Below are 56,040 nucleotides of genomic sequence, written 5' to 3' on the forward strand. Positions count from 1 at the left end.
GGTTATAAAGTAATGGGCTGGATGGCTGATGCTAACGGAAATATCGATACTAATCAACCAACTACAAATATTCAAGTTCCTGTAGGTTCTAGTATGGCGGCGCAAAAGACTACTGATATGACTTTTGTGAACAACCTTTCTTCCGAAGCTCCTATTGGCGCAGGTTCGCGAGTGCCAGTATCGGTTAATGCATATGATGCGCAGGGAAATGCTCATAAGGTAAGCGGCTATTTTCAAAAATCAGCAAACAATGAATGGAAGTTCACAGTAATAAGTCCTGCCGATAGTGGAGCTGTAGTTGCAGCTGATGAATCAGATGAATCAGTAATTGCCTTTGATGCCGCAACAGGCAATTATACTGCAACAGGAACAGTAATAAAAAGCATACTTATAACACCCACTGGCAGTGCTCCTGCTTTTACGGTAGTACCGGATTTCTCCGCACTAACACAGTTTGGTGGAGAATCTACAGTGCAGGCAGATTCAAATGGATATGCATCTGGCACTCTAGAAAGTAAAACTATCGACACCGATGGCATTATTACTGGTCGTTTCAGCAATGGTCAAAGCATGGCGCTTGGCAGAGTAGCTCTGGCAACCTTCAATAACCCATCAGGTCTAAATAAAGTCGGGGATAATATGTACACCCAGTCAAATAACTCGGGTACGGCTCAAATAGGGCCGGCTAACACTGGCGGGCGTGGCAAGTTCAATCCAGGATCGCTTGAAATGTCTAATGTTGATTTGGCCCAAGAGTTTAGTAATATGATTATTACGCAACGGGGTTTTCAGGCCAATTCCAAGATTATTTCGGTTTCCGATGAAATGCTGCAGGAACTTGCTAATCTCAAACGCTAGTTAATCGAAATAGGGGGGATGTAAAGTCCCCCCTATAATAAAATATTACGGAGGCCTATTTATGATTAAAGTTAGCCGTTTAAAATCACGTGATAATGAATTTGTGCTCAACGCCGAACTTATCGAGACCATTGAGCAGACGCCAGACACAGTAATTACATTAACCACCGGCAAAAAACTTATTGTTGAGGAATCTGCTGAAGAAATTGTTCGTAAGGTTATGGATTATCGGCGGGCAATATTTCGGAACTTTCGCTAACTGAGTATCTTAGCCGCGTACACGCGGGACATAGCAGCGAGCAAAAGGCGCAAGAACTTAAATTATTGATGTGTAAGTGGTGGAGGTGGCTTTGGTGGCCGAAGGTGAGAAGAAGTTTCCAATGATGATGATTGTGGGCATGGTTGTATTTGGCCTGCTATTAGCAGGTGGAATATCCTATTTTATTGCAACCAAAATTGTTTCTGACAAAACAGCCGATATAGCGACAGCGCAGCGTGAGCCTGGCGTATTTATGAAAATAGGCGAAAAAGACGGGTTAGTCCTTAATATTGGCGGCGTTAATAGCGGCCGGTATTTAAAAATTGGAATAATTTTAGAACTAAAATCTGACAAAAAAACCGATATAAAGGAAGGAAAAATGCCTACGCCTGAGGAAGTTAAAATCCTTGATACAGTAGTGCATGTCCTTAGATCACAGAAAATTGAAGACTTTGAGCCATCCAAACAAGATTTACTTAAAGAATTATTGAAAACTGAGATCAATAAAGCGCTTGGCGAAGAAAAAGTCTATGAAGTATATATTACTAACTTTGTTTTGCAGTAATTGATAGATTGGTATGTGCTAAGCCGATATAATGGTGTCGAGAGGAGGAGAAATATTGTCAGGTTCTGATGTACTTTCGCAATCGGAAATAGATGAACTGTTATCGGCGATATCGACCGGTGTTGTATCGGCTGAAGAAATTAAAGTTGAACAAAAACAGCGCAAAATTAAGGTTTATGACTTTAAGCGGCCTGATAAATTTTCTAAAGACCAAATTCGCACTCTTAACATGATTCATGAGAACTTTGCCCGGTTGCTAAATACTTATCTTTCAGCTCATCTACGAGCGCTTGTTCACATAAATGTCGCATCTGTAGATCAATTGACATATGAAGAATTTATCCGTTCGCTGCCTAGTCCCAGTGTTATTAGCGTTTTCACTATGCGGCCGCTTAAAGGAAATGTAATTCTTGAACTTAATCCCAACATAGTTTTTTCGATAATTGACCGGCTCTTTGGCGGTCCGGGACTGCCGCCGGCAAAGCCTAGGGCGTTGACCGATATAGAAGAAGCAATTACCAAAAGGGTTATAAATAAGGCCTTAGAAAGTTTTCAAGAGGCATGGAAACAGGTAATTCCGATAGAACCGCGGTTAGAAGTTATTGAAACCAATCCGCAGTTTACCCAAATTGTACCGCCTAATGATATGGTTGTAATTATAACTCTCCAAGCTAAAATTGGCCAAGCTGAAGGTTTGATAAACATCTGTATTCCGTATTTTGTGCTTGAACCGATAATGTCAAAATTGACAACAACTTTTTGGGTTTCATCTTCAATTGCAAAGCAATCCTTACCCGAACATATTAATGCTATTCAGCGCAAATTGGAAAAAGCCTTAATCCCGGTAGTTGTCGAGCTTGGCCGTGCAAATATTACCGTTCATGAGCTGCTTGATCTAAACGTTGGCGATGTTTTGCAGCTTAACACCAAGGTTGAGCACGAGCTAAATGTTATCATAGGTCAGCGCGAAAAGTTTAGATGTAAACCAGGCCTTTCAAAAAGCAAGTTAGCTATCCAAATTACAGAAATAATTTCAGAGGGAGATGACAAAGATGAATGATGGTTTTTTATCTCAAGAAGAAATTGACGCCTTGCTAAGGGGCGAACCAGTAACTTCATCTCCTGTCGCTGAACTGACAGAAATAGAAAATGATGCGCTGGGTGAAATTGGAAATATTTCGATGGGAAGTGCTGCTACAACCTTATCAATCCTTCTTGGCAGGCGTGTGTCAATTACAACGCCGCGCGTTTCACTCTCTACGCGAAAAGACATTCAAAATGAATACCCTTTGCCTTACTTAGTTATTGAAGTCGGCTATACGCAAGGGATAACGGGTACCAATCTGCTAGCGATTCGGGAAATGGATGCTTTAATTATTGCTGATTTAATGATGGGAGGGGACGGAACCAATACTCCAACTGAATTAAATAATGAGCTTTACATGAGTGCTGTTGGCGAGGCAATGAACCAGATGATGGGCTCTGTAGCAACATCACTGTCGACTGTGTTTAAAAAGAAAATCGATATCTCGCCGCCCCGTATGAACCTGATTGACTTCGCCTCAGAGTCACCAATCACTAATACGGCGTTACTCGATGATAGCCTTGTTAAGGTTGCGTTTAGAATGGAAGTTGAAGACTTAATTGATAGTGAAATTATGCAGATTTTGCCTATCAATGTGGCCAAAGATATGGTTGAAAGTTTAGTATCAGCTGTACAGCAGCCACAGCAGCCACAACCTGCTCAGCAGGCTCAACCGAAGACGGCACCGGCGCAGCAACCGTCTACAGCTCCCCCAACGCTGCCTAGTTCAACTAATAATGCTGCTTATACACCACAAGTAGCTGCACCGCCGCCGAGGCAGCAGCCAGCTCAAAATGTAGCTGTTCAGCCGGTACAATTTGCGCCGCTGCAACAGTCAACTGCTGACATGAGTGATACCAATATAGGACTTATTATGGATGTTCCGCTACAAGTTACGGTGGAATTGGGGCGAACCAAGAAATTAATTCGCGATATATTGGAATTATCGCCGGGGTCAGTTGTTGAGCTTGATAAACTAGCAGGAGAGCCTGTCGATGTTTTAGTCAATGGTAAACTTATTGCCAAGGGTGAGGTTGTAGTTATTGATGAGAATTTCGGCGTGAGGATTACGGATATCATTAGCCCGCTAGAACGAGCCAGCAATTTACAATGAATTGTCTGTTCAAAGACCTAAAAAAAGAGATTGAGGGGAGATTAACTGATGGCAATTAGAGTTCTGATTGTGGATGACGCTGCATTCATGAGAATGATGATAAAAGATATTTTATCAAAAAATGGCTATGAGATTGTTGGCGAGGCCGAAAACGGTTTAAAGGCGGTTGAGAAATATCAGGAATTGAAACCTGACTTAACTACCATGGATATTACTATGCCTGAAATGGATGGTATTACTGCTGTTAAAGAAATTAAAAAAACTGATCCGAATGCCAAAATTATAATGTGTAGTGCGATGGGGCAGCAGGCGATGGTAATAGAAGCTATTCAGTCGGGCGCGCGTGATTTTATTGTAAAGCCATTCCAGGCCGATCGAGTACTTGAAGCCGTTCGTAAAGCAGTAGGCTAAAAATGTATAGCAAATATAAGTACCGCAATTTTATTGTTCTAATAGTCAGCCTTCTAGTTATAATGCCGGCTGGTGAAGTATGGGCTGCTGAAACGACTGGCGAATATTTGCATTATCAGGAGCCCCAACCTTCTTCAACATCTTGGCTTGCTAATATTGCCTATGTGTTTTCGATTATTATTACGTTTGCGGTAGTTATTGGTCTTGCATATCTAACCTCACGATTTTTAGGCCAAAAGATGGGACAAGCTTCGGCCAATGCAGACCATCGAGTCCTTGCTACGCTGATGCTTGGCCCTAATCGTGCAATTCAAGTAGTGGATGTTGCCGGGAAGGTATTAGTATTAGGTGTTACTGACCATAATATCACGCTGCTCGAAGAAATAACAGATGAAGCCCGGATCGCAGGATTGCGGCAGCAGACGGCAACTCAGTCTACACCAACTTCGTTTGACAGCGTCTTTCAACGACAACTTGCCTCTTTACAACAAATGTCGCAAAAATTCCCTACCGTCTTTAATAATCGGAATCACCATAACCATGATAATGAAAGTGAGAAGAGGTAAGGAAATTGCCTAGTATTAGAGTTTGCCTAACAGCAATTATAGCGATAATTTTAATCTCGCTTACACCAGCGACTGAAGCTGCTCCGCTCATCCCAGTCCCTAACATAAATATTGGGGTGGAGGAAGCGAATGATCCTAAAGATGTGGCTTTAAGTTTGCAAATATTATTCACTTTGACTGTGCTAGCGCTAGCTCCGTCAATTCTAGTTATGATGACGTCTTTTACTCGGATTATTGTAGTGCTTTCTTTTCTGCGGAGTGCCTTGGCTACACAGCAAATGCCGCCTAACCAAGTTTTAATTGGCTTGGCGCTATTCCTTACATTTTTTACGATGTCGCCGTATTTGGAGCAAATTAATAAGAATGCTCTGCAGCCATATGTTGCAGGGGCAATATCTCAAGATGTGGCTATGACAGAATCACTAAAGCCTATGCGCGAGTTTATGTTCAAGCAAACGCGCGAGAATGATTTAGCGCTTTTTGTCAATTTATCAGAAATGTCGCGACCTGATTCACCGGACGATATTCCAACTACAACATTAATTCCAGCGTTTGTCATTAGTGAGCTAAAGACAGCTTTTCAGATCGGTTTCTTAATTTATATACCGTTTATTGTTATTGACATGGTTGTTGCGAGTACTCTAATGTCAATGGGAATGATGATGGTTCCGCCGGTTATGATTTCGCTGCCGTTTAAAATTTTGTTGTTCATCTTGGTGGATGGCTGGCACCTTTTGATTCGATCGCTGGTAACAAGCTTTAACTAAGGAGGAAATTATGTCGGGTGATTTAGCAATCCAAGTGGGCCGTGATGCTTTGCTGATGGTATTGATGGTGTCAGCTCCCATGCTAGGCCTAGGGCTGACTGTGGGGATTTTAGTTAGTATCTTTCAGGCTACCACCCAAATTCAAGAACAAACGTTAGCATTCATTCCGAAAATCGTTGCGGTATTTGTTGCAATTCTTATTTTTGGACCTTGGATGCTGAGTATTATGGTTAGCTATACCCACGAGATTTTTGTCAGTTTACCGCAGATGATTCGCTAGCAGGTGGTATAAATGGATTTATTTGAACTGATGCAAAATCAAACTGGTTTTTTTTTATTAGTATTTACGCGAATTACCGGTATTTTTTCTATGGCGCCGATTTTTGGCAGCCGAAATGTATCAGTCACTGTTAAGGCAGGCTTGGCTTTGGCATTAACATTTATTTTATTTCCGTTAGTTTTTAATGAGACAACCACTATTCCAGATGGTTTTATAGGGTATCTGTTTTTAGTGGCTAGTGAGTTCTTAATCGGATTAATTATTGGCTTTGCGGCGTCACTTGTTTTTTCTGCAATTCAAATGGCCGGGCAATTATTGGATATGCAAATTGGATTTGGTATCGTCAACGTCCTTGATCCGCAATCTGGACAACAACTGCCGTTGGTTGGTAATTTCAAATATATTCTGGCGTTATTAGTGTTTTTAGCCACAAATAGCCATCATATGCTGCTTGCCGCTTTATTTAGCAGTTTTAAACTGATTCCGGTCACTGGCTTTATCTATCATTCTGAGATAACAGAAGTTATGGTTAACATGGTTGGCGGCATGTTTATCATCGCTATAAAGATATGTTTTCCAGTGTTGCTATCGTTGTTACTGATGGATGTTGCGCTAGGCATACTTGCTCGAACTATGCCGCAAATGAATATCTTTATTGTTGGTGTCCCAGGAAAAATAATAGTTGGGTTGTTTGTTCTTTCAATGGCATTACCATTTTATATTATGTTTCTGGAGGTGGCATTTAGTGGCATGTACAAAGACATTTACCGCCTTCTCTCCAGAATGGGTTAATAATCGCGTGTCCTCTAATTATAAATTACAGGAATTTAACTTACAGTTATTTAATGGTGAAAAAACTGAAGATGCGACTCCAAAACGTAAAGAAGAGGCTCGTAAAAAGGGTCAAGTAGCGCGTAGTATTGAAATTAACTCGGCGTTTGTTATTTTAGCGGCCTTTTTTGCTTTAAAGGTAGTCGGCGGATATATCTATACTGAATTGGCTGACTATATGCGGCTGGCATTCACTAGCTTTTCAGCAGCTGATTTTACTGCTGAATCTGTTCAGTTATTATTTATTAATTTTGCCATTGTCCTTTTTAAAGCCATACTTCCAGTCATGCTGGTTATTGCGCTTGTTGGGCTTATTTCTAATTTGATTCAGGTGGGATTTATGTTTTCTCTCGAGCCTCTTATGCCTCAATTTAGTAGAATTAACCCACTGTCTGGTTTTAAACGGGTGTTTTCCAAGCGATCGCTTGTTGAACTTTTAAAGTCAATCATAAAGATCACGATTGTGAGCTATTTTGTTTATCGGTTTATTTTGAAGACTTCTGGTGAAGTGCCTAAACTGATTGGCGCAGAACTGGCTGATTCTTTAAACACTGCTGTATCCTTTACCTTAGATTTGGTATTCCAAATTAGTGCCGTTATGATTGTTTTGGCAGCTGTAGACTTCTTATATCAAACATGGGAACATAAACAAAGTCTCAAAATGAGCAAGCAGGAAGTTAAGGAAGAATACAAGCAGATGGAAGGCAACCCTCAAATAAAGGGTAAAATTAAAGAGCGTCAGCGGGCGTTTGCTATGCAGCGAATGATGCAAGAGGTCCCGAAAGCTGATGTTGTAGTAACAAACCCGACTCATTTTGCTGTTGCTTTAAAATACGATCAATCCATGGCCGCGCCAGTAGTCGTGGCTAAAGGTCAAGACTTTATAGCTCAGCGGATTAAAGAAGTGGCCCGAGAAAACAAGGTTACTATTGTAGAAAATAAGCCCTTGGCACGTAGCTTGTACAGTGCTGTTGACATCGGATCATCGGTGCCGCCAGAACTGTATCAGGCAGTTGCTGAGGTTTTAGCATATGTATATCGATTGAAAAAACGGTTGTCCTAATAGAAGGAGCGATAAAATTTGGCTGCTCAAGCGTCGCCTCTTAGCAAAATAATAAAATACAGCGATATTATGGCCGCAGTTGCCATAATTACCATCGTGGTTATGATGATTATTCCACTGCCAACATTTCTTCTTGATATATTGTTAGCGTTTAATATAACTTTTGCCCTAATCATTGTAATGGTTGCGATATATAATGTTGAGCCGCTGGAGTTTTCAGTTTTCCCATCATTGTTGCTCGTAACTACGCTATTCAGATTGGCTCTGAACGTATCATCAACCAGACTAATTCTGCTTGAAGGCTACGCCGGCGAAGTTATTATGGCGTTTGGTAATTTTGTTGTTGGCGGTAATGCCGTTGTTGGTTTTATCGTTTTCGTTATACTAGTTATTATTCAATTTATTGTTATAACAAAAGGTGCCGAAAGGGTAGCTGAAGTGGCAGCCCGCTTTACGCTTGATGCTATGCCAGGTAAACAAATGAGCATCGATGCCGATTTAAATTCAGGAGCGATAAGCGATGTCGAGGCTCGACAGCGGCGTAAGAATATTCAGCGGGAGGCTGACTTTTACGGTGCAATGGATGGTGCGAGCAAATTTGTTAAAGGCGATGCAATAGCGGCAATTATTATTATTATTATAAATATTGTCGGCGGTTTTTTCATAGGTATGGTTCAGCGTAATATGGATGTTTTACAGGCATTACATACATATACGCTGCTAACTGTTGGCGAGGGTCTGGTGAATCAGATCCCAGCGCTTTTAATATCAACGGCAACTGGTATCGTTGTTACTCGTGCCGCGTCTGAATCAAACCTTGGTCATGATATTGTAAGTCAGATATTTACTAATCCAAGAGTATTTTTTATTGCATCAGGTGTACTTGCTTTGTTAGCCTTAATCCCGGGACTTCCGGCCATACCGTTTTTTGCCCTCGGTCTGGGAGCTGGTGGTGTGGGTTATATTCTTCAAAAAACTGCCCGTTCAGCTGCCCAATCTGAGATTATGCAACAAGAAGAGCAGGAGAAAGAAGAAGTACGTAAGCCGGAAAATATCGTATCCCTATTACAAGTTGATCCGATGGAGCTCGAAATTGGCTATAGCCTAATTCCGATGGTTGATGCGGGTCAAGGCGGGGACCTACTCGACAGAGTCGTTATGATCCGCCGTCAGTGCGCTTTAGAGTTAGGGCTTATCGTTCCGACAATTAGAATTAGAGACAACATTCAACTAAAACCAAACGTATACGTAATCAAATTAAAAGGTATCGAGATTGCAAAGGGCGAATTATTACTTGATCATTATTTAGCCATGAATCCAGGAACGGTTATGGAGGAAGTTGTTGGTATTGAGACGGTAGAACCGGCCTTCGGGTTGCCTGCACTGTGGATTCAAGAATCAAACCGGGAACAGGCCGAACTGGCAGGGTATACAGTTGTTGACCCTGTTTCAGTATTAACAACGCATCTAACCGAACTAATTAAGTCTCATGCCGCAGAAATTCTTGGACGCCAAGAAGTTCAGACTCTTGTAGATGCTGTTAAACAAAATAATCCTGCTGTTGTTGAGGAACTGGTACCTAATCTGATATCAATCGGTGATATTCAAAAAGTTCTAGCCGGACTTTTACGTGAACGCATATCGATACGCGACATGGTTTCGATTTTAGAGACATTAGCTGATTATGCACAGATGACTAAGGATACCGAGATATTAACTGAATACGTTCGCCATGCACTGGCTCGGCAGTTATCACGTCAATTTGCGCCTGATAATAGTTTAGTTTGCCTTACTGTCGATCCCCAATTAGAAGAAATTGTTAATTCAGCTGTACAGCGGACGGAGCACGGGTCTTATGTAGCGCTTGAACCACAAACTATGCAGGCGATTATTACTAGCCTAACTAGCGAACTGCCTAAATTGACTAATATGGGTTATCAGCCGATCATTCTAACCAGTCCGACAGTACGCCCGTATTTTCGTAAACTAACAGAACGCGTTGCTCCTAATCTTACTGTTCTGTCATATGCTGAATTAGAGCCGAAAATTGAAGTACAAGCATTAGGGATGGTGAAATTATAAATTGAAAGTTAAAGTTTTCACCGGAAAGTCAATGCAAGATGCTATGACACAAGTTAAAAAAGAATTAGGGCGTGACGCTGTAATTCTGCATTCCAGACGTTTACACAAAGGTGGTTTTTTTGGCTTATTTTCACAAGAAACGTTTGAAATAATGGCCGCTGTTGATACACCTGCTTTATCAGTAAAGGAAGCCAAGGTTGTTAACTCGTCGCCGCGTTACAACAATGATAATCCCAAGGAAGCTGTATTGCAGCTTGAACTTGCGAATATGCGCAAAATGTTGGAGCAAGTTCTTGATAAAATGCCCGCTAATGATAAACGTAAATCACCTTTGTTTGATTTGCTTGTAAGAAACGATGTTGATAAACAAATAGCCGAGAATTTGATAAAAGGTCTGCCTCACGAGCATGAAATCGCTAATGGTGATAATGCTATGGTTCAGCAGTTTTTAACCGAACGAGTAGCTAATTACTTCAAACGGGTTGAAGGCATTTCGATACCGCCGCGTGGTCCCAGAATAGTCGCCTTAGTTGGTCCTACGGGTGTAGGGAAAACAACTACTATAGCCAAGCTAGCCGCTAATTTCACGCTAAAACAAGGCTGTAAGGTGGCCTTGTTAACTGCTGATACTTACCGTATATCTGCGGTCGAGCAGCTTAAGACTTATGCCGATATTATCGGGATACCGATAGAAATAATATATACTCCTGATGAACTAAAATCTGCTATTTACCGACATAATGATAAAAATCTTATTTTAATTGATACTGCCGGCAGAAGCCCGCACAATCACTATCAGTTAGCTGAATTGCAGGCTTTGCTTGAGATAGATCCATACATAGAAACTCACCTTGTACTAAGTGCTTCAACAAAGTATAAGGATGCGGTTGACGTCGTCCAAAAGTTTTCAGTTTGTTCACCCCAAAAATTTTTATTTACCAAAATGGATGAGGCTAGCAATCTAGGTACAGTCTTCAATTTGCTTTATACTTTTACAGCATCTTTATCCTATATTACAACAGGACAGAATGTCCCGGATGATATTGAGTTGGCTAATCCTATAAAAATGGCAAATATGGTATTGAGGGATTGATATGCGAGATCAAGCAGAAAAATTGCGCCAACTTGTCAGGAGCACCTATGAAACTTTTCAAAGTCCGGTTATTAAGGCTGAAACTCTGAGATCGCGTGTTATTGCTATAACCAATGGTAAAGGCGGTGTTGGCAAAACCAATTTCACCGTCAATCTTGCGTTAGCATTAGCCGGCTATGGCAAGAAGGTTTTAGTCATTGATGCTGATCTTGGTACAGCTAATGTTGACGTAATATTGGGGTGCTCTGCCCGCGCTAATATATTAAAGCTGCTGGAAGAAGGCGTTAACGCTGAAGACGTTATAACTGACGGACCGCGTGGCATTAAATTCATGTCAGGCGGCTCAGGTATTTACCAGCTTGCGAATTTGGACGAGTTTCACCTTCAGCGATTAATAACTAAGATAACAGCTTTTGATAGTTGGGCCGATATCATTCTTATCGATACAGGAGCTGGTCTTAATCGCACAGTATTGAATTTTGTAACCGCCGCAGATGAAGTGATTATTGTGACAACACCTGAACCAACTTCAATCACTGATGCGTATGCAATGATGAAAGCTTATGAAGCAAATCAAGGTAAAGCTCCGCTCCGGCTTGTTGTAAACAGAGTCAGTGAAACAGAGGAAGGTCAGCTTGTTGTTGATAAATTAGTCAAAGTTGCCTTCCGCTTTCTTGCATTAAAAATTGATAGCTTAGGGTTTGTTTTCGAAGATCGCAATTTAGTAAAATCAGTAAAGTCGCAAAAGCCGCTGCTATTAGCTTTTCCTAATACAGTTTCGGCTAAATGTATAGAGCATATTGCCGAACGCCTGCTGAGTGGTAAAAATATTGTCCAAAACAATGGAATTCGAGGTTTCTTTCGTAAATTTTTGGAAATGGTACGGTGAAACTGGCTGTTGAGGAGGTAATTGCTATCACGCTAGATAATGTATTTAAAGTAAATCGACGGCTGGAGATTATGCTTGATCAACCTCCGAATGAACAATTCAACAGCCGCATTGAGGATACATCACCCCAAAATTTAACAATTGCAATGCCTATAAGGAAAGGCTATCCGATTCATTTGGATCGCGGCGCCCGGTTTTACGGAAAAGTCTTTGCTGATGGTTCTGTATATCACTTTCAAAGCAGCCTGCTTGATAAACGGATTTATCCGTTGCCCATTTGGATTGTATCTTTGCCGAGTGATATAAAAAAACTTCAGCAAAGAGCTTTCGTTCGTGTTGAGGCAATGGTACCTGTTTCAATACAGATTTTAACCAATGTTAACGAACCTAGCACGCTAATAAATGCAATAACAAAAGATATTAGCGGCGGGGGATTAAGAGTGGTTTCAAAAAAACCGCTTAAGCTTGGGAATCGTGTCCAAATGCACATTGAACTGCCGGAATCTGGAACAATTGAGACTTCTGCAGAGGTTGTTAGAGTTGATAAGCCCGATGAGGATCGTTCATTATATTGGATAGGTTTAAAGTATCTTGGCCTATCAGAAGGCTTGCGCAGTAAGATAATTAAATTTGTTTTTAAGAAACAGCTAGAATACCGGCAAAAAGGTTTATAAAAACTTATTTTATGGTGGGATGACGCATGATTAAAGTATTAGTTGTCGACGATTCTGCTTTTATGCTAAAATTATTATCAGATGTGTTCACTGCCGAACAAGATTTTACTGTGGTTGATACGGCGAGGAACGGCAAAGATGCGGCCGATAAGGCAAAGTGGCTAAAACCTGATGTTATTACTATGGATGTTGAAATGCCAATAATGGATGGCATCAAAGCCCTTGAAATCATTATGCGCGAGACACCTACGCCGGTTGTAATGGTAAGCAGTTTAACCCGTGCCGGAACCGATGCCACAATTAGGGCCTTAGAGCTTGGTGCTGTAGATTTTGTAGCCAAAACGGCTGGTCCTATATCAAATGTTGCGAGCATAAAAAACGAAATTTTAGTAAAATGCCGAGCCGCAGCAAAAGTCAACGTTACGTCCCTTACCAAGAATTCAGAACGGTCACGTGTAGTGATTCCAATTGCAACCCCAACTCCCTCACCATCCCCAGGAACATTTACATGCGATGATCAGATTATTGCTATTGGAACGTCCACCGGAGGCCCTAGGGCATTGCAGGAGATTATCACAAGGTTGCCGGGAAACTTGCCATGCGGTGTAGTTATTGTCCAGCATATGCCGCCAGGATTCACAAAATCATTATCGGAAAGATTAAATTCGTTATCATCTATTACGGTAAAAGAAGCTGAGCATAATGACGTCATTCGGCCTGGCTTAGCGTTGATTGCGCCTGGCGATTATCATATGACAGTTGAGCGTGACGCTAATCGAAAATTGGTAAAGTTAAATCAAAGTCCGTCGGTTGGAGGTCATCGTCCTGCAGTAGATCCACTATTTGAGTCGGTTGCCAGATGTTATGGAAAGCGGGCACTAGGTGTAATCCTGACTGGCATGGGTCATGACGGTGCAAAAGGTATGCAAGCAATAAAGAAACAACAAGGCTATACAATTGCAGAAGATCAGTCAACCGCTGTAGTTTTTGGTATGCCTAAATCAGCTATAGAATTAGGCGTAATAGACAAGGTTGTGCCCCTGTCGGGTGTCGCAGCTGAAATTGTAAGAATGGTCAGTAAATAATACTGGGGGGTGTAACGATGGAATTAAATCAGTATATGGGAATGTTTCTGGAAGAATCACGCGAGCATTTGGAGACGTTAAATCGTTGTATTCTGGAACTGGAAAATGAGCCCAATAACTTGGTCGTCTTGGACGAAATTTTTCGTAGTGCCCATACAATTAAAGGTATGTCCGCAACTATGGGGTTCACGGCTATTGCTGAGCTTACTCATGAAATGGAAAATGTTCTTGATTTGCTTAGGAAAGGTAGTTTGAAGCCTACAGAGGAAATCATCAACACAATTTTCAAGTGTATTGATACTCTCGAGCAACTTGTCGAAAATGTAGCAAATGGCGAAGAAACGCCGCTTGACGTTAAATCACTGCAAACTAAGCTCAATCAGTTGGCAAAGGGTGAAACTACTGCTGTTGCTGTCGAGCCAGCAGGAAGTGTAAAAACTGAGCCGCAAATTGCGCTAGATGATCATGAAGTTAATGTAATAAGCCAAGCTCAAAAGCAGGGCATGTTGGCTTACGAAGTAAAAGTAGCCCTGCGCGAGACTTGTCTGTTAAAGTCCGCTAGAGCATATATGGCAATGAGTGCTCTTGATGAGTTAGGTGAAGTGATTAAGAGTGTCCCGCCGGTCGATGAATTAGAGAAAGAGAACTTTGACTTTACTTTCCAAGCAGTCGTAGTTACTGACGCGGAGCCAGCAAGAATCGAACAAATGCTTCTGTCAATATCCGAGGTAGATAACATTGAAATAATTGCACTTGATTTTGCTAATTGTACTGAAGATTCCGAAACAGCTAACGCTGAGACTAAGAGTGAGCAGAACAAGCAAAGCCAATCAGAGAAAGACCGTAAAGAGAATAAAGAGTCTGATACAAATGGGATTCATCAAAACGCTACTGACAAAAAGATGAGAAGTGGGCAGTCAGTTCGGGTTGACATTGAAAAGTTAGATTCGCTGCTAAATTTAGTAGGCGAACTGGTTATTAATAAAACAAGGCTAGAACAAATCGGCTTAACTCACCGCCTGACTGACCTTGTTGAAACAATTGAACAAATGGATCGCGTAACTACTGATTTACAGGCTGTAGTTATGAAAGTGAGAATGGTTCCAGTCGGGCAAGTGTTTAATAGATTTCCGCGTATGGTTCGTGACCTATCGAAAGAATTAAATAAGGAAATAAATTTAATTATTCAGGGCGAAGAGACTGAATTGGACCGCACGGTAATTGATGAAATAGGCGACCCGCTTGTACATCTTCTCCGGAATGCTATTGATCACGGAGTTGAGCATCCTGAAGAAAGGCAAGCCAATGGTAAAAACCCTGTCGGGGAAATACGTTTAATAGCTCGCCATGAGGGCAATAATGTCATAATAATGGTCGAGGACGACGGTAAAGGAATCGACCCGGACATTATCAGGCGTAAGGCAGTAGAAAAAAATCTAATTACTCAGGCAGAGGCCGATAAGCTTGATAATAACGATGCTGTTAGGTTAGTCTTTTTCCCCGGGTTCTCAACCGCAGAAACTGTAACAGATGTATCAGGGCGCGGTGTTGGGATGGACGCAGTTAAGAATAAGATTGAATCACTTGGTGGTATGGTAGACGTTGAAACCAAGATAAATATGGGTAGTAGGTTTAAAATCCGTCTGCCACTAACGCTTGCAATTATTCAAGCTCTTCTTGTCAATGTTTGCGAAGAAATTTATGCAATTCCGTTAGGATCTATTGATAGTACTATTAGTATCATACAAGATGATATAAAAACAATTCAGAATCAAGAAGTAATTTTATTACGTGGTCAGATAATTCCAATCGTCCGTTTATCAAACGTATTAGGTTGTCAGCAAGACAATCAAGAGTCTCAAGATGAATTGTTCATTGTTATTGTCCATATGGGTGATAACAAAGCTGGTATTGTAGTTGATAACCTTATTGGTCAGCAGGAAATAGTTATAAAGTCACTAGGGAAATTGCTTGCAGGTATAAAAGTTATTGCTGGCGCAACTATACTGGGCAATGGTCAGGTAGCACTTATCCTTGATATTGGTTCTTTACTACAATAATAGGGGGGAGAGACTTGTCAGAAAAAACTTACTCAGATGGTGAAGTCCAACTGGTTGTTTTTAAGCTAGGGCGGGAGGAATACGGTATTAGTATTCTTGAGGTGCAAGAAATCAAGCGGATGACTGAAATTACACGTGTTCCTCATACACCACCATATATAAAAGGGGTTATAAATTTACGCGGCAGTGTACTTCCGGTCCTGGACTTGCGTAAAAGGCTGAACTTGCCGTCGATTGATGACAGTGACGATACTCGTATTATAATAGTTAAAATTGAAGATCTTACGGTAGGTATGATTGTAGACTCTGTTTCAGAAGTCACAGCACTCAACCAAGAAAATATTGAACCGCCCAGCGCAGTTGTAGGCGGTGTAGCTGCTAACTATCTGAGCGGTGTCGGTAAGCAAGATGACAGGCTGTTAATTCTTCTTAACCTGGATGAAATTATTGGTATAAGTCAGGATAGCAAAGTTGGCTAATCAAGATAATATTAGCTTTTTCCAATTGATAAAATGGGGTGGAAATATTGGCCGAAGATATTTTAAAATTGTCAGCATTGCAGCTTGATGCCCTGCGAGAAATTGGTAATGTCGGTGCTGGCAACTCCGCTACTGCTCTATCGCAAATTATTAATCGAAAAATTGATATGACTGTTCCACAGGTTGCTATTATGCCATTGAATGACGTACCGGATGTAGTTGGCGGCCCTGACGCTATGGTAGCCGGCGTTTACTTGCGTGTCTTTGGCCCTGCGCCTAGCAGCATATTATTTTTACTCCCGCGTGAAAGTGCTTTTTATCTTGTTGATATGCTTATGGGGCGTGAACAAGGTAGTACTAAAAGTTTAACCTCAATGGATGAGTCGGCACTAATGGAAATAGGTAACATACTTGCCGGAGCATATCTCAATGCTCTCTCTTACTTTACAAATCTTACTTTGTTGCCGTCAATTCCTGCGTTGGCAATGGATATGGCCGGTGCGATATTAAGTGTTATTTTGGCGCAACTTGGGCAAATGGGTGATCATGCGCTTGTAATAGAAACTGAGTTTACTACGGACAATGACGGTGTAAAAGGTCACTTCTTCCTTATTCCTGATCCTGGCTCTCTGAATACGATTATGACAGCAATAGGGGTGAAGGAATAATGCCTGAGTTAATAAAAGTAGGCATGGCAGACTACAAGGTAGCCAAAAACCCAGCTAGCCTGATTAGCTACGGATTAGGATCATGCGTCGGAATAGCATTGTACGATTCAATCACTAAAGTAGGCGGGTTAGCTCACATTATGCTGCCTGACAGCACTCAAGCTCGTTCTGCGGAAAATCCGGCTAAGTTTGCTGATACTGCGCTACCGCTCATGGTTGATGATATGATAAGACTGGGAGCATCTAAATCACGAATAATTGCAAAAATTGCGGGCGGGGCTCAAATGTTCACTTTTGCAAACGCGACTAATATTATGCGAGTTGGTGAACGGAATACTGAAGCAGTGAGAACAGTCCTAAAAAAGATAGATATTAGAATAGTTGCAGAGGACACAGGCGGAAACTACGGACGAACAGTTGAGTTAAAGTTGGATTCCGGAGTCTACCGGGTGAAAACTATCGACAAAGGCGAAAAAGAATTGTAGTAGGGGGGATAGCGTGCGTAAGCTATGGTGTTCCCTAGGCGTAGCATTGCTGGTTGGAACCCTGACCTTAATAACGAGTATTTTGTCTGATATCAGGCTGTCAGCCTCTATTTATCGTTTCGCGGTATCTTTCATTGTATTCGGTTTGGTCAGCTATATTCTGGCGATGGCAGTCGAAAAGTTTGTGAAACCCAAATTAATGGGACTTAACTCTAAAGGACAAAGGATCGATATTATTAGTAAACAGGAACCGGTCAGCGAGAGTGATGCCGAGGATAATTCGTTCACTCCGTTCACCCCCGACAATCTAGAACGCATTCCCACGCCCAAGGATTGATAAAGGCGAGTTGGGGGGGTAAATGATGGATGTAAATCAAAAGAAAATTGACAATATAAATCAATTATGGCAGCAGTATCAGCAAAGTAAAGCACCAAAAATTCGTGACTGCTTAATTGAGCATTATCTGCCGCTTGTGAAGCTTGTAGCAGGCAGGCTTGCAATCGGTATGCCCCAGCATGTGGATAGAGATGACCTAGCAAGTAATGGTTTTTTTGGTTTGCTTGAGGCAATAGATCGTTTCGATCCAGTTAGAGGTATTAAATTCGAGACTTATGCTGTTGCGCGTATAAGGGGATCAATTATTGATTCTATTCGAGCCCAAGACTGGGTGCCTGCTTCAATACGCCAAAAGGCACGGCAGTACGAAAAAGTTCTTACTCAGCTTGAAAATAAACTAGGACGATCGGCAACCGATCAAGAGGTAGCCGATGCGTTAGAAATTACAGTGACCGAACTGCAGAACCTACTCAATAAGCTTAATACCAGTACAATAATTCCTCTCGAAGAATTTGCAAAAACCGAGACATCATCAAATCAAACGTTTAATCCATCAGAAAATATCGAAGACCAAGAAGTTAAGGCAACTTTGGCCAAATCAATCGATAGACTGCCGGAAAAGGAAAAAATGGTAGTTACTTTATACTATTATGAAGGCTTGACACTGAAAGAAATAAGTCTGATTATGAAACTTTCGGAAGCCCGCATATCTCAACTTCATACAAAGGCGGTATTTAGGATGCGGGGTGCTTTGTCAAGGATCAAAGACAGTCTGATTTGAGGTATTAATATGAATGATGATGAACGGGTTTTGGAGCAAGCTCAACAAAATGTGAATAGTTTGGACGGGTTTTATTCTATCACTGCTATGGAAGATGGCTTATTCCTTACTGTACATCCACCCGCAGGTGATGGAATTCGCGTTACCGAACCTGCCATTTTTGAAGAATTAGAAAGAAGGCAAATATCCGAGTTTGATAAATATCTAACAATTCGAACCATCCGCGAGGCAAAAGGAGAACCAGTAAAAATTGCCGAACCAGTGGCGCCCGAAGTGGATCCGGAAGTCCAAGTTACAGTTACTCGCGATCGAATGGAAGCGACTCTGGAAATAGTCACAACGAAAAATTGCCGTCCAATTACGATGGATTTTGTTATGAATAAAATTCAAGAGTGCGGCATCATTTTTGGAATTGATCACGAGATGGTACAGAAGGCATTCGAAAGGCCGGGCTTAAAAGTTATCTTTGCAAGAGGTCAGCGTGCGACGGACGGAGAAAATGGGCGTATAGAGTACCGTATCGATACGGAAAACAAAGGCCGGCCGACCGAACAAGAAGACGGACGAGTGGATTTTAAGAGTTTAAATATTTTTACGACAGTGTATGAAGGTGAATTATTGGCCGAGAAGATACCGCCGACTCCTGGCAGTGCGGGAACGGATATTTTAGGTTATCCGGTTGCCCCTAAGCCGGGCAAGGATATACCACTCCCTATCGGTAAAAATGTCAAAGTAATCGAAGGTAATAAATTAGTTGCAGGTATTGCTGGTCAGATGGTAATTGCCAATAATAAGATTAATGTTATTCCGCTTATAGAAGTCAAGGAAGATGTCGATTTATCGACAGGTAATATCGATTTTGTCGGAAATGTGATTGTACGCGGTTCGGTTCAAGCAGGTTTTACTGTTAAAGCGCTAGGTAACGTTGAAATCTTTGGTGCTGTAAGCGGTGGAACCGTAGAAGGAAAGAATGTAATTATCCGGATGGGAATACAGGGAATGCACCGTGGCTATATTAAAGCTACGGAAAATGTTATCGCTAAGTTTATTGAAAATGCAAACGTTTTCGCAGGGCTAGATGTTACTGTTAATGATGTTATACTACACTCTAAGATTTCCGCTGGAAAGAAAGTTGTTGTAGAGGGGCGCAGAGGCCTTATTGCTGGAGGAACTGTTATAGCCGGAGAAGAAATCCGGGCTAAAATTGCGGGTACACATATGGCAACCAATACTGAATTAGAAGTTGGTGTTAATCCTGAATTACGAGAAGAATCTCAAAGTATCCGTAAAGAGATTAAAAAGCTAGAGATTAGCCTAGACCAAACTATTAAAGCTGTCGGCATATTAAAATCCATGGATCAAGCCAGAATGTCACAGGACAAGCGGGAAATGCTTCTGAAGTTGACCAAAGCGCAATTTCATCTAGCCAGGCAGGTTGAAACTTATCGTAATCGAGTTTTAGAGATAGAATTGGCATTCGAAGAGATGAGGTATGGGCGCATTCGTATCGCTGATGTTATTTATCCAGGGGTTAAAATTATTGTGGGAAATTTAGTTAAACCTATTCGCGAGCAGCAAAAATTTGTTTCTTTTTACGCTGAAGATGGCGAAATAAAAGTTGGTTCTTATAAATAGAAGATAGCCTTAAGTATTAAATTGTGGATTATTCACCCCTGTTGTATATCGCCGCCTAGGCGGATATAAAAAAATGGGATGTGGTGAGCGTGAGCATCAGGCCGGTCGATTTACAAGTAATTATCCCTAGAGCTACTGAAGTGAGTAAAACTCAACAGTCTTCGAATCAGCAAATTATATCGCAGCAGCAGCAATTTGCCGAGCAATGGCAGCAAATCGCTGCCAGTCGCCAGCAGAAGGTCCAGAATACCTCAAAAACTGAGGGCGGCAAAGTGCGTAGAGATAGGGAAAAGAAAAATCAAAATAAAGACTTGAAACAGGAAAGTCAATCAAATGAGGGGCTCATTGAACAAAACTCAAATGATCCAAAAAGCTGTACCCGAATGTCAGTTCAAGCCGCAGATCCAACGAGGGGACACTTAATTGATATAAAAACGTAATCTTGGTCTGCTGATGAGGTGTTAGTATGCTTTCGAGTATTACGGTATCATTAATCGCACTAATTTGTATAATAATCTTTATTTTATATAAACGGAATTTACTGTCCCGAATGTTACCGGATAATTCAGCCGTAATGACTAATCAATTCAAAGAGCAGTTAGAGCAAACTGCTGATACGGTTCTTGCCCAATTAGAGACTAAAATTGCTCACCTAGAGGCTTTGCTAAATGAGGCAGACTCGAGAATTTTTGAATTGGAAAAGCGGCTGAGAGCAATAGATGCCAATGCTATGCTAGGAGATAAGCAAAAGGACATACTGGTCGAGCGGTACACAGCGTTGCAGGAAATGAATATCGAGCAAGATGTAGTGCAAAGCTCAGTAGATATTTCCAGTCATGACCAGGAATATGTAGGAAAAACGGCGTCCGAAGACGATGATAAGCGCCGTCTGGTTCTCGCAATGGCAGAGCAAGGTTATAATATAACTGAAATAGCTAAGGTAACTGGAAAAGGCAAAGGCGAAATAATGTTGCTTTTGCAATTGAATAAGAGATAAGAAAAATTTGCATACTAGCAACGAATTAGGTGTAAACACTCTTGTTATATAGAGTCAGGTATGTTATACTAAATTTCGTTGTAAATCCACACGCGTCCAATTTTGTACTGTGCCGTTATGGTGAACACAAAAAATGCGGATTGCGGCGGTAATTAACAGGAGGTGTACTATGTCAGTAATTTCTATGAAGCAACTTCTGGAGGCCGGTGTACATTTCGGTCATCAGACCAGAAGATGGAACCCTAAGATGGCTCCTTATATTTTTACGGAGCGTAACGGGATCTACATTATTGACCTGCAAAAAACAGTAAAGAAAGTAGAAGAAGCGTATAATTTCGTACGTGAAATCGCTGAGCAGGGAAAAACTATTTTATTTGTTGGCACCAAGAAACAAGCTCAAGATGCTGTTAAAGAAGAAGCAACCAGATGCGATATGTTCTATGTAAATGAGCGCTGGTTGGGCGGCATGCTTACTAATTTCCAGACTATTCAAAAGCGGATTAACCGATTGCGTGAACTGGAAAAGATGGAAACTGAAGGCGTATTTGATGTACTGCCTAAAAAAGAAGTAATTACTCTGCGCCATGAAATGGACAGGCTGCAGAAGTTTTTAGGCGGCATTAAAAACATGGATAAATTGCCTGGTGCTTTATTCATTATCGATCCTCGCAAAGAGCGTATTGCGGTAGCTGAAGCTCGCAAACTTGGTCTTCCAATTGTAGCAATCGTTGATACTAACTGTGATCCTGATGAAATTGATCACGTTATTCCTGGTAACGATGATGCTATTCGTGCTGTAAAACTTCTTACAGGAAAAATGGCTGATGCCGTTCTGGAAGGCCGTCAAGGCGAACAAAATTCAGTAGCTGAGTAATTTCAATAAACTAAAGGTAAGGTGGCATATGCCCCTTACCTTTAATAGTAGACAGAGGGGGTTCTGATATGATAACTGCAGAAATGGTAAAACAATTACGTGAGCGTACAGGCGCTGGAATGATGGATTGTAAGAAAGCTTTAGCGCAAACTGACGGAGACATTGAAAAGGCAATAGATCTTCTAAGAGAAAAGGGCTTGGCGGCTGCAGCAAAAAAAGCTAGCCGGTTAGCTGCTGAAGGTGTGGTTGAATCATACATACATGCTGGCGGACGGATTGGAGTTTTAGTTGAAGTTAACTGTGAAACAGACTTTGTAGCAAAAACAGATGGGTTTAAAGCTTTAGTAAAAGATATTGCTATGCAAATCGCCGCTTCTAGTCCTGTATATGTACGGCGTGAAGAAGTACCTGAGGCTGATCTTGAGCATGAACGCGAAGTTCTGCGGGCCCAAGCATTGAATGAAGGTAAACCTGCCAATATTGTTGAGAAAATGATTGTTGGGCGTTTGGAAAAATACTACAAAGAAGTTTGTTTGTTAGAGCAGCCGTTTATTAAAGATCCTGATAAGACTGTTAACCAGCTTATCACAGAGAATATTGCTAGAATCGGTGAAAACATCTCTGTTCGCAGATTTACACGATATCAGCTTGGTGAGGGTTTAGAAAGAAGATCTAATGATTTTGCAGCTGAGGTAATGGCCGCTGTTCAAAAATAAGAGAACACCTCCAGTGTTCTCTTATTTTTGAAATGTTATCTATAGATAAAGGAATTAAAGTCGATTTGTCGAATTTACCGATGAACGGGGGTTACGTTTTTGAGTGCCGCAAGGTATAAAAGAGTGGTTTTTAAACTAAGTGGCGAGGCTTTGGCCGGAAGTAAAGGTTTCGGTATTGATCCTGAAGTCGTTGACTCCATTGCTAAAGAAATTAAAGATATCAAAGCTACAGGTTTGGAAGTTGCAATAGTAGTAGGTGGAGGCAATATATGGCGAGGCTTAGCTGGAAGCGCGAAAGGTATGGATAGAGCTACAGCCGATTACATGGGAATGCTAGCGACGGTTATGAACTCGTTGGCATTACAAGACGCCCTGGAAAATTGCGGGGTAGATACTCGTGTCCAAACTGCTATTGAAATGCGTCAGGTAGCTGAACCATACATACGCCGACGTGCTATTCGCCATCTTGAAAAAGGGCGAGTTGTGATTTTTGCAGCAGGAACAGGCAACCCTTATTTTTCGACTGATACTACCGCAGCGCTCAGAGCAGCAGAGGTGGAAGCAGATGTTATCTTGATGGCTAAGAAGAATGCCGATGGTGTTTATGATTCTGATCCACGTTATAATCCTGATGCTAAAAAGTTTAAGGAACTTGATTACATAGAAGTGTTAAAGCGAGGGTTAGGGGTCATGGACTCAACTGCTACTAGCTTATGTATGGATAACAAAATTCCCATTATTGTTTTTAGTATCGATGAGCCTGGTAACATTTTAAAAGCGGCGCTCGGCCAAGATATTGGTACTATTGTGGGAGGGAAGAAGCATGACAACTAAAGAGGTATACTCCAGCCACGAAGAAAAAATGAAAAAGGCACTCGAAGCTTTGCGTAGAGAGCTCGCTTCACTAAGAGCAGGTCGGGCAACACCGGCATTATTAGACAAAGTTACTGTCGAATATTACGGTGCGCAAACACCAATAAGCCAGGTCGCTAACATTTCAGTACCAGAGCCGCGTATGATTACTATACAGCCATGGGAAAAAAGTTTAGTCGCCCAGATTGAAAAGGCTATTATGAAGTCTGATTTGGGACTGACACCTAATAGTGACGGTTCAGTTATACGTCTGGTTATTCCGCAACTGACTCAGCAGCGTCGTACTGAACTAGTTAAGATGGTCCATAAAAAGTCTGAAGAGAGCAGAGTAGCTGTTCGTAATTTACGGCGAGATGCAAACGATACTATAAAGAAGCTGGAAAAAGACAAGACAATTTCTGAAGATGAAACCAAAAAAGCTCAAGACGAGATTCAAAAACTTACAGATAAATACATAAAAGAAATCGATCGTGTCATGGCTGGTAAAGAAAAGGAAATAATGGAAGTGTAGAAATTGGATTTAGTTGGTAAGCTCCTGACGGAAGTCTTAGAACAATTAGATAAACTTCATGTTAAACACACTATTTCGATTACACGGCCTATAAATAGAATGTTTTCAGTTAATGAAAACTGCTTGTATGTTATTCGGCAGCATCAAGATGCTGATGGTGTTTATCATATTGTAGCTGCTGGTAAAATGGGAAAGGAGGTGCTTTTATAAATGGCTTATACAATTACTGATGAGTGCATTGTATGTGGTACTTGTGCCGCATCTTGCCCTGTAGGCGCTATCTCAGAAGGGGATCCTAAATACTTAATTTCCGATGAGTGTGTTGAATGTGGTGCCTGTGCGGCGGTTTGCCCTGTTGGTGCTATTCAAGCTCCATGATTGGAACCCCCTCGCAAGAGGGGGTTTAGTTTCTTAACCGGAATTTGGGGGTCTTGATGTGTGGAAGAAGTGGTTTAGTAAAAGTCGAAATGATGCAAACAACGAAATATATGATTCTGTAGATATGTCACGTATCCCAAAACACATCGCTATTATAATGGATGGCAACGGACGTTGGGCTCAAAAACGTGGTTTACTGCGTACGTTTGGCCACAAAGCCGGTGCCGAAACCTTACGAGCAATAGTACAAACAGTTTCAGAATTAGGTGTTCAAGTATTAACAGCCTATGCTTTTTCTACTGAAAATTGGAAAAGGCCAAACGATGAAGTCAGCTTGCTGATGAATTTGCTTTCAGAGTATCTTGATAATGAGATTGATGAACTTTGCGACAATAATGTCCAAATAAGGTTTATTGGCAAGATAGATGAATTAGCACCAATGTTACAGCATAAAATTGAAAAAGCTCAGACGCGAACAGCCCAAAATAGTGGTTTAGTATTAAACCTTGCCGTGAATTACGGCGGAAGGGCTGAAATAACACGCGCTGTTCAGATAATTTCAGACAAGGTTGCCCAAGGGCAGCTATGCCCAAATGAGATAAATGAGAATGTAATTAACAATTATTTATATACCAAGGATTTACCGGATCCTGACCTTCTTATCCGGCCGAGCGGCGATTTTAGAGTAAGTAATTTTCTATTATGGCAGCTCGCCTATACTGAATTCTATTTTACTGATTTATATTGGCCTGATTTCAAACCCGATCATCTGATTCAGGCTATTGCCGCATATCAAAATCGCGATAGGCGGTTTGGCGGATTAAATAATTCAAAACCACGTAATACAAAGTAGGTGACATATGCTCGGAAAACGGATTATAACAGCGGTAGTCGGTATTGCTATCGCAATATATGTAATTGATTATGGCCAATGGTTATTCTCTGCCGCTGTCAGCGTACTTGCATTGCTTGCTTGGCGTGAGTACTACAGTATGTTAAAAAATAATAAAATAGCTTGCTTATATTGGCCTGGAACTGTTGCAGTGTTGCTGCTTCAGCTAAGCGCTTGGCTAGGTAATACTCATGAAATAATTATGATAGTTTACTTCTTTATTTTTACGGTATTAGTAAAGGTCATAATCGATTATCCAAAGTTTAGTATAGCAGATGCTGCATTTACTACACTTGGTTTTATTTATGTAGGGTTATCGTTTTCGTATATTATAGCAATTAGATTTGTGGATTTTGCTGCGTTATCGGGAACTTATTTTTTATGGATGGCTCTCATAGGCACATGGGCGAGTGATACTTTTGCTTACTTTGTCGGCTCGAGGTTTGGAAAAAATAAGCTCTGCCCCGCGCTTAGTCCTGGCAAAACCAGAGAAGGCGCATTAGGCGGTTTGATTGGCTGCATAATAAGCGTTGCTGCCTTTGCCTTTTTTGTGAACTTTGATATTGTCCATAGTTTATTTATCGGTACGCTAATTGGAATTGTAGCACCGGTTGGCGATCTAGCGGAGTCTGCCCTTAAGCGGTTCTCCGGTGTAAAAGATTCTGGCAAAATATTACCTGGTCACGGTGGTGTGTTAGATCGTTTTGATAGCATTATGTTTTCAGCACCAGTTGTTTATTACTATATTACTAATATCTTGACATAGGCAATAATATTTTGCTAATTAAGTTTTAAAAGGAGATAGCATGAAGGAAGTAGTTATTCTCGGTAGTACTGGCTCTATTGGAAAACAGGCGTTGGAGGTTATTACTGCCAATCCCACAAAATTTCGTGTAGTAGCTTTGGCGGCCTATCAAAATGACCATTTGCTCGAGCAGCAGATTCAGCAGTTTAATCCCTCAATTGCTGTTTTAGTGGATAAAAAGGCGGCAGATAGGCTCTCAGCTCGATATCGCGGTACAACAGTTATTCTTGCAGGCGAAGATGGATTACTGGAGGCAGCGACTTATCATAAAGCCTCAATCGTTTTAACTTCGATGGTAGGGTTTGCGGGCCTTAAACCTACATTAGCGGCAATTGATGCGGGTAAGGACATTGCCCTGGCGAATAAGGAAACGCTTGTTGCGGCCGGGGCATTAGTTATGGCTAGAGCTAGAGCAAAAAATGTTAGGATACTGCCGGTCGATAGTGAGCATAGCGCAATTTTGCAATGTCTTTCCGGAGAGAACCGAGGCAATATAAAACGGATTATTCTTACAGCCTCTGGCGGACCATTCCGTGGATATACTAAGGAACAGATCAGCAAGGTAACGGTCAGCGATTGTTTGCGTCATCCAAATTGGAATATGGGTCAAAAAATTACAATCGATTCAGCCACTATGGCCAATAAAGGCTTGGAAGTCATCGAAGCTCGCTGGCTATTTGACGTTGGCTATAATCAAATTGATGTCGTAGTACATCCTCAAAGCATTATCCATTCTATGGTCGAATTTACTGATGGTGCTGTTATGGCACAGTTAGGAAAGCCGGATATGAAAATCCCAATTCAGTATGCTTTGACCTATCCGGAACGCATTCCTTCGCCGATGACTGGTCTTAATTTTAGTGAGGTTGCTTCTCTTACCTTCGAAGAACCCAACAATACAATCTTTCCTGCTTTAGACATGGCCATACAGGCTGGGAAGGCTGGAGGTACTCTGCCTTGCGTATTTAATGCAGCTAACGAGGAAGCTGTGTATGCTTTTCTGGGCGGGAAAATAAAATTCCAGGATATTACCGATGTTATTAGTCATGTCATTGATAGACACGAGCTGGTCATCGATCCAAATTACGAACAAATTTTAAAAACTGACTTATGGGCGAGAAAGCTAGCAGTTGAAGCGATGTTCTAGTTCAACCTAATTACTGGGAGGCAGGTGGATTTCGTTTGTCAATTACGGTTATTGCCACTATATTTGTTTTTGGATTACTAATTTTCGTTCACGAGTTAGGCCATTTTGTTACAGCGAAAATTGTTGGGATGCGAGTTGATGAGTTTGCAATAGGTTTTGGTCCTAAGCTGCTAAGCCGAAAGCATGGAGAGACATTATACTCATTGCGTATTATACCGTTGGGCGGATTTAACAAAATTGCCGGAATGGATCCTGAGGAAGAACAAGATGAGCGTTCTTTTAGTGCCAAGCCAATATGGGCAAGAATGTTAGTAATAGTAGCTGGTTCGGCAATGAATTTTGTTTTGCCGATATTGCTTTTGGCGGGGGTGTTTTTTTATGCCGGTATTGATACACCATCAAATGAAGCAATAATTGGATCAATCTTACCTGATAAACCTGCAGCCCGGGCCGGCTTGATGACGGGTGACAAAATACTAGCAGTTAATGAACATAAAATTGACTCTTGGCGCGATTTTGTTGATAACATTCAAGGCAATGCTGGTAATCAGCTTAATGTTCGCTATGAGCGCCACGGTGAGATAAACAATATAACCTTAGTGCCAGAATTTGACCAAAAGGCAAATAAAGGCATTGTAGGTATTATGCCGCAAATTCAAAATTATCGTCCTGGCCTATTGGAGTCAATAGGATTAGCCGTTAAGCAGACCTATCTAGTCACAGTTAGCATGATAATCGGCATTGGACAGATGATAACAGGCCAAATTGCAGCTGAAGTTGCTGGTCCAATTGGCGTTGCTCAGATGGCCGGTGAGTTTGCTCAGTTGGGAGTTATTCCCTTACTCCAGTTCGCTGCTTTCTTAAGTATAAATCTTGGATTAATCAATCTGTTGCCTGTTCCAGTTCTTGACGGTGGTCATATTGTTACATTGGCTGTCGAGGGTGTTAGGGGTAAGCCATTAAGCAGCAGCAAGATGCAAATAGTTCAAATGATAGGATTTGTGTTGTTAATGTTATTGCTAATTATGGCTACCTTCAAAGACGTAGTTCGTTTGAGCGGTTAATTGGAGTTAAACATATTCCGAAATCATTTAAATCAGGGATGCGTGATACTATGCAGCGAAGAAATACCAGAGAGATTAAACTTGGCAGCGTAAAGATAGGCGGCGGTTCGCCTGTATCTGTTCAGTCCATGACTAATACTAAAACCGATAATGTGAATGCAACTGTTCAGCAAATTAAGCAATTAGCACAGGCTGGCTGCGATATTGTAAGAATGGCTGTACCTGATATGGAGGCGGCCGTTGCCATTGAAAAAATTAAGTTGTTAACCGACAATGTGCCGTTGGTAGCTGATATCCATTTTGATTATCGATTAGCGTTAGCGGCAATAGAAAGAGGCATCGATGGCCTGCGGCTAAATCCTGGTAATATTGGTAATCCTGAACATATTGCTGCAGTTGTTAAGGCGGCCCAAAAACGTAATATACCTATTAGAATTGGTGTAAATGCCGGCTCTTTAGATAAGCAGCTGCTTGCTAAGTACGGCGGACACCCGGTTGCCGAAGCAATGGTAGAAAGTGCGATAAATCATGTAAAAATACTTGAAGAGTTAGACTTTTTTAATATAAAAATTTCGCTCAAAGCCCATGATGTGCCCTTAACTATCAGGGCATATCAGCTGATGTCACAGACGGTTGATTATCCACTGCATTTAGGTGTTACCGAGGCGGGCACGCATCGATCAGGAGTGATAAAGTCAGCAGTGGGGATTGGAGCACTACTGGCCCAGGGAATTGGCGACACTTTCAGAATTTCCTTGACAGGAGACCCAGTTGAGGAAGTACGTGTAGCAAATGAGATTCTCAAATCCCTTGGTCTAAAAAGTTATGGCCCAACACTGATTTCTTGTCCGACCTGCGGTCGATGCAATATTAATTTAGCTGATATTGCTGATCAAGTTGAAAAAAGGCTTGTTAATGTTAAAAAACCGTTAAAGGTAGCAGTTATGGGCTGCGTTGTCAACGGACCTGGCGAAGCACGCGAGGCCGATATTGGCATAGCCGGTGGAAAAGGTGAAGGCTTGCTTTTTCGCAAGGGAGAAATTATAAAGAAAGTGCCGGAAAGTGAATTAGTTAGAGAACTCTTTATTGAGCTCGATAAAATCATCAAGGAGGCCCCTTATCAATGAAAGCATCACAACTATATGCACCTACATTAAGAGAGACACCCGCAGAAGCCGAAGTAATCAGTCATCAGCTGATGCTACGGGCTGGTATGCTGCGTAAAGCAGCTGGCGGCGTATATACATATCTTCCATTGGCTTGGCGCGTTTTGAAGAAAATTGAAACAATAGTTAGAGAAGAAATGGACGCAAAAGGCGGGCAGGAATTATTGATGCCTATTATGCAGCCCGCTGAGATGTGGCTTGAAACAGGACGCTGGAATGTATATGGCGATGAGATGTTCCGTCTTAAAGATCGGCATAACCGTGATTTCTGCTTAGGGCCTACCCACGAAGAAATGATTACTACTCTAGTACGATCTGACGTTCGATCCTACCGCCAGCTTCCTCTAATGCTTTATCAAATTCAGAATAAATATCGTGATGAAATTAGGCCGCGTTTTGGATTAATGCGCGGTCGGGAATTTATTATGAAAGATCTCTATTCATTTGATCGTGATGAAAATGGCCTAGACGAGAGCTATAACAAAATGTATGATGCTTATACCCGCGTATTTACGCGCTGTGGTCTTGAATTTCGGGCAGTCGAGGCAGACGCTGGAGCAATAGGCGGAAGCGGTACGCATGAGTTCATGGTTATTGCCGATTCCGGTGAGGCCGCAATAGTGTATTGCCCGGATTGTAATTACGCTGCAAACGTTGAGAAGGCTGAGTTAACTCCTATCGAGGCTGATAAAGAAACTTTAGAATCAATAGCAGAAGTAAACACTCCTAATTCTAAATCAATTAAAGATCTTGCAGCCTATTTGAATATTCCCGAGTCTAAGACCATAAAAACTCTAGCTTATAACACAGAGAAGGGTTTAGTTCTTGCGTTGGTTCGTGGCGATCATGAGGCTAATGAGATTAAAATAAAGAACGCGCTTGATTGTCTTGAAGTCGACATGGCTGATGAAAAGACAATTATCGATGCAATTGGCGGCGCTCCCGGGTATATAGGACCTGTTAATGTGAAAAATGTCAAGATTATCGCTGATACAAGCGTTATGAAAATGTATAACGCAGTATGTGGAGCGAACAAACTAGAAAAGCATTATATTAATGTTAATCCGAAAAGGGATTTTACCCCAGACATTGTTACAGATATAAGGCTTGTTCAACCGGGGGATCCTTGCGGTCACTGCGGTACGCCTTTGAAAACGGCTCGGGGTATTGAAGTTGGACAAGTATTTAAACTGTATACTAAGTATAGTAAGGCTCTCAATGCAACCTTCCTCGATGAGAATGGAAAAGAAAAACCGATGGTAATGGGATGCTATGGTATTGGGGTAAGCCGTACGATGGCAGCGGCAATTGAACAAAATTATGACGAGAATGGTATTATTTGGCCTGCCGCTATTGCGCCTTATCATGTAGTAGTTATTCCAGTTAACGCAAAAGATACTGCACAACGAGAGTTTGCTGAAATGATTTACGCGAAACTAAATGATGCTGGTATCGAAACGCTGCTGGATGAACGTAATGAACGTCCGGGTGTTAGATTCAAAGATGCCGATCTCATTGGCTATCCAATTAGAATAATCATCGGACCAAAGACTGTAAATGAAAACCAAGTTGAGGTAAAGATACGACGTACAGGTGAAGTTCACTATCTTCCACTTGACAACCTCCTTGATAGTATAAAGGAGTTTATTGCCAAGCTTTAATTAATTGCCGCGCTTAGTTCTATGGCAAGCTGTCGGAAGATTAATGTTCCGATAGAAAAGCGTGATTTAATTATCACGCTTTTTTTGACTATTTTACGGCGGGATCATTTTAATGCATTCTTATTTCAAGGCAATTAGTTATTGCCAAAGAAATTAACTAGACGTAGATCGCCATTGAAATTGAAACATCATTAGTCGAGATGGCGACAAAGCATTTATAATTATATTTTTGTTATAACATTGACCGTTATAACTTGTGAGAATATAATGAAAATACTGGCGGAGGTGTTGGAATGGATGAAATGATCAGAATGCTTGATGAAAAGGTGTGGGCAGTAGTTGGAGCTACAGATAATAAGGAGAAATTCGGTTACAAAATCTTTAAGTATCTCCAAAACTACGGATACAAAGTATATCCTGTCAATCCCGGTGTTACAGAAATTGACGGGCACAAGTGCTACGCCAGTCTTAAGGCCTTACCAGAAAAACCTGGAGCAGTCAACGTTGTAGTTTCGCCCAAAATCGGTCAGCTAATAATGCACGATTGCGCGGAGTTAGGCATTAAAAAAGTTTGGCTGCAGCCAGGGGCTGATGGAGACGCAGTTATTGCTACAGCAAATCAACTTGGTTTGGCTGTAATCCATCACGCTTGCGTTATGGTTGAATTAAGAAAAAAAGGGGGAGTATCATAATGGCAGATGTGTTAAACGTCACCGAAGAAAACTTCACGGAAGAAGTTTTAGAGTCCGAAAAGCCGGTTCTGGTAGATTTTTGGGCACCATGGTGTGGTTACTGTACTAAACTCTCTCCAATATTCGATGAAATTGCTAAGGAAAATAGTGACAAGCTTAAACTAGTTAAGGTCAATGTTGACGAAAGTCGCGCGTTAGCACAAAAACTTGGTGTTATGAGTTTACCGACGATGATACTATTTAAAAATGGTGATCAGGTTGAAAAGGCTATGGGCTTTATACCTAAAGCCGTAATATTATCTAAATTTTTGCCGCTTGTCTGAGTTTAACGTTTCGCGTGCTGCCAATTGCAGTACGCTTTTTTTTATGACATTGTTATATTTCGAATAGCGCCCGAATAGGAAAATATTGATTATTATTCGGGCGGTGATCGGGAAATTGAAAAAAATTGCACTAGTTGGTGCGCCTAATGTCGGTAAAAGTGCGATATTTAATTATTTGACATCAAGCTATGTAACAGTCTCAAATTACCCTGGCACCACTGTGGATGTTGCACGAGGCGATGTTAAACTTGATGGGAACAAATATGAAATTATTGATACTCCAGGCATATATTCACTGACACCTTTAACTGATGAAGAAAGAGTCACACGGCAATTACTGGTTAGTGAGCCGCCTGATGTTGTTGTACATGTTGTAGACGCCAAAAATATTCGCCGTATGTTATCATTGACTTTACAGATGCTAGATGCCGGCTTACCTGTAATACTGAATCTGAACATGATAGATGAATCACAAAAGCTAGGTATGAGGATAAATAGCAAAAGATTATCCGACATATTAGGTATACCTGTTAATACAAGTTCAGCCGTCAGAAAGCTTGGACTAGAATCTTTAAAAAAGGAAGTTTCCCGCTACCAACCAAAAGAATCTATAGAATTAGCTTTTTCCGATGATATTGAAAAGTCTATCGCCGAGATCTGTCAATTACTAATAGGCAGTTACGGTATGACCAATAGGATGGTTGCTATTCTTCTGCTGCAAGGTGACGAAATAATTTTAAATTCAGTACGCGGTGAACCAGCGATTGCCAAAATCATAGATATAATACAAAAGTTATCTTATAGCTATGAGCATAGCTTAGACTATGTGCTGACGATAAAGCGGCAGCTTATGGTTGATAAAATATTAGATATGATAATCGTTTCTGCCAAAATTGAAAAATGCAGCGGTGCTGAAAGAGTAAGCCGGTTGACACGAGAACCTCTTACTGGTATCCCAATTTTGCTTTTTGTACTGTATTTTGGTCTTTATATGTTTGTTGGCCAATTTGGAGCAGGATATTTAGTTGATTATATTGATGAAACAATTTTTAGCCAGACAATTAATCCGCTTATTCGAAATTTAGTTTACAGCCATATCTCGATCGAATGGCTGCAATCATTAATAGTAGGTGACTACGGAATTTTCTCAATGGGTTTCCGCTATGCGGTTGTAATAATACTTCCCATTGTTGGCACCTTCTTTTTAGTATTTGCCATTCTTGAGGACTGTGGCTATTTACCGCGACTTGCCATGTTAGTTGATCGGCTATTTAAGAACTTAGGCCTTAACGGTCGAGCGGTCATTCCTTTAACCTTAGGTTTAGGCTGTGGGACGATGGCTGTTATGGTAACGCGTACATTAGAAACGAGAAGGGAAAGAGTTATTGCTACCTTTCTATTATCACTTACAATACCATGTTCAGCGCAACTTGGTCTTGTGTTAGCAATTTTATCAGGAAATAGTGTATCAGTCGCACTATGGGCGGCTTGCATGGGGATGGTATTTGCGCTCAGCGGCTGGCTGACAGCTAAGCTTATACCAGGCGAGCGCAGTGCTTTTTATATGGAAATTCCACCTATGCGCATGCCAATCTGGTCTAACGTCTTAACTAAAGCCTACACCAGAATGTCCTGGTACTTTATAGAAATACTTCCGGTGTTTATTATAACTAGCTTAATATTATGGATTGGCGATCAAAGCGGGGTGCTAGCAAAGCTGATTGCGATAACCGAGCCAGCCATGGTAATGCTAGGACTCCCAAAAGAAGCCGCACAGTCTTTTCTTTTAGGTTTCTTTCGCCGTGATTATGGAGCAGCCGGCTTGTATGACATGTGTACTGCAGGCTTGCTTAATGACGGTCAGTTATTAGTAGCGGCAATTACGCTTACATTATTCGTACCTTGCGTTGCTCAGCTTGTTGTCATGGTAAAAGAAAGAGGACTGTTTACATCGTTTACAATGGTCCTTTTAATAATTACTTTATCTTTTGCGGCCGGAATGACAATGCATGGCATGCTAACAGTATTCGGCAAGAATTTTGGCTATTAGGAGTGATATATATGCCTGTCAAATTAACAATCCAGGAGCTTAAACCTGGCGATAGGGTAAAAGTCTTTACGATAAACTCTGCTAATAAAAATCATCTGCGGAAACTTGCAGTATTTGGAATCATACCGGGCATGGAGGTAGAGTTGCTGCAGGTGAAGCCAGCATATGTGTTACGGATTGGGTATACTGAATTAGCTCTCGATAGTGAAATTGCCAAGAGTATGACATTTATTCGCTGAGATTGAAAAGAAAAAAGCAGGTATTTCGAGATCACTGAAAAATGACTCGAAATACCTGCTTTTTGTGTGTATTTAACTATTTTGCAACAACTTTGTTTAAGGCATCAACAAGTGCATTTACGTCAATGCCATGAGCGGACGCGCCTTGTTCGATATTTTCGAATCGAGCGGCTGCGCAACCTAAACAGCCCATTCCATGGTTGCGGAACACTTCAGCAGTTTGTGGGTATTTTTGAACTACCTCGATAATACTCATATCTTTAGTAATTTGCATAGTATATCCTCCTATATGGAAAGTTTTATTCGCTCTAATATTATAGCATAAAGTAAATTGTACTGGCTGAAATATTTAGTATAAATCAGATAATTTATTCCGACGCTTTCATTTCTTAGTATTACCTGACTTTATAAGGCTATACTAATTTTTTTTGCTGGCTATTTTTACGTTGGAGAGTTAAAATACTGTTGTATCTAGACGGAGTGAGGATAATATATGAGCCCTATTGCTTTTTATATTGGGTCGATGGCCATTATTGGTATGGATTAATCCTAGCCTTTGCCATATTTATAAGTATTAGCGTTAGTATACTTTATTGTTTTCCTCCGCAATGGGACGGTTCATTTATCGAAACTTTGCGCATTGATAGTGGAATACTTTATGCTATTCGCCTTGAACAAGTATTCTGCGTATCGCTAATGGCATCGGTAATATTGCTTTGGTTTAGCCGCCAGCATTTTAATGTTCAAAATAAAAATTCAATGGAGGATAGTAAACATGTATAGCACCAATGCACTACAACGAGTTCAAAATTTTATTGAAAAATACTCTGATTTGAGGATCATTCTGTTTGACAGTAGTACCCACACATCTGAACTAGCAGCGCAAGCGCTCGGTGTAACGGTTGGTCAGATTGCTAAAACGCTAGTGTTTACTGCTGAGAGCAAGCCTTATCTAGTAGTTACATGCGGTGATAAAAAGGTGAATACCAAGAAACTCAGTCATGTGTTAAATGTTAAGAAAGTGAAATTCGCCAGTGCTGAGGTTGTAAAAGAATTTACCGGATTTTTACCGGGGGGAGTATCCCCTGTGGGACTAGCAAGTTCCCTACCTATTTTTTTAGATAAAAGCCTCTTTGAATATGATGTGGTATTCGCGGCTGCCGGGACAAGCAATTCGGCGCTTCCGGTTGCACCGTCACGGCTGCAGCAAATTACCGGCGGCACTGTTATTGATGTTTGTTAGCTTTTAAAAACATATCTAGTTTTTGTCATTTGGTTGAAAGGGGACCAAAGAATGTGAAGAGCAGATTAAGTATCTCTATAACGGATATCATACGATAACTCCCGATGCTTTAATAGCTAGCTTAAAATATGGTAATGCTTTACCGGAGAACCCAATACGTATTACTTTCGATGATGGCTATGCAGATAATTAGGATATGATCCTAATTATATAACTTGGGAACAGATCGGGAAATGCAAGAAAACGGTTTTGTTCTCGGCTCCGCAGTTTTTATGTAAGACTAAATGGTGCTCCAATCCTTGAAAGGCTTGGTGTGATAAGAAGTTAGCAGGACTTTGGTCCCCTAAAAACAAGGCCCATGGAACTAAATACCAATATATTTTTCTATCCTTCAAGATTTTGAAGGATTTTTTATTTTTTTCAAGAAGATATAGGAAAAAGTGGCTCATTGTGGTGGAAAGTGGTAGAAGAGTACTTGGTGGTGAGGCTGTGCTAGTAGGCGAGTATTTACATACGATAGATAATAAGAGCCGGCTGATATTACCGGCCAAGTTTCGTGATGAGCTTGGCGATGTATTTATTGCTACCAAGGGTCTGGATAATTGTTTGTTTGTATACGCTAGAAAAGAGTGGGCTATCCTAGAAGAAAAGTTAAAACGCCTTCCGCTTGCGAATCCGGAAGCTAGAGCTTTTATGCGTTTCTTTTTTGCAGGAGCGGCTGAACTGGAATGCGATAAACAAGGGCGCGTACTGTTGCCGAATAACCTGCGGGAATATGCCAAACTTGATAAGGACGTTGTCGTAATCGGTGTATCCAGTCGTATTGAGATATGGGATAAAGGAATATGGGCTGCCTATAATGATCAGGTTGCACCCACTGTAGCCCAAATTGCCGAAAATCTAATTGAGCTAGGGATTTAAATAAGAGGTGACATTAGTGAATTTCCACCACATAAGTGTTCTTATGGAAGAAAGTATTGATAAGTTAATTACAGATCCTTCGGGAATTTATGTTGACTGTACGCTTGGGGGAAGTGGTCATGCTTCTCAAATTGTGCAAAGACTGGACGAGGCAGGTCGATTTATTGGTATTGATCAAGATCCTGAGGCCATTTCCGTTGGCAAGCAAAGATTAGCAAATGCCAGATGCCGGGTAGATATAGTTCAGAACAATTTCCGGAACCTTGAGCAAATATTAGATGAGCTTCATGTCGACCAAATTGATGGTATAATTTTCGACTTGGGGGTATCATCTCATCAACTGGATATCCCAGAGCGTGGGTTTTCTTATATGCAAGATGCTCCCCTTGATATGAGAATGAATCCAATTGCACCGCTATCAGCTTATGATGTTGTAAACACTTATTCTGAGCAAGAACTTGCCAGAGTGATATATGATTACGGTGAAGAACGTTGGGCAAAACGGATAGCAAAGTTTATTGTTGAGGAAAGAGCTAACAAAAAAATTGCGACAACTAGTCACCTTGTTGAAATTATAAAAAAAGCGATACCCGCCGCAGCTCGACGAGAAGGTCCACACCCCGCTAAACGTACTTTCCAAGCCATTAGAATTGAGGTAAATGATGAACTTGGAATTCTAAACCAAACCTTTTTAACCGCAGTTGGCAGGCTCAAACCTGGGGGGCGGATATGCATAATTACTTTTCATTCATTAGAAGACCGCATAGCTAAACAGACTCTGCAGTCATTAGCACGCGGGTGTATCTGTCCTCCTAGACTGCCAGTGTGTGTGTGCGGACAGATTCCTAAAGTTAAAACCTTTGGTAAAGCGATAGCGCCTTCATTAGCCGAAATTGAGAATAACCCACGATCACGAAGTGCAAAACTACGAGTTGCAGAAAAGTTATAAACCAGCCAGATTACAAGGATTGGATAGTGTTCTAATTTCCAAGGAGGGTAAATACATATGTTAGCGAGTAGAAAGCAAGATTGGGTAATAGAAGAAGAACAACAACAACAACAAATCGCCCCGTCCTCCGATAAAGGCTTAAAACACAAGAACGCTAAACTGCGGTTAAAATGTTTCATGATGGTTACAATGATAGCAATCGCAGCTATGTTTGTAACCATCCGAAGTGAAGCCATAATTAGAGCTGGTTATGAACTGGTCCAAACGAAAGCGCAGATACTTAAATACGAAAAAGAAAATGAAATGCTGCGACTAGACATAGCAAAATTAAAATCTCCCCAGCGTATTCAGCAGATTGCTACAGCTCAGTTTGGCATGGTTGTACCGCAAAATGTATATTGTGCTTCAATTTCGAGTAGTGATGAAACTAATAATAGCAGCTCAACTAATAATGTGGCAGCAACAACAATAATGGAGATCTTAAAGTCTGGCACAGCGGAGGCAAGCAAAGGGCGTTAATTTGAATTGGGGGAGATTCAATGGCGTCAGCTGCACATGTTACCATTAGAAAAAGGTTAGCCATTTTCTTTCTTTTTGTTGCTTTAATCATGTTTGGATTAGGTTGCCGTCTAATGTATATCCAATTCTTTAGAAGTTCTTGGCTTACAGAAAATGCCATAGATCAACGTATTCGTGATATACCGGTCGAGGCCAAACGCGGGGTTATTTATGATCGACATGGAAGGGAATTAGCGGTAAGCGTTAGTACAGAATCCGTTTATGCAATTCCAGCCGAAATACGAAATGCAGAAGAGACAGCAGCCAAATTGGCTGCTATTTTGAATTTGGACGAAGATAAACTGGCTGCTAAATTAAAGAAGCGCCAAGCGTTTACTTGGATTAAACGAAAAATAGATGTTGAAAGCGCCACCGCCGTAAAAAAATTAAATTTATCAGGTATTGGCTTAACTCAAGAGAATCGCCGTTATTATCCTAATGAAAATCTAGCAGCTCACGTATTAGGGTTTACCGGTATCGACAGTCAAGGCTTAGATGGCATTGAGACGACTTTTGACAGTTATCTGAAAGGCCGTCCGGGAAGCATAGTTGTAGAGTATGACGCAAGGGGAAGAGAAATACCTTATGCGTCGCATCGATTTGTGCCACCCGTCGAAGGTCATAATATATATCTTACAATCGATACCGTAATTCAACAGATTATTGAGCGCGACCTTGAACGAGTGATGAAAGATACGCAAGCAGCTGCTGCTACTATTATTGTTATGAAACCAAACACTGGTGAAATATTAGCACTGGCTAACAGGCCTGACTATAATCCTAATAGATTTGCAGATTTTTCTCCAAAGTTGTGGCGCAACATCGCCGTATCAAACGCTTATGAACCGGGATCTACTTTTAAGGTTTTGACGACAACGGCTGCGCTTGATGCTAAGGTTGTTAAACTGGACGACCGGTTTTTTGATCCAGGAGGAATAGAAGTACAAGGAAGGACAATTCACTGTTGGAAACATGGAGGGCATGGGAGTCAAAGCTTTTGTGAGGTTGTAGAGAATTCGTGCAATACTGGGTTTGTTACAGTAGGACTAAAGTTAGGGAGTGATCAATTTTACAAGTATTTGGATGCATTTGGATTAGGGCGTCCGACTAATGTTGATCTGCCTGGTGAAGCAAAGGGTATTATGATAAATAAAAATCAGGTCAAGCCTATAAACATTGCTACCATGTCAATGGGACAGAGTATCGCGGTAACGCCTATTCAGTTACTTACTGCTGTTTCAGCTGTTGCCAATGATGGGTTGCGAGTAAGACCGCAAATTGTTAGAGAAGTTAGAGACAAGGCCGGTAATGTTATCCGAGGGTTTCAGCCGGATATAGTTGAGAGAATAGTTAATGTAGATACTGCAAAAGAGGTTAAGAATGTTTTGGAAAGTGTTGTAAGTAATGGGACAGGGAAAAATGCCTATATTGAAGGTTATCGAATAGCTGGTAAGACGGGAACTGCGCAGAAAGTAGGCGGCGGTGGGTATGTGCCGGGTAAATATGTAGCCTCCTTTGTAGGCTTTGCGCCTGCTGATAACCCGCAGATTGCAATGCTGGTAGTAATTGATGAGCCAGTCGGAATATATTACGGCGGACAAATAGCTGCCCCTGTTTTTGGTGCCGCTGCCAAAGATATTTTAGAATATTTAAAGGTCGCTCCACGTTTAGACGAGAATAGTAATCGGGAGAGCTTAGAGGCTCACATTATTGTTCCTAGCGTTATTAATTTAGAAGTTCCCGAAGCAATAAAGGTATTGCGGCAGGCTGGTCTCGATGTAAGAGTGGAGGAATCAGGCGGAAGGGTAGCCGACCAAATTCCCAAACCAGGTAGTAGAATACCTAAAGGAACGAGTGTGCTAGTGTATACTTTAACACCGCGATTTGGCATTGGAGAAGTAACAGTTCCTGATTGCAACGGACTGACTCTTAAGGAAACATCTGAGCTGCTTGGTAATGTAGGATTAATTATATCGCCAATTGGAACAGGACAAAAGACTGTCAAACAAGATCCTCTCCCCGGAAGTAAGGTTCCAACCGGGGCTAGTATAACTGTCTTTTTAGAATAGAGATATAGATCAGACTAATATGTTCAGCAGATAAAATTGGTAAATATGGTAATAATAGTGACTGAAAGAAGGTAGGGGATATAGCATGACAAAAAAACTAAAAGATCTAACAGCTTTATTGCCGGAATGTGAGTTTAATGGTAATGAAGAACAGTTAATTCATGGTATAGCTCACGACTCCCGCAAGGTAACCCCTGGTACTTTGTTTGTATGTTTGTCGGGTAATGTCGTTGATGGTCATAACTTTATTACGGAGGCCCGCCAACGCGGAGCCGCAGCTATACTGGTTGAAAAGGATGTTTCTGTTAATGACATTGCGGTCGTTAAGGTTGCAGATACCAGAGCAGCAATGCGCAAAATAACGCCCTTTTTCTATGATTACCCTGCTCATAAGCTGCGAATGATCGGGATTACTGGCACCAATGGAAAAACCACTACAACGTACCTAATACGAGAAATATTGCGCACGGCTGGATATAAGGTAGGGGTAATCGGAACAATTCAGATACTTATTGAGGATGAAAGCATGCCTATAAGCAATACAACCCCGGACGTTATTGATCTCCAAGCAATTCTAGCAGAAATGGTAAGGCAACAAATAGACTACGTAGTAATGGAAGTTTCTTCGCATGCCCTAGCTCTTAACAGAGTAGATGGATGTGAATTCGATGTAGGGGTATTTACTAATATGACGCAGGATCATTTGGATTTTCATGGCACTTTTGAAAAATATGCAGCTGCTAAAGCCGAGCTTTTCCGCAAACTGGGGGCCTCTGGCAATGTCAAATCTAGGAAGACAGCTATTGTAAATGTCGACGATGTAGTGGCTGATTTGATGCTAGAGAAGGCCAATTGTAATAAAATTACTTATGCTGTTCAAAATGAAGCCAGTTTGTCGGCGGATAACATCAGGATTGAGTCAAAGGGAGCTAAATTCGAAGTTAACACACCGTATGGGAAGATATCGCTTGACCTTAATATAACTGGATTATTTAATGTTTACAATGTTTTAGCAGCTATCGGCGCAACGTTCGCTGAAGGAATTGGGATTAACAAGATTAAAAAGGCCTTGGAGTCTTTTAAAAGCGTTCCGGGGCGTTTTGAAATAGTTGACGCCGGACAGCCGTTCAGTGTCATTGTAGATTATGCGCATACTCCTGACGGTCTTGAAAACATTTTGAAAACAGCGCGCGGATTTGCTGAGCAGCGTATTATTATTGTATTTGGTTGCGGTGGCGACCGCGATCGTACTAAGCGGCCAATTATGGGTGCATTGGCAGTACAATACGCGGACGTTATTATAGCAACTTCGGATAATCCGCGTACAGAAGATCCTGATACTATACTTGATGAAATCGAGACTGGTATAATCAGTAGCAACAAGGATAATAAGTTGTACAGAAGGATTTCAGATCGTAAGAAGGCAATTTACGCAGCTATCAGTATTGCTGCAAAAGATGATATTGTTATTATTGCGGGTAAAGGGCATGAAACGTATCAAATCCTTAAGGATAAAACAATATCATTTGATGATCGGGAAATAGCCCGCGAGGCCATTAGGGAGATGAAGTGATGACAGCATTCACCTTAGCGGAGATTTGCGCTGCGACCGAGGGGATTCCGGTTAAGCTAGCGGAACCAATAAAATTTAGCGGTATAACAACCGACACAAGAAGTATACGTCCAGGCGACTTGTTTATTGCGCTCAGAGGCGAACGGTATGATGGACATGACTTTATTCCTATCGCATTACAAAATGGCGCGGCAGGGGTTATCGTTAGTCGGGGGGGAGAGTTCGCTAGTGATAATATTCCAGTTATTAAGGTTAAAGATACCTTAAAAGCCCTACAGGCATTGGCAAGTTTTCATCGTCAGCGTTATAATATTCCCATTATTGCTGTAACTGGTTCGAATGGTAAAACAACTACTAAAGATATGATAGCTGCGGTTTTAGGCAGCCGGTTTAATGTACTTAAAACAGAGGCTAATTTTAATAACGAGATTGGACTGCCGCTAACCTTGCTGAATCTTAACGCAACCCATGATGCTGGAATTGTTGAAATGGGTATGCGAGGACTTGGACAAATTAAAGAACTTTCCGACATCGCCTTGCCGAATATTGGGGTTATAACAAATGTCGGCGAGACGCATATAGAGTTATTAGGGTCAATGGAGAATATCGCCAGGGCGAAAGCGGAATTGGTAGAAAGTTTGCCAAATAATGGATTGGCAATATTAAATGGTGACAATGATCATGTACGAGCTATGGGAAGAAAAACACCAGCCCGCGTTCTATTATATGGTCTCGAAGATGGCTGCGATGTACAAGGTGTTGATATTAATACTAATACTAATGGGATTGGCATGACTGTTGGTTTTAAGTACTTAGGTAGAATAAACAAAGTATTTATTCCAACTATAGGAAGACATAATGTTTATAATGCCCTTGCGGCAGTATCTGTTGGCCTAGGACTAGGCATGGAAGTTGATGAGATTGGCGAAGGTTTGAAGCGTTTTGTCGCAAGCGGTATGCGGTTAGCGATTGAACCAAAAGGTAAGTACACGATAATAAATGATGCTTATAACGCTAGCCCTCTTTCAATGTCAGCCGCTATCGATACCTTGGTTGAGATAGCTAGCGGCCGTAAGGTAGTCGTCTTGGGAGATATGCTTGAACTAGGACAGATGGCCGTTGAGGCTCATCAAAAAATTGGACGCAAAATAGGACTTAGTGGTGTCGATATTGTAGTTACTGTTGGTGAGTTAGCTGCTTATATTGCAGAAGAAGCGCAACGTAACGGTGCTAAAGTATCGCTGGCTTGTAAAAACCATGAGGAAGCGGCGAATGTTTTAAAGCAGTATTTAACACCTGGCGATACAATCTTAATAAAAGGATCGCGAAGTATGAAAATGGAACAAATTATAGATGTATTGAGTTAAGCTTGGGGAGGTCTATTATTCATGCAAGCATTGTTCTATGCCGCCGGCGTGGCATTTTTGGTGGCTTTAGTTTTAGGGCCATTGGTTATTCCATTGCTGCGGCGTTTAAAATTTGGTCAAAGTATCAGACAAGAAGGACCTGAGCGGCACTATGCAAAAGCCGGTACGCCAACCATGGGCGGAGTGATTATCCTTATTGCCTTATTAATTCCAGCGTTGATATATGCTGGAAAAAGCGTTGAAGTTTGGCTAGCGCTGTTTATTACGATTGGTCATGGTATGATAGGTTTTTTAGACGATTTTATAAAGGTAGTTCTTAAGCGTTCACTAGGATTAAAAGCCAGACAGAAACTTTTAGGGCAAATTATAATGGCAGTAGCCTTGGCTTATATTGCGGCAGGATATATGGATCGCGGCACTGATCTCTGGATTCCGGTACTGGGAATTAACTTTGACTTAGGTCCCTTGTATTACGCTCTGATCTTTCTGGTCCTTGTTGGAACTACTAATGCGGTAAACTTAACTGACGGTTTAGATGGTTTGGCGGCAGGTACTACGACAGTTGCCGCCGTAGCATATGCGGTAATATGCCTAAGCTTTGGTAAGTTTGAGTTAGCCATTTTTTGTGTTGCGCTGGCTGGCGCTACACTAGGCTTTCTCCGCTTTAATGCCCACCCTGCTAAGGTGTTTATGGGGGATACCGGTTCACTAGCTCTAGGCGGGGCTTTGGCTTCGGTAGCAGTAATGACAAAAACCGAATTGCTACTAGTTCTCGTTGGGGGTGTGTTTGTTATTGAGGCATTGTCGGTGATTATTCAAGTAGCCTCATTTAAATCAACCGGCAAGCGGGTATTTCTTATGAGCCCTATTCATCACCATTTTGAACTTTCAGGCTGGTCAGAAACCAAGGTAGTTATTGTATTTTGGCTTGTAGGCGTGGTTTTCGGCGTAATAGCCTTAGCTATTCTGGCAGCTAGTCGTGCAGGAGGAATATAGTGGATTTTAAAAATAAAAAAATACTTGTTTTAGGTGCAGGAATAAGCGGTATTTCGGTTACTGCAATTCTACAAAAATTGGGAGCAAAGGTAACCTTAAGTGATAATAGGACAAAAGAGAATATTGATAGAGACCTTTCTGGACTTGAAACCCTTGGAGTGGTATTAGCCTTAGGAAAACAAGATGAAAGTTTGCTTACTGATACTGATCTGATTGTTCTGTCGCCAGGGATATCTGTCTATCTGCCGCTTGTCGAATCAGCTCAGACAAGGGGGATACAAGTAATAAGCGAAATTGAGGTAGCGTATCAAATTTGTAAATCACCGCTTGTCGCTGTCACTGGTACTAACGGGAAGACAACAACTACAACATTGGTTGGTGAAATGGTTAAAACTGCTTATCAAGATGTGGTAGTTGGCGGTAATATTGGCCAGGCACTTTCACATGAAGTTGCTGGAGTTGATGAATCTGGCATAGTCGTTGCGGAAATATCAAGTTTTCAGTTAGAGGCAATTTTGAATTTTAGACCTAGGATCGCTGCAATTTTAAATATTACTGCAGATCATCTGGATAGGCATGGAACTATGGCTACCTACATAAAAATGAAAGAGAAAATCTTTGCTAACCAAACAGCAAATGATTTTCTGATTCTTAATTATGATGATGATATTGTTCGGGATATGGCCAAAAGAACCAAGTCAAAAGTTGTATTTTTTAGCCGTAAATCATTGCTGATATCTGGAATTTTTGTTCAAGAAGGAATTATAAAAATTGCGTGGGAGGGGCAAGTCTTTTCGATATGCCCAACTGACGAAATTCAAGTACGTGGCGCTCACAATATTGAAAATGCGATGGCTGCCTGTGGCGTTGCTTTTTTTGCGGGTGTAGATATTGAATATATGGCTCAAGTTTTGCGTGGATTTAACGGAGTAGAACATCGTATTGAACCAGTCGCAACAATAGACGGTGTTCAGTACTATAACGACTCGAAAGCTACAAATCCTGAATCAGCGATTAAAGCACTTGATGCTTTTCCCGGAAACGTCATATTAATTGCGGGCGGCCGAGATAAAAAAACAGATTTAACTGAGTTTATGACAGTTGTCCGGGAAAAGGTTTGTCATTTAATCTTAATTGGTGAAGCTAGCGGTCGTTTTCACGAGTCAGCAGTCCGTCATGGGGTGAAAAGTATCCGTATAGAAAGTGATTTAGAAAGTGCGGTAAAATTAGCCCATCAATTAGCCGAGGGTAAGGACGTGGTTTTGCTGTCCCCAGCTTGTTCAAGCTACGATATGTTTAAGAATTATGAAGAACGAGGGAGAGCATTCAAAAGGTTTGTCCAGCATTTAGAGTAAGGGAGGGAGTTGTCTTGGGTGTTAGACCTAAATCGCCCGATTTTATCATTTTTTTTGCCGTAATAGCGCTATTGGCAATCGGTGTTGTAATGGTATATAGTTCGAGTGCGGTCTCCGCCTATGTCAACTTTCAAGATAGTTATTACTTTTTAAAACGACAAATCATTTGGGTAACATTGGGACTTCTGGCCATGATACTTACTATGAATATCGACTATCATGCCTGGAGAAAGCTTGCTAAGCCAGTAATGTTGGTAACAATAGTATTGCTTATCCTAGTTCTTATTCCAGGCATGGGAAGGGTCGTCAACGGCGCAAGGAGATGGCTTGGGTTTGGCTCCCTGTATATGCAGCCTTCAGAAATTGCCAAGCTTAGTATGGTGCTATTTTGTGCCAGTAGTTTAGCACTCCGTCAAGATAGGATAACCAGTTTTGTTAAAGGTGTTCTGCCCCAGCTTTTGGTATTACTTGTTGTTTTCGGGCTTATTCTGAAAGAACCAGATTTAGGAACAGCCTTAGCGATAGGTGGTACAGTATTTGTTCTTTTATTTACGGCCGGGGCCAAAATATCCCATCTTGTTTCTTTAGGGGTTGCCGGTGTGTCCGGCATTATTGCAGCCATTATAGTAGAGCCATATAGAATGAAGCGGCTGCTGGCATTTAGCGATCCTTGGGCTGATCCGCTTGATACCGGTTATCACATAATCCAGTCGCTATATGCCATTGGATCCGGGGGCTTGTTCGGGGTCGGTCTTGGCCGTAGCAGAGAAAAGTTCTTGTACTTACCAGAACCTCATACTGATTTTATTTTTGCCATTCTTGGTGAAGAACTTGGCTTTATTGGTACTATCACGGTAATTATACTTTTCTTTTTATTTGCGTGGCGTGGCTTAAAAGTCGCTATTTCGGCACCCGATATATTTGGCAGTTTAATGGCGGCTGGTATTACGACGATGATTATTATACAGGCGCTGATGAATATAGCAGTGGTTACCGCTTCTATGCCTGTAACTGGAATACCTTTACCGTTCTTGAGCTTTGGTGGGTCAGCATTGATATTTACGTTATCAGGAGTAGGGATATTACTTAACATATCACGCTATGTTAATTTAAAATGAGGAGGCCACTTCGAATATGCGAGTCATGTTGTCTGGCGGGGGGACAGGTGGACACATCTACCCCGCTATTACTATAAGCAAAGCTATTGAGAAAAGGTCCAAATCCTGTCAAGTGCTATTTGTGGGTACTAACCAAGGGTTAGAAGCGGATATAATTCCGAAGGAAGGCTATGATTTCAAAACAATTGATATCCGAGGATTTGAGCGCCGGCTTACTTTGCAAAACCTTGCCACACTATTTAAATCAGCCGCCAGCATATGGCAATCCCAAAGTATCATCCGCAAGTTTAAACCCGACATTGTAATTGGCACAGGGGGATATGTTTGCGGTCCAGTCCTTCTGGCCGCAAGCCTTCTAGGGGTGCCGACAATTATTCAGGAGCAGAATGTTATCCCGGGGATAACAAATAAAATTTTGGCTAGGTTTGTTGATAAAATAGCCGTTGGTTATGCCGATGCTGCAAATTATTTTCCTTCTAAAGACAAAGTCATTTTTACCGGCAATCCAATTCGCCCGGAGGTTATGTCTGCCTCACGCCAGGAAGGCATTGAGGCACTTGGGCTAGACCCCAAAAAACGGACAATCCTAATTTCCGGAGGAAGCCGAGGCGCTCGAAGTATAAACCAAGCTATGGTTGAAGTATATAAATATTTCATAGCTCGAAAAGATGTTCAGCTATTGCATGTGACCGGAAAAACCGAGTATAATGGCATAGTTGGAAATTTAGAACAATCTGGTATAGATATTACCTCTGCTGGAAATATTAGTATAAAACCTTATTTATATAATATGCCACTTGCCTTAGCCGCTGCAGATTTAGCAATCTTTCGGGCTGGCGCAGTTGGCTTAGCAGAATTAACGGCGCGAGGTATTCCCTCAATCCTAATACCATATCCATATGCTGCAGAAAATCACCAGGAACATAACGCACTAGTGATGGAAAATCATGGAGCGGCTGCTGTTATCCGCGATAAAGAGCTAAGTGGCGAGAGGCTATTAGTATTAGTTAAAGAATTGATTGATGATCCCTCTAGGCTTGAATTAATGGCCGCAGCCAGTAAAAGAATAGGCCGCCCGGAGGCAGCAGAGCATATCGCGGAAATTGCTATTGATTTGACCAATACTAAGTCTTAGTAAATTTTATTTTTTACTTATCTGTCTAGTAACATCAATACCCTCTTGTTCATACAATATTATACATTATAATTCAGGGTATATGGCGCGAGAAAGGAGCGAAGTTTTTGCTAAATCATATTAAGAGTTTTCATTTTGTTGGTATTGGCGGTGCAGGTATGAGCGCCATTGCTACAATTTTGCTGCAAATGGGTTATATTATCTCTGGTTCAGATATGAGCGCTTCTGAAACAACAAGAAAACTTGAAAAACTAGGGGCTAAAGTTTATATCGGACATAATGAACAAAATCTAGGTGATGTCGAGGCCGTTGTTGTATCGACGGCCATACCCGATAGCAATGCTGAAGTATTATCCGCTAAGTTAAGAAATATAAAAATTTACCATCGTTCTGATGTTGTAGCTGCCTTGATGAAAGAGCGCAAAGGCATTGCAGTAGCAGGGGCGCATGGTAAGACGACGACAACGTCAATGGTCGCCCTTATGCTTGAAAAGGCGGGTATTGATCCTACTATTATTATTGGCGGTGAATTAAATTATCTTGGCGGTAATGCTAAACTAGGCTCAGGCGACTGGTTAGTAGCCGAGGCTGATGAAAGCGATGGTTCATTTTTAAAACTGTCGCCGCAGATAGCGATAATTACTAATATTGAAAATGACCATATGGACTTTTATCAAACAATGGAAAACATTTTACATACATTTGAGGAATTTTTACTAAAGCTTCCTCAAAAAGACGGAATGGCGGTATTATGCTTTGATAATAAACATATCAGGGATATAGCTAATAGCCTAGAACGAAAATTTGTTTCTTATGCTATTGAAAATCAAGATGCGGAATATCAGGCCCAAAATATCCGTGCCCAGGGTGCGGCGACTATTTTTGATGTTTATAGACATAAGAATTTATTAGGGACTATGAAACTAAACGTACCGGGTCGCCATAATGTGGCAAATTCGTTGGCTGCAATTGCTGTGGGAATACAGCTAGGATTGAGCTTTGAACAAATTGCCGAGGGAATAGCTCTTTTTCAAGGTGCTAAACGTCGGTTTCAGACAAAGGCTAGGCTTAATGGCATTTGGATTGTCGATGATTATGCTCATCACCCGACTGAAATTGCCACAACGATGTTAGCAGCACGGCAAACCGCGCCTAAAAGATTAATTTGTGTTTTTCAGCCACACCGTTTTTCCAGGACTATGCTGTTAAGGAATGAGTTTGGGAGCGCATTTTCTTCAACTGACTTATTAATTCTTACAGATATATACGCTGCTGGAGAAAGGCCGATTCCTGGTATCGATGGCGAGGTTATTAAGGAGGAGGTTGAGAAACAAACGGGTCAAAATGTTGTTTATATAAAAGATAAAGAAAGAATTGCTCGCTATCTCAGCGAAGTAACCGAACCGGGTGATTTAATAATCACCATGGGCGCAGGAGATGTTTATCGAGTCGGCGAAGAACTTATAGAAATACTAGTAAAAGATTAGTTTTGTATTTTGTCTTCCTTTGGAAGACATTCTCTTTTTGAGTGGGGTGGTTGTACTTTTCTAGGGGGGGAGACGATGGAGAAATTTATCGTCACAGGGGAAGTACAACTTCAAGGTAATCTACGAATTGGCGGGGCCAAGAATGCTACCTTGCCGATCATGGCTGCGTCGCTTTTGTGCTCAGGCGTCAGTGTTATTCACGATGTTCCGTTTATTCGTGATATTAACGCAATGCAGGACATCCTAATATTGCTAGGTGCTAAAATTCAACGCGAAGGAAATACGCTTATCATTGATACTACCAATGTTAGTAAGGCCGAGATTCCGGAGCATTTGATGCGCGAAATGCGAGCATCCGTTTTTCTCATGGGTCCGTTGTTAGGAAGATTCAAAAAAGTTCGGCTTTCTTACCCAGGGGGTTGTGATATTGGCCCTAGACCGATTGACCTACATATAAAAGCTTTGGAAAAAATCGGAGCAAAAATTAGCGAACGATTTGGTTTTATTGTAGCTGAGGCAACTCAATTGACCGGCGGAGATATTCACTTTGATTTCCCAAGTGTAGGTGCAACTGAGAACGCTGTAATGGCGGCGGTTCTTGCAAATGGTGTGACGATCATTAGAAATGCAGCCCGAGAACCTGAAATTAGCGACTTACAGACTTTTTTAAATAAAATGGGGGCAAAAATTAGTGGAGCAGGAACTGATACAATTCGGATCGAAGGTGTAAATAAACTTTATCCCACTGAACACACAATCATACCAGATCGCATACAGGCAGGTACTTTTTTGATTGCCGGAGCTATGACTCAGGGTGATGTTACAATTGAAAACATTAGGCCTGAATATCTATTCTCTGTACTTGACAAACTGGAGGAAATTGGAGCCAATATTGAGACGGGTATAAACTATGTCCGCGTTAAAGCAGGCGATTTACGCGGTGTTGATATTAAAACACTGCCGCATCCGGGTTTTCCCACTGATTTGCAGGCGCCCATTCTATCGCTGCTTACCATTGCAAAAGGAACAAGCGTAATAACTGAGACCATTTTTGAAAATCGGTTTAAGCATGTAGATGAATTGTCTCGAATGGGGGCTAAAGTAAAGGTTGAGGGGCGGACTGCCATTATTCGCGGTATACCTAAGTTGACAGGAGCTTGTGTAGCAGCTCCGGATCTTAGGGCAGGAGGCGCGCTAGTCTTGGCGGCATTAGCCGCCGAGGGAATAACAGAAATTGAAGCAGTGCATCACATTGACAGAGGCTATGAAAAATTCGAGGAGAAACTTCAAAGTCTTGGTGCAAACATTATACGTCACGGAAGCGGATAGGGGGTTTCTAAGTGAAATCAAAAAAAATTGCTGTTGTAATGGGAGGGCCTTCTGACGAGCGCGAAGTTTCGCTTAATACAGGACGGGCAATATTAAAGGCACTTCAGACAAAAGGTTATAATGTAATTGAGATTGATTTAGAACCTAAGCAATTTATAACTAAGATAGTAGAAGAAAACGTTGATATTGTATTTAATGCTATCCATGGTAAATTTGGTGAAGATGGGATACTACAAGGAGCACTCGAATTACTGGGGATTCCCTATACTGGGTCTGGTGTCCTGGCTAGCGCAATAGCCATGGATAAAGGGGTTTCAAAGCGGATATTCGTAGCTGCTGGAATCCCGACGCCTAAATCACGTTTATATACCAAAGATGAACTTAATGCCGCATTACCGACAGTGATTGAGAAGGATTTCGGTGTCCCCGTAGTAATTAAATCAGCAGCGCAAGGCTCCAGCATTGGTGTTTACATTGTAGAGAAGCCAGGTGATCTTAACGAGGCTGTGAAGCAGGCTTTCAAATATAGCGATAGTATTTTAGTGGAAGAATTTATAAAAGGACGGGAAGTAACAGTTGCAGTGTACGGTAGCCACGATCCGAAAGCTTTGCCAATAATTGAAATTGCACCTCATTCAGGACGCTATGATTATCATTCCAAGTATACTAAAGGTGCGACAGAATATATTGTACCTGCCAAGCTTGATAATGATGTTACGATAGAACTGCAAAAAGTTGCCGTTACTACTTTCAAGGCTCTAGGATGTCGGGGAATAGCAAGGGTTGACATTATGTTGGATCAACAGAATAGGCCATATGTACTGGAGGTAAATACTATCCCAGGCATGACTGCTACAAGTCTAGTTCCTAAGGCAGCCGCGGCAGCGGGAATATCTTTTGAAGATTTGTGTGAAAAGCTGCTATTGATGCTTGAAGATAAATAGCTTTTAAAAAGGCAGCATATTACAATGCTGTCTTTTTTTGATAGTTTATAGGACAAGTAAGTTGATGTATAATTACTTGTAAAGCAGCTTAGTAACAGAGGTGAATGCATGCAAAAGTTCTTACAGAAAAGGCGTCCACAACAAGACAACCAGCCATTTGGCCATGTGTTTTCGGCACTGTTAATATTGCTTGTTGTACTTATCGTAGGCTTTTTGTTTGTTAATTCCACATATTTTAATGTCGGTAATGTAGTTGTTGAAGGAAATAAGTATATGCCGACAGAGGAAGTATATGTAATTGCAGAGATCCCGGAACCCGTAAACATCTTAAAGCTTAATACTGGTCAAATACGTGAACGTCTTTTAAAAGACTTACGCGTTTCAGATGTAGATGTTATACGGAAGTTTCCCAGCACTATTGTAATTAGTATTAAGGAACGGCGGCCTCTTGCTTACGTTGCTAGCAGCTATGGTTTTGTTGAGGTCGATAAACAGGGTGTAATATTAGCTGCTCATAAGAATTTAAAACAAATAAATGTCCCGATGATTACAGGAATAAGACTTGATGGCGGATACGTTGGCGATAACGTTGAGCATCCACAAGTCGAGCCAGTTTTAGAGTATCTATCTACACTAGAAGAGCCAATTCTAAATCAAATATCTGAAGTTAATATTCAAGCAGGCGGGAGCATTGTTTGTTACACAGTAAAGTCTTCCCAACTAAAACTTGGAAAGGCGGAGAGAATGGCTGAAAAAGCTAAGTTAACTAATGAAATCCTTAATGAATTAGCAGGTAATAGTGCTATAATTGATTATATAGATCTGAACTATGCTTCTCCGTTTATAAAGTTTAAATCATAATTTATCGATGACCAAGACGCTATACGACTCCATCTTCTTAAGTGGGAGTTTACATCGTCTAAATCTCTAGATAAGTTCGGCTAAGCTTAAGATGGAGACAGAACTCCATCTTAAGTAAGTATCTTTTAATCCAGGATGTCTCGTGAGAAAGGGGTGAGTCAGTGTTACAAATAAAACAAGGACAAGCTGCTATTGCTTTTGTTTGTGTAATCTTAGGCTTTATGTTAGCGGTACAATTTCGGACAACAGAAGATATAAAATCTACTGTGCCTTTTCAGCGGATTGAAGATTTATCGCAGCGCTTGATTCAGACGGAAAAAGAACGGGATGCGTTGCAAAAACAAATTAGTGAGATGCGAGAATCGGGGACCAAGGCAGTTTCACAGGAGGCTGAGCTTTTAAGAATGGGGGCTGGGGTAATTGCAATGCAGGGTCCTGGGGTTTCAATAACGATTGATGATAGTAAGCGGCAATCAAAAATTGGGGAAAATCCGAATTTGTACATAATTCATGATGATGATATCCTTAAAGTTATCAATGAGCTCTGGGCGGCTGGCGCCGAAGCAATTTCTATTAACGAACAGCGCTTGATAGCTAGCTCGGAAATTCGCTGTGCTGGCCCAACTTTGTCAGTAAACAATACCCGTTATTCACCGCCGTATGAGATAAAAGCTATTGGAGAGCCGAATACTTTGGAAAATGCTCTTAAAATGCGCGGGGGTGTTGTCGAAACGCTACAGTTTTGGGGTATTCAAATTTCAATAAAAAAACAAGAAAATCAGATTGTCCCGGCGTATAAAGGAGCGTTTCGCTTTGAACTCGCCAAGCCGGTAAAGGATGGTGTGTAAGAATGGCGTTACCGGTTATAGGGCTGATTATAGGGCTGATTATTGGTATTGTATCTCCTATAAGTATACCTGTCGAATATGCTAAGTTTATGTCTGTAGCCTTGCTAGCCGCTTTAGATTCGGTATTTGGTGGTTTGCGGGCTGGCTCCGAAGAAAAATTTGATAATACAATTTTTATTACCGGTTTTTTTACTAATGCTTTATTAGCTGCCAGTCTTGTTTATGTTGGTGAACGCCTAGGAATTGACTTATATTATGTAGCCTTACTGGCGTTCGGCTTGCGTATTTTCCAAAATTTGGCTATTATTCGTCGATACTTTTTAAAAAAATAGTCTATTTCATAACTTGCCAAAAACCGCCATGTAAGGCGGTTTTTTAATTGAATGTCACCTTAGGTAGTTTTAAGGTTCAAACGCTATAGGACTTTTGCTGGATATTCCTAAATACTTATATTTTCTTTAATAACAAAAAAGGGAAATTGCTACTTCTGTTGAAACATAAGGAATGTAACATAATATTTTTGACGAGGGAAAGGCATGGATAAAAGCCATTTATTGGGGATTGATGTAGGAACAGCGACGGTCAAAGTTTTTTCTGGAGCTATGACAAATGAGCAGGATATTTCAATTGACAGCATAGGAATTATGCAGACCTTTGGGTTCGACAAAGGAGCAATATCAGATTACAAGGCCTTATCGTCATCTATTAAACAAGCCGTTGATTGTGCAATATCTGACAATCAAGTTTCTGCCCAAGGTGTTTACATTGGAGTGGGCGGCATGGGTATTCGCTCTTTTAACTGTATTGGCAGTATTGCTCCGCATTCGCCAAAAACAATAACAAATGAAGACATTGATCGAGTTTGTCGTTCATCTGTACTTACCGGTATTCCCGAGGAACTATACGTTCTGCATATTTTACCATTATGTTTTTGGGTTGATAAAAAGCGCCAGACATCTGCGCCAATAGGTATGCAGGGGTCTTGCTTGGAGGTTGAAACCCTTGTTGTAGCAGCTCCCGAAATGGCTATAAAAGAACTGATAGCGGCTGTCCGAAATACGGGAATAAAAGTTGCTGGGGTAGTTGCAAATTCTATAGTTGGTGCGCAAGCTTTGGCGCCAGATACCAAGGATAAAAAAGTAATAATAATCGACATCGGTGCTGGGACAACCGACGTTTCTCTATATCGTGGTGGGGTTATATATAACTCGGCATCACTGCCGCTAGGGGGCAATTACATAACACGCGATATAATGAAAGCGTTAGAGATAAGCGAGCAGCATGCGGAAGGCATCAAGCGTTATTATTCACGACTTGATAAAGCATTTCGCGGGCAAGCTGTAATCCTTGATTGTAATGATTATGGAACAACTGACAAACAGGTCTCTTATGACTTTCTCTTTGACGTAATTGAAAGCAGAGTAGAAGAAATTGTCTATTTAATTCACGAGCATATTAAGGGTTCAATGCTCGATAGTGATATTAATGAAATTGTATTTACCGGGGGATGTTCAGCCATGCCAAGTTTTGTAGCTGCTATTGAAAAACATTTCGGATTGCAGGTGAAAACAAAAGTACCGGATAAACTGCTGGCAGAATATTCATATCCAAGTAATACCTCATGTTATGGTGTTATTTTGCATGCCGCGCGGCATGCAGCGGCAGTAAGTCAAGAGCCTACAACGCAATCTTGGCGATCACTCTTTGAAAAGATTAGGAAGTTCTTCTAATAGCGTGGAACTCAGAATAAGGAGGAAAAATTTTCATGCTAGAATTTGATATGGATTTAGAACAGTTTGCTTCCATTAAAGTTATTGGAGTCGGTGGCGGCGGAAATAATGCAGTGAATCGAATGATTACGTCAGGTCTTAAGGGTGTTGAGTTTATAGCAATCAATACGGATGCCCAAGCCCTTGTGCATGCCTTGGCACCGCATCGTATACAAATTGGTGAGAAGCTAACTAAAGGCTTAGGAGCAGGTGCAAATCCTGAAGTTGGTGAAAAGGCGGCTCAGGAGAGCCGTGAGGAAATAATTAAGGCATTGCGTGGCGCGGATATGGTTTTTGTAACAGCCGGAATGGGCGGTGGCACCGGCACCGGCGCTGCACCGGTTGTTGCCGAGTGCGCTAAAGAAGTAGGCGCTCTGACTGTCGGGGTTGTTACTAAGCCTTTTGGTTTCGAAGGGCGGCGTCGTCAAGGTCAAGCTGAACGGGGGACCGCTAAACTAAAAGAAAAAGTTGATACCTTGATAACGATACCAAATGATAGATTAATGCAGGTTGTTGATAAACGCACTCCGATGATGGAGGCTTTTAGAATTGCGGATGATGTCTTGCGTCAAGGCGTGCAAGGTATATCGGATTTGATTGCTGTACCGGGGCTAATTAATTTGGATTTTGCCGATGTAAAAACAATTATGATGGAACAAGGGTCGGCTTTAATGGGGATCGGTATTGGTTCAGGCGATAATCGGTCTATTGCGGCGGCAGAAGCTGCAATTCGCAGTCCGCTTCTTGAAACATCAATTGAAGGAGCTCGCGGAGTTCTTTTAAATATAACTGGTGGTCCAAATTTAGGATTATTTGAAGTCAATGAGGCGGCCGAAATTATTTCCAACGCAGCTGATCCGGAGGCTAATATTATTTTTGGTTCTGTCATCGATGAATCGTTTGGTGATGAAGTGCGTGTAACCGTTATTGCTACCGGTTTTGATACCAAACCAACTAAGCCTACTTCTAACACCGGTAGTGAATATGCAAAGATTGAGCCATTCCGTAATCCTGATCTGGATATCCCCGCTTGGATGCGGCGCTAAAAAGCTCTTTTGAAATAC

Annotated in this window: 61 protein-coding genes; 60 read left to right on the top strand and 1 reads right to left on the bottom strand. The window is 41.3% G+C overall.

What is annotated here, in order from left to right; translation table 11 throughout:
- The 41 genes from GX348_04035 to GX348_04235 form a co-directional block, all read left to right on the top strand.
- The coding region (locus GX348_04035) for a flagellar hook-basal body complex protein (protein ID NLP41357.1) at positions 1–858 on the top strand (858 nt) is incomplete at its 5' end.
- A gap of 61 nt (positions 859–919) precedes the next feature.
- Entirely contained in the window at positions 920–1,117 is a 198-nt protein-coding gene (locus tag GX348_04040) for a flagellar FlbD family protein (GenBank protein NLP41358.1), read from the top strand.
- A gap of 94 nt (positions 1,118–1,211) precedes the next feature.
- Positions 1,212–1,682, top strand: coding sequence for a flagellar basal body-associated FliL family protein (locus tag GX348_04045; protein ID NLP41359.1), 471 nt, complete (start codon positions 1,212–1,214; stop codon positions 1,680–1,682).
- Between the two features lie 55 nt (positions 1,683–1,737).
- Complete coding sequence (gene fliM / locus GX348_04050; protein NLP41360.1) at positions 1,738–2,742, top strand: flagellar motor switch protein FliM; 1,005 nt, start codon at positions 1,738–1,740, stop codon at positions 2,740–2,742.
- Positions 2,735–3,880, top strand: coding sequence for a flagellar motor switch phosphatase FliY (gene fliY, locus GX348_04055; GenBank protein NLP41361.1), 1,146 nt, complete (start codon positions 2,735–2,737; stop codon positions 3,878–3,880). Before fliM ends, fliY begins: the two co-directional genes overlap by 8 nt.
- A 48-nt stretch (positions 3,881–3,928) precedes the next feature.
- A complete protein-coding gene (locus tag GX348_04060) occupies positions 3,929–4,291 on the top strand; it encodes a response regulator (GenBank protein NLP41362.1) in 363 nt (120 codons plus the stop codon).
- A gap of 2 nt (positions 4,292–4,293) precedes the next feature.
- Positions 4,294–4,857, top strand: a complete 564-nt coding sequence (gene fliO / locus GX348_04065; GenBank protein NLP41363.1) for a flagellar biosynthetic protein FliO — start codon at positions 4,294–4,296, stop codon at positions 4,855–4,857.
- 14 nt (positions 4,858–4,871) lie between these two features.
- Positions 4,872–5,624, top strand: coding sequence for a flagellar type III secretion system pore protein FliP (gene fliP, locus GX348_04070; protein NLP41364.1), 753 nt, complete (start codon positions 4,872–4,874; stop codon positions 5,622–5,624).
- A gap of 10 nt (positions 5,625–5,634) precedes the next feature.
- Positions 5,635–5,904, top strand: coding sequence for a flagellar biosynthesis protein FliQ (gene fliQ / locus GX348_04075; protein ID NLP41365.1), 270 nt, complete (start codon positions 5,635–5,637; stop codon positions 5,902–5,904).
- Between the two features lie 12 nt (positions 5,905–5,916).
- Positions 5,917–6,696, top strand: a complete 780-nt coding sequence (fliR, locus tag GX348_04080) for a flagellar type III secretion system protein FliR (GenBank protein ID NLP41366.1) — start codon at positions 5,917–5,919, stop codon at positions 6,694–6,696.
- The gene (gene flhB, locus GX348_04085; GenBank protein ID NLP41367.1) at positions 6,650–7,798 is read left to right on the top strand and encodes a flagellar biosynthesis protein FlhB; all 1,149 of its coding nucleotides are present in this window, start codon (positions 6,650–6,652) and stop codon (positions 7,796–7,798) included. Before fliR ends, flhB begins: the two co-directional genes overlap by 47 nt.
- An 18-nt stretch (positions 7,799–7,816) precedes the next feature.
- Positions 7,817–9,880, top strand: coding sequence for a flagellar biosynthesis protein FlhA (flhA, locus tag GX348_04090; protein ID NLP41368.1), 2,064 nt, complete (start codon positions 7,817–7,819; stop codon positions 9,878–9,880).
- A 1-nt stretch (position 9,881) separates the two neighbouring features.
- Positions 9,882–10,973 (top strand): flagellar biosynthesis protein FlhF, encoded by a 1,092-nt coding sequence (gene flhF, locus GX348_04095; GenBank protein NLP41369.1) that lies wholly within the window; start codon positions 9,882–9,884, stop codon positions 10,971–10,973.
- A gap of 1 nt (position 10,974) precedes the next feature.
- A complete protein-coding gene (locus GX348_04100) occupies positions 10,975–11,862 on the top strand; it encodes a MinD/ParA family protein (protein ID NLP41370.1) in 888 nt (295 codons plus the stop codon).
- Positions 11,859–12,536 (top strand): pilus assembly protein PilZ, encoded by a 678-nt coding sequence (locus GX348_04105; GenBank protein NLP41371.1) that lies wholly within the window; start codon positions 11,859–11,861, stop codon positions 12,534–12,536. Before GX348_04100 ends, GX348_04105 begins: the two co-directional genes overlap by 4 nt.
- Before the next feature lie 26 nt (positions 12,537–12,562).
- Positions 12,563–13,621: a chemotaxis response regulator protein-glutamate methylesterase gene (locus GX348_04110; GenBank protein NLP41372.1), complete on the top strand. Its 1,059-nt coding sequence runs from the start codon at positions 12,563–12,565 to the stop codon at positions 13,619–13,621.
- 17 nt (positions 13,622–13,638) lie between these two features.
- Complete coding sequence (locus GX348_04115) at positions 13,639–15,681, top strand: chemotaxis protein CheA (GenBank protein ID NLP41373.1); 2,043 nt, start codon at positions 13,639–13,641, stop codon at positions 15,679–15,681.
- 14 nt (positions 15,682–15,695) lie between these two features.
- The gene (locus GX348_04120) at positions 15,696–16,160 is read left to right on the top strand and encodes a chemotaxis protein CheW (protein ID NLP41374.1); all 465 of its coding nucleotides are present in this window, start codon (positions 15,696–15,698) and stop codon (positions 16,158–16,160) included.
- A 47-nt stretch (positions 16,161–16,207) separates the two neighbouring features.
- On the top strand, positions 16,208–16,828 hold the full coding sequence (locus GX348_04125) for a chemotaxis protein CheC (protein NLP41375.1): 621 nt from the start codon (positions 16,208–16,210) through the stop codon (positions 16,826–16,828).
- Positions 16,828–17,313, top strand: coding sequence for a chemotaxis protein CheD (locus tag GX348_04130; GenBank protein ID NLP41376.1), 486 nt, complete (start codon positions 16,828–16,830; stop codon positions 17,311–17,313). The genes GX348_04125 and GX348_04130 overlap by 1 nt, the downstream gene beginning before the upstream one ends.
- A 13-nt stretch (positions 17,314–17,326) precedes the next feature.
- Positions 17,327–17,650 carry a hypothetical protein gene (locus GX348_04135; protein ID NLP41377.1) on the top strand — a complete coding sequence of 108 codons (324 nt, stop codon included), beginning with the start codon at positions 17,327–17,329 and terminating at the stop codon, positions 17,648–17,650.
- Between the two features lie 22 nt (positions 17,651–17,672).
- Positions 17,673–18,431 carry a FliA/WhiG family RNA polymerase sigma factor gene (locus tag GX348_04140; protein ID NLP41378.1) on the top strand — a complete coding sequence of 253 codons (759 nt, stop codon included), beginning with the start codon at positions 17,673–17,675 and terminating at the stop codon, positions 18,429–18,431.
- A gap of 9 nt (positions 18,432–18,440) precedes the next feature.
- Positions 18,441–20,066 (top strand): DUF342 domain-containing protein, encoded by a 1,626-nt coding sequence (locus GX348_04145; GenBank protein NLP41379.1) that lies wholly within the window; start codon positions 18,441–18,443, stop codon positions 20,064–20,066.
- A gap of 89 nt (positions 20,067–20,155) precedes the next feature.
- Positions 20,156–20,506, top strand: coding sequence for a hypothetical protein (locus GX348_04150; GenBank protein NLP41380.1), 351 nt, complete (start codon positions 20,156–20,158; stop codon positions 20,504–20,506).
- 26 nt (positions 20,507–20,532) lie between these two features.
- Positions 20,533–21,063 carry a hypothetical protein gene (locus GX348_04155; GenBank protein NLP41381.1) on the top strand — a complete coding sequence of 177 codons (531 nt, stop codon included), beginning with the start codon at positions 20,533–20,535 and terminating at the stop codon, positions 21,061–21,063.
- A gap of 169 nt (positions 21,064–21,232) precedes the next feature.
- Entirely contained in the window at positions 21,233–21,937 is a 705-nt protein-coding gene (rpsB, locus tag GX348_04160) for a 30S ribosomal protein S2 (GenBank protein ID NLP41382.1), read from the top strand.
- Between the two features lie 68 nt (positions 21,938–22,005).
- Positions 22,006–22,653 carry a translation elongation factor Ts gene (gene tsf, locus GX348_04165; GenBank protein ID NLP41383.1) on the top strand — a complete coding sequence of 216 codons (648 nt, stop codon included), beginning with the start codon at positions 22,006–22,008 and terminating at the stop codon, positions 22,651–22,653.
- 99 nt (positions 22,654–22,752) lie between these two features.
- A complete protein-coding gene (locus GX348_04170; protein NLP41384.1) occupies positions 22,753–23,487 on the top strand; it encodes a UMP kinase in 735 nt (244 codons plus the stop codon).
- The gene (gene frr / locus GX348_04175) at positions 23,477–24,037 is read left to right on the top strand and encodes a ribosome recycling factor (protein NLP41385.1); all 561 of its coding nucleotides are present in this window, start codon (positions 23,477–23,479) and stop codon (positions 24,035–24,037) included. Before GX348_04170 ends, frr begins: the two co-directional genes overlap by 11 nt.
- Before the next feature lie 3 nt (positions 24,038–24,040).
- Positions 24,041–24,247 carry a hypothetical protein gene (locus GX348_04180; GenBank protein ID NLP41386.1) on the top strand — a complete coding sequence of 69 codons (207 nt, stop codon included), beginning with the start codon at positions 24,041–24,043 and terminating at the stop codon, positions 24,245–24,247.
- Positions 24,248–24,415 (top strand): 4Fe-4S binding protein, encoded by a 168-nt coding sequence (locus GX348_04185; protein NLP41387.1) that lies wholly within the window; start codon positions 24,248–24,250, stop codon positions 24,413–24,415.
- Positions 24,416–24,473: 58 nt separating this feature from the next.
- Positions 24,474–25,268, top strand: coding sequence for an isoprenyl transferase (locus GX348_04190; GenBank protein ID NLP41388.1), 795 nt, complete (start codon positions 24,474–24,476; stop codon positions 25,266–25,268).
- Between the two features lie 7 nt (positions 25,269–25,275).
- On the top strand, positions 25,276–26,073 hold the full coding sequence (locus GX348_04195) for a phosphatidate cytidylyltransferase (GenBank protein NLP41389.1): 798 nt from the start codon (positions 25,276–25,278) through the stop codon (positions 26,071–26,073).
- A 40-nt stretch (positions 26,074–26,113) separates the two neighbouring features.
- Positions 26,114–27,259, top strand: a complete 1,146-nt coding sequence (locus GX348_04200; protein NLP41390.1) for a 1-deoxy-D-xylulose-5-phosphate reductoisomerase — start codon at positions 26,114–26,116, stop codon at positions 27,257–27,259.
- 35 nt (positions 27,260–27,294) lie between these two features.
- The gene (rseP, locus tag GX348_04205; GenBank protein NLP41391.1) at positions 27,295–28,323 is read left to right on the top strand and encodes an RIP metalloprotease RseP; all 1,029 of its coding nucleotides are present in this window, start codon (positions 27,295–27,297) and stop codon (positions 28,321–28,323) included.
- Positions 28,324–28,361: 38 nt separating this feature from the next.
- Complete coding sequence (gene ispG, locus GX348_04210; protein ID NLP41392.1) at positions 28,362–29,450, top strand: flavodoxin-dependent (E)-4-hydroxy-3-methylbut-2-enyl-diphosphate synthase; 1,089 nt, start codon at positions 28,362–28,364, stop codon at positions 29,448–29,450.
- Entirely contained in the window at positions 29,447–31,150 is a 1,704-nt protein-coding gene (locus tag GX348_04215) for a proline--tRNA ligase (GenBank protein ID NLP41393.1), read from the top strand. Before ispG ends, GX348_04215 begins: the two co-directional genes overlap by 4 nt.
- Positions 31,151–31,443: 293 nt before the next feature.
- On the top strand, positions 31,444–31,842 hold the full coding sequence (locus GX348_04220) for a CoA-binding protein (protein ID NLP41394.1): 399 nt from the start codon (positions 31,444–31,446) through the stop codon (positions 31,840–31,842).
- Complete coding sequence (trxA, locus tag GX348_04225; protein ID NLP41395.1) at positions 31,842–32,165, top strand: thioredoxin; 324 nt, start codon at positions 31,842–31,844, stop codon at positions 32,163–32,165. The genes GX348_04220 and trxA overlap by 1 nt, the downstream gene beginning before the upstream one ends.
- A gap of 115 nt (positions 32,166–32,280) precedes the next feature.
- The gene (feoB, locus tag GX348_04230) at positions 32,281–34,215 is read left to right on the top strand and encodes a ferrous iron transport protein B (GenBank protein NLP41396.1); all 1,935 of its coding nucleotides are present in this window, start codon (positions 32,281–32,283) and stop codon (positions 34,213–34,215) included.
- 11 nt (positions 34,216–34,226) lie between these two features.
- A complete protein-coding gene (locus GX348_04235; GenBank protein NLP41397.1) occupies positions 34,227–34,454 on the top strand; it encodes a ferrous iron transport protein A in 228 nt (75 codons plus the stop codon).
- A 76-nt stretch (positions 34,455–34,530) separates the two neighbouring features.
- Here the strand turns inward: GX348_04235 and GX348_04240 are convergent, their stop codons facing one another.
- Complete coding sequence (locus GX348_04240; GenBank protein NLP41398.1) at positions 34,531–34,728, bottom strand: DUF1858 domain-containing protein; 198 nt, start codon at positions 34,726–34,728, stop codon at positions 34,531–34,533.
- Between the two features lie 501 nt (positions 34,729–35,229).
- On the opposite strand from GX348_04240, the gene GX348_04245 reads away from it, so the two are divergent.
- The 19 genes from GX348_04245 to ftsZ all read left to right on the top strand — a co-directional run bounded on the left by GX348_04245 (position 35,230) and on the right by ftsZ (position 56,022).
- Positions 35,230–35,697 (top strand): YbaK/EbsC family protein, encoded by a 468-nt coding sequence (locus GX348_04245; GenBank protein NLP41399.1) that lies wholly within the window; start codon positions 35,230–35,232, stop codon positions 35,695–35,697.
- A gap of 489 nt (positions 35,698–36,186) precedes the next feature.
- Positions 36,187–36,618 carry a division/cell wall cluster transcriptional repressor MraZ gene (gene mraZ / locus GX348_04250; GenBank protein NLP41400.1) on the top strand — a complete coding sequence of 144 codons (432 nt, stop codon included), beginning with the start codon at positions 36,187–36,189 and terminating at the stop codon, positions 36,616–36,618.
- A gap of 16 nt (positions 36,619–36,634) precedes the next feature.
- On the top strand, positions 36,635–37,567 hold the full coding sequence (gene rsmH, locus GX348_04255) for a 16S rRNA (cytosine(1402)-N(4))-methyltransferase RsmH (GenBank protein NLP41401.1): 933 nt from the start codon (positions 36,635–36,637) through the stop codon (positions 37,565–37,567).
- 57 nt (positions 37,568–37,624) lie between these two features.
- Positions 37,625–38,086, top strand: a complete 462-nt coding sequence (locus GX348_04260) for a cell division protein FtsL (protein ID NLP41402.1) — start codon at positions 37,625–37,627, stop codon at positions 38,084–38,086.
- A gap of 20 nt (positions 38,087–38,106) precedes the next feature.
- Positions 38,107–40,194 carry a stage V sporulation protein D gene (locus GX348_04265; GenBank protein ID NLP41403.1) on the top strand — a complete coding sequence of 696 codons (2,088 nt, stop codon included), beginning with the start codon at positions 38,107–38,109 and terminating at the stop codon, positions 40,192–40,194.
- A gap of 85 nt (positions 40,195–40,279) precedes the next feature.
- Positions 40,280–41,767, top strand: a complete 1,488-nt coding sequence (locus tag GX348_04270) for a UDP-N-acetylmuramoyl-L-alanyl-D-glutamate--2,6-diaminopimelate ligase (GenBank protein NLP41404.1) — start codon at positions 40,280–40,282, stop codon at positions 41,765–41,767.
- The gene (locus GX348_04275; GenBank protein ID NLP41405.1) at positions 41,767–43,134 is read left to right on the top strand and encodes a UDP-N-acetylmuramoyl-tripeptide--D-alanyl-D-alanine ligase; all 1,368 of its coding nucleotides are present in this window, start codon (positions 41,767–41,769) and stop codon (positions 43,132–43,134) included. Before GX348_04270 ends, GX348_04275 begins: the two co-directional genes overlap by 1 nt.
- Before the next feature lie 21 nt (positions 43,135–43,155).
- Positions 43,156–44,130: a phospho-N-acetylmuramoyl-pentapeptide-transferase gene (locus tag GX348_04280; protein ID NLP41406.1), complete on the top strand. Its 975-nt coding sequence runs from the start codon at positions 43,156–43,158 to the stop codon at positions 44,128–44,130.
- Positions 44,130–45,485 carry a UDP-N-acetylmuramoyl-L-alanine--D-glutamate ligase gene (locus GX348_04285; GenBank protein NLP41407.1) on the top strand — a complete coding sequence of 452 codons (1,356 nt, stop codon included), beginning with the start codon at positions 44,130–44,132 and terminating at the stop codon, positions 45,483–45,485. Before GX348_04280 ends, GX348_04285 begins: the two co-directional genes overlap by 1 nt.
- Positions 45,486–45,499: 14 nt before the next feature.
- Complete coding sequence (gene spoVE / locus GX348_04290; GenBank protein ID NLP41408.1) at positions 45,500–46,603, top strand: stage V sporulation protein E; 1,104 nt, start codon at positions 45,500–45,502, stop codon at positions 46,601–46,603.
- 16 nt (positions 46,604–46,619) lie between these two features.
- Positions 46,620–47,738 (top strand): undecaprenyldiphospho-muramoylpentapeptide beta-N-acetylglucosaminyltransferase, encoded by a 1,119-nt coding sequence (gene murG / locus GX348_04295; protein ID NLP41409.1) that lies wholly within the window; start codon positions 46,620–46,622, stop codon positions 47,736–47,738.
- 107 nt (positions 47,739–47,845) lie between these two features.
- Positions 47,846–49,225: a UDP-N-acetylmuramate--L-alanine ligase gene (locus tag GX348_04300; GenBank protein ID NLP41410.1), complete on the top strand. Its 1,380-nt coding sequence runs from the start codon at positions 47,846–47,848 to the stop codon at positions 49,223–49,225.
- Positions 49,226–49,300: 75 nt separating this feature from the next.
- Positions 49,301–50,554: a UDP-N-acetylglucosamine 1-carboxyvinyltransferase gene (murA, locus tag GX348_04305; protein ID NLP41411.1), complete on the top strand. Its 1,254-nt coding sequence runs from the start codon at positions 49,301–49,303 to the stop codon at positions 50,552–50,554.
- Positions 50,555–50,565: 11 nt separating this feature from the next.
- Complete coding sequence (locus tag GX348_04310) at positions 50,566–51,498, top strand: D-alanine--D-alanine ligase (protein NLP41412.1); 933 nt, start codon at positions 50,566–50,568, stop codon at positions 51,496–51,498.
- 108 nt (positions 51,499–51,606) lie between these two features.
- A complete protein-coding gene (locus GX348_04315) occupies positions 51,607–52,359 on the top strand; it encodes an FtsQ-type POTRA domain-containing protein (GenBank protein ID NLP41413.1) in 753 nt (250 codons plus the stop codon).
- A gap of 161 nt (positions 52,360–52,520) precedes the next feature.
- Positions 52,521–53,207 (top strand): DUF881 domain-containing protein, encoded by a 687-nt coding sequence (locus tag GX348_04320; GenBank protein NLP41414.1) that lies wholly within the window; start codon positions 52,521–52,523, stop codon positions 53,205–53,207.
- Between the two features lie 2 nt (positions 53,208–53,209).
- Positions 53,210–53,539, top strand: a complete 330-nt coding sequence (locus tag GX348_04325) for a small basic family protein (GenBank protein ID NLP41415.1) — start codon at positions 53,210–53,212, stop codon at positions 53,537–53,539.
- 204 nt (positions 53,540–53,743) lie between these two features.
- Entirely contained in the window at positions 53,744–54,937 is a 1,194-nt protein-coding gene (gene ftsA / locus GX348_04330; GenBank protein ID NLP41416.1) for a cell division protein FtsA, read from the top strand.
- Positions 54,938–54,972: 35 nt separating this feature from the next.
- On the top strand, positions 54,973–56,022 hold the full coding sequence (gene ftsZ, locus GX348_04335; protein NLP41417.1) for a cell division protein FtsZ: 1,050 nt from the start codon (positions 54,973–54,975) through the stop codon (positions 56,020–56,022).
- Positions 56,023–56,040 lie beyond the last annotated feature (18 nt).

The organism is Veillonellaceae bacterium (assembly GCA_012523975.1).
GTDB lineage: Bacteria > Bacillota > Negativicutes > JAAYSF01 > JAAYSF01 > JAAYSF01.

Excerpts from the sequence above, each read along its gene's own strand:
- GX348_04325 (NLP41415.1), top strand. The coding sequence starts at position 53,210 with ATGGCGTTACCGGTTATAGGGCTGATTATAGGGCTGATTATTGGTATT.
- ftsA (NLP41416.1), top strand. The coding sequence starts at position 53,744 with ATGGATAAAAGCCATTTATTGGGGATTGATGTAGGAACAGCGACGGTC.
- rpsB (NLP41382.1), top strand. The coding sequence starts at position 21,233 with ATGTCAGTAATTTCTATGAAGCAACTTCTGGAGGCCGGTGTACATTTC.
- fliQ (NLP41365.1), top strand. The coding sequence starts at position 5,635 with ATGTCGGGTGATTTAGCAATCCAAGTGGGCCGTGATGCTTTGCTGATG.
- GX348_04130 (NLP41376.1), top strand. The coding sequence starts at position 16,828 with ATGCCTGAGTTAATAAAAGTAGGCATGGCAGACTACAAGGTAGCCAAA.
- GX348_04245 (NLP41399.1), top strand. The coding sequence starts at position 35,230 with ATGTATAGCACCAATGCACTACAACGAGTTCAAAATTTTATTGAAAAA.
- GX348_04265 (NLP41403.1), top strand. The coding sequence starts at position 38,107 with ATGGCGTCAGCTGCACATGTTACCATTAGAAAAAGGTTAGCCATTTTC.
- GX348_04115 (NLP41373.1), top strand. The coding sequence starts at position 13,639 with ATGGAATTAAATCAGTATATGGGAATGTTTCTGGAAGAATCACGCGAG.
- GX348_04140 (NLP41378.1), top strand. The coding sequence starts at position 17,673 with ATGATGGATGTAAATCAAAAGAAAATTGACAATATAAATCAATTATGG.
- ftsZ (NLP41417.1), top strand. The coding sequence starts at position 54,973 with ATGCTAGAATTTGATATGGATTTAGAACAGTTTGCTTCCATTAAAGTT.
- GX348_04275 (NLP41405.1), top strand. The coding sequence starts at position 41,767 with ATGACAGCATTCACCTTAGCGGAGATTTGCGCTGCGACCGAGGGGATT.
- GX348_04235 (NLP41397.1), top strand. The coding sequence starts at position 34,227 with ATGCCTGTCAAATTAACAATCCAGGAGCTTAAACCTGGCGATAGGGTA.
- GX348_04195 (NLP41389.1), top strand. The coding sequence starts at position 25,276 with ATGCTCGGAAAACGGATTATAACAGCGGTAGTCGGTATTGCTATCGCA.
- GX348_04270 (NLP41404.1), top strand. The coding sequence starts at position 40,280 with ATGACAAAAAAACTAAAAGATCTAACAGCTTTATTGCCGGAATGTGAG.
- GX348_04215 (NLP41393.1), top strand. The coding sequence starts at position 29,447 with ATGAAAGCATCACAACTATATGCACCTACATTAAGAGAGACACCCGCA.
- GX348_04220 (NLP41394.1), top strand. The coding sequence starts at position 31,444 with ATGGATGAAATGATCAGAATGCTTGATGAAAAGGTGTGGGCAGTAGTT.
- murA (NLP41411.1), top strand. The coding sequence starts at position 49,301 with ATGGAGAAATTTATCGTCACAGGGGAAGTACAACTTCAAGGTAATCTA.
- GX348_04040 (NLP41358.1), top strand. The coding sequence starts at position 920 with ATGATTAAAGTTAGCCGTTTAAAATCACGTGATAATGAATTTGTGCTC.
- GX348_04110 (NLP41372.1), top strand. The coding sequence starts at position 12,563 with ATGATTAAAGTATTAGTTGTCGACGATTCTGCTTTTATGCTAAAATTA.
- GX348_04315 (NLP41413.1), top strand. The coding sequence starts at position 51,607 with ATGCAAAAGTTCTTACAGAAAAGGCGTCCACAACAAGACAACCAGCCA.
- fliR (NLP41366.1), top strand. The coding sequence starts at position 5,917 with ATGGATTTATTTGAACTGATGCAAAATCAAACTGGTTTTTTTTTATTA.
- GX348_04100 (NLP41370.1), top strand. The coding sequence starts at position 10,975 with ATGCGAGATCAAGCAGAAAAATTGCGCCAACTTGTCAGGAGCACCTAT.
- frr (NLP41385.1), top strand. The coding sequence starts at position 23,477 with ATGACAACTAAAGAGGTATACTCCAGCCACGAAGAAAAAATGAAAAAG.
- GX348_04280 (NLP41406.1), top strand. The coding sequence starts at position 43,156 with ATGCAAGCATTGTTCTATGCCGCCGGCGTGGCATTTTTGGTGGCTTTA.
- fliY (NLP41361.1), top strand. The coding sequence starts at position 2,735 with ATGAATGATGGTTTTTTATCTCAAGAAGAAATTGACGCCTTGCTAAGG.
- GX348_04145 (NLP41379.1), top strand. The coding sequence starts at position 18,441 with ATGAATGATGATGAACGGGTTTTGGAGCAAGCTCAACAAAATGTGAAT.
- GX348_04185 (NLP41387.1), top strand. The coding sequence starts at position 24,248 with ATGGCTTATACAATTACTGATGAGTGCATTGTATGTGGTACTTGTGCC.
- GX348_04240 (NLP41398.1), bottom strand. The coding sequence starts at position 34,728 with ATGCAAATTACTAAAGATATGAGTATTATCGAGGTAGTTCAAAAATAC.
- GX348_04060 (NLP41362.1), top strand. The coding sequence starts at position 3,929 with ATGGCAATTAGAGTTCTGATTGTGGATGACGCTGCATTCATGAGAATG.
- trxA (NLP41395.1), top strand. The coding sequence starts at position 31,842 with ATGGCAGATGTGTTAAACGTCACCGAAGAAAACTTCACGGAAGAAGTT.
- GX348_04155 (NLP41381.1), top strand. The coding sequence starts at position 20,533 with ATGCTTTCGAGTATTACGGTATCATTAATCGCACTAATTTGTATAATA.
- fliO (NLP41363.1), top strand. The coding sequence starts at position 4,294 with ATGTATAGCAAATATAAGTACCGCAATTTTATTGTTCTAATAGTCAGC.
- GX348_04200 (NLP41390.1), top strand. The coding sequence starts at position 26,114 with ATGAAGGAAGTAGTTATTCTCGGTAGTACTGGCTCTATTGGAAAACAG.
- murG (NLP41409.1), top strand. The coding sequence starts at position 46,620 with ATGCGAGTCATGTTGTCTGGCGGGGGGACAGGTGGACACATCTACCCC.
- GX348_04260 (NLP41402.1), top strand. The coding sequence starts at position 37,625 with ATGTTAGCGAGTAGAAAGCAAGATTGGGTAATAGAAGAAGAACAACAA.
- tsf (NLP41383.1), top strand. The coding sequence starts at position 22,006 with ATGATAACTGCAGAAATGGTAAAACAATTACGTGAGCGTACAGGCGCT.
- ispG (NLP41392.1), top strand. The coding sequence starts at position 28,362 with ATGCGTGATACTATGCAGCGAAGAAATACCAGAGAGATTAAACTTGGC.